Source organism: Peribacillus sp. NPDC096379 (assembly GCF_044762875.1).
In the GTDB taxonomy this organism is placed as follows: Bacteria; Bacillota; Bacilli; order Bacillales; family DSM-1321; genus Peribacillus.
In genome coordinates, this window is the sequence record NZ_JBIWFD010000003.1 from 588,066 (window position 1) to 645,736 (window position 57,671).

55 protein-coding genes and 4 riboswitches (2 of these 59 cut by a window edge) are annotated in these 57,671 nt (G+C 38.1%); of the genes, 14 read left to right on the forward strand and 41 right to left on the reverse strand.

The features are described 5' to 3' along the window. A protein-coding gene (locus ACIQZI_RS16770; protein WP_403074949.1) for an acetoacetate--CoA ligase crosses the window boundary here: on the reverse strand, positions 1 to 499 show its 5' portion. Its footprint begins 1,466 nt before the window's first position; the window shows 499 of its 1,965 coding nt (coding positions 1–499); its start codon is at positions 497 to 499; its stop codon lies off the left edge, out of view. A 193-nt stretch (positions 500 to 692) separates the two neighbouring features. Continuing rightward, positions 693 to 804, reverse strand: a riboswitch (SAM riboswitch). A gap of 273 nt (positions 805 to 1,077) precedes the next feature. Then, a riboswitch (SAM riboswitch) is annotated at positions 1,078 to 1,184 on the reverse strand. Positions 1,185 to 1,619: 435 nt separating this feature from the next. Further along, entirely contained in the window at positions 1,620 to 2,099 is a 480-nt protein-coding gene (locus tag ACIQZI_RS16775; RefSeq protein WP_403074952.1) for a YbaK/EbsC family protein, read from the reverse strand. A gap of 165 nt (positions 2,100 to 2,264) precedes the next feature. Further along, positions 2,265 to 2,309, forward strand: a riboswitch (PreQ1 riboswitch). Between the two features lie 6 nt (positions 2,310 to 2,315). Here ACIQZI_RS16775 and ACIQZI_RS16780 point away from each other — a divergent pair. The 3 genes from ACIQZI_RS16780 (at position 2,316) to ACIQZI_RS16790 (ending at position 5,478) form a co-directional block, all read left to right on the forward strand. Then, positions 2,316 to 2,801: a QueT transporter family protein gene (locus ACIQZI_RS16780; protein ID WP_062184768.1), complete on the forward strand. Its 486-nt coding sequence runs from the start codon at positions 2,316 to 2,318 to the stop codon at positions 2,799 to 2,801. Positions 2,802 to 2,984: 183 nt separating this feature from the next. Then, entirely contained in the window at positions 2,985 to 4,631 is a 1,647-nt protein-coding gene (locus ACIQZI_RS16785) for a PAS domain S-box protein (RefSeq protein WP_403074956.1), read from the forward strand. Between the two features lie 640 nt (positions 4,632 to 5,271). After that, on the forward strand, positions 5,272 to 5,478 hold the full coding sequence (locus ACIQZI_RS16790) for a hypothetical protein (protein WP_403074958.1): 207 nt from the start codon (positions 5,272 to 5,274) through the stop codon (positions 5,476 to 5,478). A gap of 307 nt (positions 5,479 to 5,785) precedes the next feature. On the opposite strand, the gene ACIQZI_RS16795 is transcribed toward ACIQZI_RS16790, so the two are convergent. The 12 genes from ACIQZI_RS16795 to ACIQZI_RS16850 all read right to left on the reverse strand — a co-directional run bounded on the left by ACIQZI_RS16795 (position 5,786) and on the right by ACIQZI_RS16850 (position 15,216). Further along, on the reverse strand, positions 5,786 to 6,280 hold the full coding sequence (locus tag ACIQZI_RS16795) for an SEC-C metal-binding domain-containing protein (RefSeq protein ID WP_062184778.1): 495 nt from the start codon (positions 6,278 to 6,280) through the stop codon (positions 5,786 to 5,788). A 396-nt stretch (positions 6,281 to 6,676) separates the two neighbouring features. After that, positions 6,677 to 7,735 carry a toxic anion resistance protein gene (locus tag ACIQZI_RS16800; RefSeq protein ID WP_403074962.1) on the reverse strand — a complete coding sequence of 353 codons (1,059 nt, stop codon included), beginning with the start codon at positions 7,733 to 7,735 and terminating at the stop codon, positions 6,677 to 6,679. Then, positions 7,732 to 8,388, reverse strand: a complete 657-nt coding sequence (locus ACIQZI_RS16805; RefSeq protein ID WP_403074965.1) for a 5-bromo-4-chloroindolyl phosphate hydrolysis family protein — start codon at positions 8,386 to 8,388, stop codon at positions 7,732 to 7,734. The genes ACIQZI_RS16800 and ACIQZI_RS16805 overlap by 4 nt, the downstream gene beginning before the upstream one ends. Before the next feature lie 721 nt (positions 8,389 to 9,109). After that, the gene (locus ACIQZI_RS16810) at positions 9,110 to 9,274 is read right to left on the reverse strand and encodes a hypothetical protein (protein WP_403074968.1); all 165 of its coding nucleotides are present in this window, start codon (positions 9,272 to 9,274) and stop codon (positions 9,110 to 9,112) included. Between the two features lie 171 nt (positions 9,275 to 9,445). Next, on the reverse strand, positions 9,446 to 9,853 hold the full coding sequence (locus ACIQZI_RS16815) for an SET domain-containing protein (protein WP_403074971.1): 408 nt from the start codon (positions 9,851 to 9,853) through the stop codon (positions 9,446 to 9,448). A gap of 399 nt (positions 9,854 to 10,252) precedes the next feature. Further along, positions 10,253 to 11,077: an urease accessory protein UreD gene (locus ACIQZI_RS16820; RefSeq protein ID WP_403074973.1), complete on the reverse strand. Its 825-nt coding sequence runs from the start codon at positions 11,075 to 11,077 to the stop codon at positions 10,253 to 10,255. 1 nt (position 11,078) lies between these two features. Then, positions 11,079 to 11,690, reverse strand: a complete 612-nt coding sequence (gene ureG, locus ACIQZI_RS16825; protein WP_403074976.1) for an urease accessory protein UreG — start codon at positions 11,688 to 11,690, stop codon at positions 11,079 to 11,081. Positions 11,691 to 11,714: 24 nt separating this feature from the next. Then, positions 11,715 to 12,401, reverse strand: coding sequence for an urease accessory protein UreF (locus ACIQZI_RS16830; protein ID WP_403074981.1), 687 nt, complete (start codon positions 12,399 to 12,401; stop codon positions 11,715 to 11,717). Further along, positions 12,394 to 12,849, reverse strand: coding sequence for an urease accessory protein UreE (gene ureE / locus ACIQZI_RS16835; RefSeq protein ID WP_403074984.1), 456 nt, complete (start codon positions 12,847 to 12,849; stop codon positions 12,394 to 12,396). Before ureE ends, ACIQZI_RS16830 begins: the two co-directional genes overlap by 8 nt. A gap of 10 nt (positions 12,850 to 12,859) precedes the next feature. Then, positions 12,860 to 14,572, reverse strand: coding sequence for an urease subunit alpha (gene ureC, locus ACIQZI_RS16840; RefSeq protein WP_403074986.1), 1,713 nt, complete (start codon positions 14,570 to 14,572; stop codon positions 12,860 to 12,862). Then, positions 14,572 to 14,892 carry an urease subunit beta gene (gene ureB / locus ACIQZI_RS16845; RefSeq protein ID WP_062184806.1) on the reverse strand — a complete coding sequence of 107 codons (321 nt, stop codon included), beginning with the start codon at positions 14,890 to 14,892 and terminating at the stop codon, positions 14,572 to 14,574. The genes ureC and ureB overlap by 1 nt, the downstream gene beginning before the upstream one ends. A gap of 21 nt (positions 14,893 to 14,913) precedes the next feature. Beyond that, on the reverse strand, positions 14,914 to 15,216 hold the full coding sequence (locus ACIQZI_RS16850) for an urease subunit gamma (RefSeq protein WP_062184809.1): 303 nt from the start codon (positions 15,214 to 15,216) through the stop codon (positions 14,914 to 14,916). A 218-nt stretch (positions 15,217 to 15,434) separates the two neighbouring features. Here ACIQZI_RS16850 and ACIQZI_RS16855 point away from each other — a divergent pair, with 218 nt between their 5' ends. Next, positions 15,435 to 16,379, forward strand: coding sequence for an urea transporter (locus ACIQZI_RS16855; RefSeq protein ID WP_403074990.1), 945 nt, complete (start codon positions 15,435 to 15,437; stop codon positions 16,377 to 16,379). Between the two features lie 213 nt (positions 16,380 to 16,592). On the opposite strand, the gene ACIQZI_RS16860 is transcribed toward ACIQZI_RS16855, so the two are convergent. The 8 genes from ACIQZI_RS16860 to ACIQZI_RS16895 form a co-directional block, all read right to left on the reverse strand. Continuing rightward, on the reverse strand, positions 16,593 to 17,600 hold the full coding sequence (locus ACIQZI_RS16860) for a histidinol phosphate phosphatase domain-containing protein (protein ID WP_403074993.1): 1,008 nt from the start codon (positions 17,598 to 17,600) through the stop codon (positions 16,593 to 16,595). Next, positions 17,594 to 18,382 carry a DeoR/GlpR family DNA-binding transcription regulator gene (locus ACIQZI_RS16865; RefSeq protein WP_403074995.1) on the reverse strand — a complete coding sequence of 263 codons (789 nt, stop codon included), beginning with the start codon at positions 18,380 to 18,382 and terminating at the stop codon, positions 17,594 to 17,596. The genes ACIQZI_RS16860 and ACIQZI_RS16865 overlap by 7 nt, the downstream gene beginning before the upstream one ends. Continuing rightward, positions 18,379 to 19,383, reverse strand: a complete 1,005-nt coding sequence (locus ACIQZI_RS16870; protein ID WP_403074998.1) for an ABC transporter ATP-binding protein — start codon at positions 19,381 to 19,383, stop codon at positions 18,379 to 18,381. Before ACIQZI_RS16870 ends, ACIQZI_RS16865 begins: the two co-directional genes overlap by 4 nt. Further along, a complete protein-coding gene (locus tag ACIQZI_RS16875; protein WP_403075000.1) occupies positions 19,380 to 20,159 on the reverse strand; it encodes an ABC transporter permease in 780 nt (259 codons plus the stop codon). The genes ACIQZI_RS16870 and ACIQZI_RS16875 overlap by 4 nt, the downstream gene beginning before the upstream one ends. After that, a complete protein-coding gene (locus tag ACIQZI_RS16880; RefSeq protein ID WP_403075003.1) occupies positions 20,156 to 20,992 on the reverse strand; it encodes an ABC transporter permease in 837 nt (278 codons plus the stop codon). Before ACIQZI_RS16880 ends, ACIQZI_RS16875 begins: the two co-directional genes overlap by 4 nt. Before the next feature lie 20 nt (positions 20,993 to 21,012). Continuing rightward, positions 21,013 to 21,837 carry an alkaline phosphatase family protein gene (locus ACIQZI_RS16885; protein WP_403075006.1) on the reverse strand — a complete coding sequence of 275 codons (825 nt, stop codon included), beginning with the start codon at positions 21,835 to 21,837 and terminating at the stop codon, positions 21,013 to 21,015. Next, positions 21,827 to 22,936, reverse strand: coding sequence for an ABC transporter substrate-binding protein (locus ACIQZI_RS16890; protein WP_062184830.1), 1,110 nt, complete (start codon positions 22,934 to 22,936; stop codon positions 21,827 to 21,829). The genes ACIQZI_RS16885 and ACIQZI_RS16890 overlap by 11 nt, the downstream gene beginning before the upstream one ends. Positions 22,937 to 23,327: 391 nt before the next feature. Further along, positions 23,328 to 23,600, reverse strand: coding sequence for a phage holin (locus ACIQZI_RS16895; RefSeq protein WP_403075009.1), 273 nt, complete (start codon positions 23,598 to 23,600; stop codon positions 23,328 to 23,330). A 459-nt stretch (positions 23,601 to 24,059) separates the two neighbouring features. On the opposite strand from ACIQZI_RS16895, the gene ACIQZI_RS16900 reads away from it, so the two are divergent. Next, positions 24,060 to 25,271, forward strand: a complete 1,212-nt coding sequence (locus ACIQZI_RS16900; protein ID WP_403075012.1) for an ROK family transcriptional regulator — start codon at positions 24,060 to 24,062, stop codon at positions 25,269 to 25,271. A gap of 185 nt (positions 25,272 to 25,456) precedes the next feature. Here ACIQZI_RS16900 and ACIQZI_RS16905 read toward each other — a convergent pair whose 3' ends face one another. The 6 genes from ACIQZI_RS16905 to ACIQZI_RS16930 form a co-directional block, all read right to left on the reverse strand. Next, the gene (locus tag ACIQZI_RS16905; protein WP_403075016.1) at positions 25,457 to 26,548 is read right to left on the reverse strand and encodes a M24 family metallopeptidase; all 1,092 of its coding nucleotides are present in this window, start codon (positions 26,546 to 26,548) and stop codon (positions 25,457 to 25,459) included. A 13-nt stretch (positions 26,549 to 26,561) separates the two neighbouring features. Continuing rightward, the gene (gene galE / locus ACIQZI_RS16910) at positions 26,562 to 27,554 is read right to left on the reverse strand and encodes a UDP-glucose 4-epimerase GalE (protein WP_403075019.1); all 993 of its coding nucleotides are present in this window, start codon (positions 27,552 to 27,554) and stop codon (positions 26,562 to 26,564) included. A gap of 3 nt (positions 27,555 to 27,557) precedes the next feature. Next, a complete protein-coding gene (locus ACIQZI_RS16915; RefSeq protein ID WP_403075021.1) occupies positions 27,558 to 28,745 on the reverse strand; it encodes a galactokinase in 1,188 nt (395 codons plus the stop codon). 77 nt (positions 28,746 to 28,822) lie between these two features. Next, positions 28,823 to 30,322 (reverse strand): UDP-glucose--hexose-1-phosphate uridylyltransferase, encoded by a 1,500-nt coding sequence (gene galT, locus ACIQZI_RS16920; RefSeq protein WP_403075023.1) that lies wholly within the window; start codon positions 30,320 to 30,322, stop codon positions 28,823 to 28,825. Positions 30,323 to 30,625: 303 nt separating this feature from the next. After that, on the reverse strand, positions 30,626 to 33,742 hold the full coding sequence (gene lacZ, locus ACIQZI_RS16925) for a beta-galactosidase, LacZ type (RefSeq protein ID WP_403075026.1): 3,117 nt from the start codon (positions 33,740 to 33,742) through the stop codon (positions 30,626 to 30,628). 366 nt (positions 33,743 to 34,108) lie between these two features. Further along, on the reverse strand, positions 34,109 to 35,110 hold the full coding sequence (locus ACIQZI_RS16930; protein WP_403075029.1) for a LacI family DNA-binding transcriptional regulator: 1,002 nt from the start codon (positions 35,108 to 35,110) through the stop codon (positions 34,109 to 34,111). Positions 35,111 to 35,409: 299 nt separating this feature from the next. Here ACIQZI_RS16930 and ACIQZI_RS16935 point away from each other — a divergent pair, with 299 nt between their 5' ends. Genes ACIQZI_RS16935 through ACIQZI_RS16955 form a run of 5 tightly spaced genes read left to right on the forward strand, consistent with a single transcriptional unit; the run spans position 35,410 to position 40,129 of the window. Next, complete coding sequence (locus tag ACIQZI_RS16935) at positions 35,410 to 36,513, forward strand: amidohydrolase/deacetylase family metallohydrolase (RefSeq protein WP_403075032.1); 1,104 nt, start codon at positions 35,410 to 35,412, stop codon at positions 36,511 to 36,513. Continuing rightward, positions 36,491 to 37,603 carry a DgaE family pyridoxal phosphate-dependent ammonia lyase gene (locus ACIQZI_RS16940; RefSeq protein ID WP_403075035.1) on the forward strand — a complete coding sequence of 371 codons (1,113 nt, stop codon included), beginning with the start codon at positions 36,491 to 36,493 and terminating at the stop codon, positions 37,601 to 37,603. Before ACIQZI_RS16935 ends, ACIQZI_RS16940 begins: the two co-directional genes overlap by 23 nt. Beyond that, the gene (gene dagF, locus ACIQZI_RS16945; protein WP_403075040.1) at positions 37,600 to 38,355 is read left to right on the forward strand and encodes a 2-dehydro-3-deoxy-phosphogluconate aldolase; all 756 of its coding nucleotides are present in this window, start codon (positions 37,600 to 37,602) and stop codon (positions 38,353 to 38,355) included. The genes ACIQZI_RS16940 and dagF overlap by 4 nt, the downstream gene beginning before the upstream one ends. Then, complete coding sequence (locus tag ACIQZI_RS16950; protein WP_403075043.1) at positions 38,348 to 39,361, forward strand: sugar kinase; 1,014 nt, start codon at positions 38,348 to 38,350, stop codon at positions 39,359 to 39,361. Before dagF ends, ACIQZI_RS16950 begins: the two co-directional genes overlap by 8 nt. A gap of 45 nt (positions 39,362 to 39,406) precedes the next feature. Next, on the forward strand, positions 39,407 to 40,129 hold the full coding sequence (locus tag ACIQZI_RS16955; protein ID WP_403075046.1) for a GntR family transcriptional regulator: 723 nt from the start codon (positions 39,407 to 39,409) through the stop codon (positions 40,127 to 40,129). Positions 40,130 to 40,381: 252 nt separating this feature from the next. Here ACIQZI_RS16955 and ACIQZI_RS16960 read toward each other — a convergent pair whose 3' ends face one another. The 13 genes from ACIQZI_RS16960 to ACIQZI_RS17020 form a co-directional block, all read right to left on the reverse strand. Further along, complete coding sequence (locus ACIQZI_RS16960; RefSeq protein ID WP_403075048.1) at positions 40,382 to 40,513, reverse strand: hypothetical protein; 132 nt, start codon at positions 40,511 to 40,513, stop codon at positions 40,382 to 40,384. 130 nt (positions 40,514 to 40,643) lie between these two features. Beyond that, the gene (locus ACIQZI_RS16965) at positions 40,644 to 41,144 is read right to left on the reverse strand and encodes a riboflavin kinase (RefSeq protein WP_403075051.1); all 501 of its coding nucleotides are present in this window, start codon (positions 41,142 to 41,144) and stop codon (positions 40,644 to 40,646) included. A 96-nt stretch (positions 41,145 to 41,240) separates the two neighbouring features. Beyond that, positions 41,241 to 41,345, reverse strand: a riboswitch (SAM riboswitch). A 402-nt stretch (positions 41,346 to 41,747) separates the two neighbouring features. After that, positions 41,748 to 42,305, reverse strand: a complete 558-nt coding sequence (locus ACIQZI_RS16970) for a DUF5381 family protein (protein WP_403075054.1) — start codon at positions 42,303 to 42,305, stop codon at positions 41,748 to 41,750. 13 nt (positions 42,306 to 42,318) lie between these two features. Next, positions 42,319 to 43,113, reverse strand: a complete 795-nt coding sequence (locus tag ACIQZI_RS16975; protein WP_403075057.1) for a hypothetical protein — start codon at positions 43,111 to 43,113, stop codon at positions 42,319 to 42,321. Positions 43,114 to 43,122: 9 nt separating this feature from the next. Then, positions 43,123 to 44,370, reverse strand: coding sequence for a glycine zipper domain-containing protein (locus tag ACIQZI_RS16980; protein ID WP_403075060.1), 1,248 nt, complete (start codon positions 44,368 to 44,370; stop codon positions 43,123 to 43,125). 340 nt (positions 44,371 to 44,710) lie between these two features. Continuing rightward, a complete protein-coding gene (locus ACIQZI_RS16985) occupies positions 44,711 to 45,013 on the reverse strand; it encodes a WXG100 family type VII secretion target (protein WP_403075062.1) in 303 nt (100 codons plus the stop codon). An 802-nt stretch (positions 45,014 to 45,815) separates the two neighbouring features. Next, a complete protein-coding gene (locus ACIQZI_RS16990) occupies positions 45,816 to 46,793 on the reverse strand; it encodes a ring-cleaving dioxygenase (RefSeq protein ID WP_062184894.1) in 978 nt (325 codons plus the stop codon). 445 nt (positions 46,794 to 47,238) lie between these two features. Continuing rightward, positions 47,239 to 47,856, reverse strand: coding sequence for an acetate uptake transporter (locus tag ACIQZI_RS16995; RefSeq protein ID WP_403075066.1), 618 nt, complete (start codon positions 47,854 to 47,856; stop codon positions 47,239 to 47,241). Positions 47,857 to 48,426: 570 nt separating this feature from the next. Continuing rightward, positions 48,427 to 49,434 (reverse strand): carbohydrate kinase family protein, encoded by a 1,008-nt coding sequence (locus tag ACIQZI_RS17000; protein ID WP_403075069.1) that lies wholly within the window; start codon positions 49,432 to 49,434, stop codon positions 48,427 to 48,429. Between the two features lie 73 nt (positions 49,435 to 49,507). Beyond that, on the reverse strand, positions 49,508 to 50,980 hold the full coding sequence (locus tag ACIQZI_RS17005) for a glycoside hydrolase family 32 protein (protein WP_403075072.1): 1,473 nt from the start codon (positions 50,978 to 50,980) through the stop codon (positions 49,508 to 49,510). 12 nt (positions 50,981 to 50,992) lie between these two features. Beyond that, the gene (locus ACIQZI_RS17010; RefSeq protein ID WP_403075074.1) at positions 50,993 to 52,225 is read right to left on the reverse strand and encodes an MFS transporter; all 1,233 of its coding nucleotides are present in this window, start codon (positions 52,223 to 52,225) and stop codon (positions 50,993 to 50,995) included. Positions 52,226 to 52,356: 131 nt separating this feature from the next. Further along, a complete protein-coding gene (locus tag ACIQZI_RS17015) occupies positions 52,357 to 53,340 on the reverse strand; it encodes a LacI family DNA-binding transcriptional regulator (RefSeq protein WP_403075077.1) in 984 nt (327 codons plus the stop codon). A 685-nt stretch (positions 53,341 to 54,025) separates the two neighbouring features. Further along, the gene (locus ACIQZI_RS17020) at positions 54,026 to 54,247 is read right to left on the reverse strand and encodes a zinc-binding dehydrogenase (RefSeq protein WP_403075233.1); all 222 of its coding nucleotides are present in this window, start codon (positions 54,245 to 54,247) and stop codon (positions 54,026 to 54,028) included. Positions 54,248 to 54,342: 95 nt separating this feature from the next. Here ACIQZI_RS17020 and ACIQZI_RS17025 point away from each other — a divergent pair, with 95 nt between their 5' ends. From ACIQZI_RS17025 to ACIQZI_RS17040, 4 genes are all read left to right on the forward strand, one after another. After that, positions 54,343 to 54,669, forward strand: coding sequence for a winged helix-turn-helix transcriptional regulator (locus ACIQZI_RS17025; RefSeq protein WP_403075079.1), 327 nt, complete (start codon positions 54,343 to 54,345; stop codon positions 54,667 to 54,669). A 257-nt stretch (positions 54,670 to 54,926) separates the two neighbouring features. Then, complete coding sequence (locus tag ACIQZI_RS17030; RefSeq protein ID WP_403075082.1) at positions 54,927 to 56,516, forward strand: glutamate synthase-related protein; 1,590 nt, start codon at positions 54,927 to 54,929, stop codon at positions 56,514 to 56,516. A gap of 316 nt (positions 56,517 to 56,832) precedes the next feature. Next, positions 56,833 to 57,111, forward strand: coding sequence for a hypothetical protein (locus tag ACIQZI_RS17035; RefSeq protein ID WP_403075084.1), 279 nt, complete (start codon positions 56,833 to 56,835; stop codon positions 57,109 to 57,111). 380 nt (positions 57,112 to 57,491) lie between these two features. Next, on the forward strand, positions 57,492 to 57,671 hold the 5' portion of the coding sequence (locus ACIQZI_RS17040) for a GntR family transcriptional regulator (protein WP_062184925.1). Its footprint extends 192 nt past the window's final position; only the first 180 of its 372 coding nucleotides appear in the window; it begins with the start codon at positions 57,492 to 57,494; its stop codon lies off the right edge, out of view.

Below are 57,671 nucleotides of genomic sequence, written 5' to 3' on the forward strand. Positions count from 1 at the left end.
ATGATGTCGTTGCTAACAGTGCGACTAACGCTTCAATTCCATTTGTTATTACTCCAGCAACCCGGTCTCCACGACTCAAACCAAGATTTCTTAATCCTTCCTGTGCTCGCGCCACCATGTTGCGCAACTCTCCCAATGAATAGGATTGGGAAACACCGTCTTCCCCGGCCACAATCACAGCTGTTTGCTTTTCATCACCACGTAAAAGGTTTTCAGCAAAGTTCAATTGAGCTTCTAGAAACCAGTGGGCACCTATCATGCCGCCATCGGTTGGAGGAGTGAACACCTTTTCGCCTTTTTCTCCAATGATTTTTGCAAAATCCCAGACTCCTGACCAAAACTCTTCAGGTTTGGCCACTGACCAACGATGAAAACGTTCATAAGGTAAGAGTGGGAATTCAACTTGTTGCGAGAATTCCGTCAAATTAGATTTTGTGATCCATTCTTCACTCGGTTCCCATAGTATGTTTGATTTCAATAAACTGTTTTCTTTTATCAAGATCTTTTCCTCCTTTAACTAAGAATCAGTCATGCACTATTTTCTGATTGTTTTATGTAAGGTTTTTTCACCATTTACTCTTTATAAATTACATAAATTCTATAAGATTACTATGTTTAATGTTTTTATATAGCCTAAATCATACCTGTATGACTCAAATGAAAAACCCCTCATCATAAGAAGAGGGGTGCTCATCTTATCTTTCAGGCATATTCATACCTGCAGGATTTAGCACCTTTTCAAGTTCTCACTTGAAGGTTGCCGGACTTCATCGGGCCTGTTCCCTCCGTCACTCTGGATAAGTAATATTTATTTAGATAACGCACCAATGCGTTAATACGTCAATTTAATAACTTTATTCAGATTATAGAATAATTATCTTTTAAAGTCAATAAAAATTCTGAAAAATTTATCAATTTAGAATCATCGCACTAATATTCATTCTCACATGTCCACTTCTAGAAATGACTCTAACTAGTGAGAGCTAAGGGATTGGCATGCTTTTTTTATACAAAATCCCCTCCGCCCATGATGAGCGAAAGGGATGCGTGAATAAGCATAATCAGCATTCGTCCACCTCCCCATCTTCAGAATCGTCTTACTTCCTCTGAATTTGACACCATGCATAACTAAGCTGGTTGCCGAGGCATCACAGGGTCAGTCCCTCCGCCACCCTTGATAAGAAGAAAATCGTTCAATTAATCTCTATTGCTGATCGTACTCTTTTCCAACCATCTATATAAGTTGAACTAAAGATTTTCCTGAGTTGCATTTGGGGACTATACTTTCTTTATACTTTTCATTCTTGATTGTCTTTTTCTTTTTCATTACTTCTGCTTATCTAATTTATTGGATTGCTGATCTAAAGTTCAAAAAGCTAATCCTACAAGGGAATTCAATTACTAGCTAACGAATAGGTTGTTAGATTACAAAATTCTAACAACCTGTTCTTTCTTAATAGTGATAACATAGTAGCGCTTAATTATTACGGATTTTGTCATCAGCTCAGTTTACACGCACAGGCCGAATCATGAATTTTCAAGTTGAGGATTTTAAGGTCGTATATGTATCGAGTAACGAGAAATAGGTTCTAACTTCGATTATTAATTCAAAAAGCTCTTCACTCTTCCCCCCATCCTTTACAAATATCAACCCATTCCAGTGCATTTGAATATTGAAATAATTCATCACATGTAAGTTCGATCGCTGAATTCGTACTTCCACAGGCCGGGAATATCGTGTCAAATCGTTTCATGGAGATGTCAAGAAAAACGTCGAGATCACGCACTAGTCCAAAGGGACAGACACCGCCGATTTCGTGACCGGTTTGCAAAAAAACTTCTTCTGGTGGAAGCATTCTTGCTTTAAACCCAAATAGATTCTTGAATTTTTTATTATCAATCTTTGCATCACCTGCCGCTACAATTAATAGTGCATTGTCCCCTTCTCCTCGAAACGATATCGTTTTAGCGATACGTGCGGGAATAACCTGAATCGTTGCCGCTGCCTCGCCCACTGTAGCACTTGATGTTTCAAATTCCTTCACATCATCTTCACGATCATACTTTTTAAAATGGGCTCTTACCTTTTCAATTGCCAACCAAACTCATCCTCTCAGCTTCAAATTTATTTAAAAGGATACACACCTTACAACAGTAAAGCAACTAGAATGACTGATATGCTATACCTATCCTTTACTTCCGAATATCCCCATTGACGCATCCTATCCAACTAATGTACTATTGATAGTCGAGTGCACAACTTAGATTACGTGGTTCGCAACCATCCCACGAAAAAAAACTAGGGAGAGATATGTATGAAAACTAAAACGCTAGTCGTTAATGCGATTTTAGCTGCTTTGTATATTGCAGTGTCATTTTTGATTCAACCATTTGGATTTACTAATATTCAATTTCGAGTATCAGAAATGTTTAATCATTTAATCGTATTCAATAAGAAGTATTTTTATGGAATTGTAATGGGAGTCTTTTTAACGAATCTACTATTTTCACCGATGGTGCCGTATGATTTAGTTTTCGGAGTCGGTCAATCTGTGCTTTCGTTATTGATTACCATCTTTGCTGGACGATATATCAAAAACAAACTGGCGTTAATGATGGTGAATACACTTGTGTTTACGTTCACAATGTTTATGATTGCTCTTGAGCTGAATCTCGCATTAGACTTACCATTCCTATTCACATGGTTCACAACAGCTGTAGGTGAATTTGCTGTCATGTTAGTTGGAATTCCAGTAATCTATGCGATTCATAAACGTGTAAACTTTAATAAGCTGTTATAATTTCAAAAGGATTGCCAAAGCAACTTGGCGGTCCTTTTACTTTTTCCCCTCTCCAGTTAGCCTTCATCAAATAAAATCCCCCTTCACTTTTCTTGCGTTTCTCCCATATCAATTGCTCCATATGTTAAAATTTAATATGAGGCTTTTCATCCTAAGCTTTGCATCAAACAAAGGAGAGCTCCCATGTCAAAATTAATTATATGCCTATACATTTTCTGCGGCTTATCCATTCTATTTTTGACAGAATGGTATCTTACTATTACAAATGTTCCCTATCAAAAATTGCTTATGATTCAACGATTCAAAGGGATTACCTTTATTGTTATTACTGCAGCTATTCTCTATTTTTTTCTAAAAAAGAGAAAAAGCTATAGGTTATTAAAAGAGGAACAAGAACGCCTGCAAACTTTGATCCATTCAATGGCCGATTTTGTTAATTTCAAAGATGGACAAGGACGTTGGACTGAGGCCAATAAGTTTGGACTTGAATTGTTTCAGCTAGAGCATGTAGATTATAAAGGAAAAAAAGATAGTGAATTAGCTCAATACACGGATTTTTATAAAGATGCATTAGAGTATTGTGAGATTTCAGATGAGGAAACGTGGGTAAACCGAAAAGTTACTCGATGTGAAGAAATCATCCCAATGCCAGATGGGAATCACAAATCATTTGATACGATAAAAGTTCCTCTTTTTCATGAAGATGGATCACGAAAAGCATTTGTTGTCATCGGAAGGGATATAACGGAACGGGTTAAAGCTGAACAGCATTTATTGCAAAGTCAGCAGCAATATAAATCGCTCTTCGATTATAATCCTGACCCTGTGCTTATGATGGATATAGATGGGGTCATTACGAATGTCAATCCGCGCTTTGAAAGTGTGACTTGCTGGAGATTTGACGATATCATCGGTGTTCCAATCATGGATGTATTAGCAAACTCAAATGAAAAGGAGAAATTGCACCAATCATTAGCTGAAGTCATTGAGAACAAAACAGGGATTACATATGGAGACATTCGCATTCTTACAAAACACAAAGAGACCGTGTTACTTGCTTTTACACTCGTTCCAATGCTAATAAATGACCAAATTATCGGTGTCATTGGCTATGCACAGGATGTAACACTTATACGTGAAACCGAAGTAGTTCTGAGAAAAACTGAAAAATTATCGGTCGTTGGGGAGTTGGCAGCAAGTGTTGCTCACGAAGTCAGAAATCCACTTACTTCTTTAATTGGCTTCGTACAACTGTTAAAATCCAATGAATTAGAATATCAGCATTACTACTCCATTATGTTAAGTGAGTTAGATCGAATTAACTTGATTGTTAGCGAATTGCTCGTCCTTGCCAAACCTCAGGACATGAAGTTTAGTGAGCATAACATCGTGATACTAATGAATGATGTCGTGACATTACTAAAACCTGAAGCGAACTTGAACGGAACTTCCATTTCAATAAAAGGAAACGAGTCCATCCCAATAATACGATGTGAAGCAAACCAATTAAAGCAAGTATTCATCAATATTATTAAGAACTCGATTGAGGCGTCAGCAACATCGGTTTCAATCGAGTTTTCTATAGCTAGTGATCAAGTGACTGTTAATGTCAAGGATAATGGTCAAGGTATAGAAAAGGCACGAATCAAGCATCTTGGGGAACCGTTTTATTCATCGAAGGAAAAAGGTACGGGTCTCGGACTCACTGTCAGTTCACGGATCATTGAAACGCACCGTGGAAATATCACCTTTGAAAGTACGCTTGGAAAAGGTACTGAAGTGCATTTGTGTTTACCAATTAATTGTCATTCACAACAGAGTATTGGATAATTAGCCAATGCTCTTGTTGCCAGAATAAACATGCGTTTCGTGATATGAGCTTCCTATATATATATATTTTCCACTTCTAACAGATCGGTTTCATCTCAATATCCTCTTCACATTCTTGTCGAAATTTCTGATTATTTCTTGGGGAACACTTACAATAATTGCACTTTTCAATTCTCCCTTTTCCATACTAGGTAAGAGATTCAAGATCCTTTAATTAATCGATTAATTAGATTCCATTTTGTCAGCACTTATCACAATATCATTAAAACAAAAGAAGAAGTTATCCCATAAGGTTCTGACCTCACGCTCTATACACCATTTATTGTGTCATGTACACGTCAGATAATGTGAAACTTCAATCAGGGGGGTTAAGCGGGATAAATGATATAGTGGATGACCTGTTCAGCACTTTTATCTGATACTCTTTTGTTTTTATGTTTTTAACATATCTGAAACGTGCAAGTGAATATATCCCATCACTGTTCCACTTGAACGGCCTCTCCAATCCTCCCTTCTGTTTCAGCCAATAAACTTAGTGAGTCCAGAGCTACTATACCTATTTTAATCAAATTATTTTCACCAAATGAAAGGACAAAATTCTAAGAGCCATCATAGTCTATATGAAAAGGGGGGAGAGGAATTGAAAAGGAAACGATTCGACAAACCAGAACCAAAACTTGAAGAGGTAAGCGTCCAAGATGAATCATCCGAACCCAACGATGATCAGTTGGCTGATTTATTAAAAGCCAACCCTTATTTAAAGCCACTGGCTCAACAGATTAAACAGAAAAGAAAAAGTCTTCTATTCACGAAAAACAAACCCACTGACAATAAAGTGAATGACTAATACCATTCATGAAAGCATCTGAAATATTTCAGATGCTTATTTTAATTCTCTCCCACGCTTAACGGGCAGTTAGACCCCCTACTGATGGAAGTTTCACTTTATTTAGAAATTAAAAAGAACAGTTTTAAAAGATGGGGTGCCAAACTACAGGATGATACATGCATTAATAAAACATATTGAAGAGGATGTCCCATAAAGATCTTGACCTCACACTCTTTGCACAGTTTATCATTCTACATACACCCTCATTTAAACTGTATAGAATAGTTCTAGGTTCTAACTCTTTTGGAACATCCTCTGTGTTATCTTATGCAATCCCGCAGCATTTTTTGTATTTCTTTCCGCTACCGCAAGTACATGGATCATTTCTTCCAATTACATTCTCATTTATAATCGGTTTCTTCGACTCTTTTGTTATGATATTATGACCTTCCAACTTCATTTGCGCATACCGTTGTTTGAATAACTCTACAACTTCAGGACTATAGTTTAATGCTTCAGTTGCAATCTCATTTGCCTTCTGTTCTGGAAGATTTCGATCTTCAATAACCGTTTCACCGTTTTTAAACGATTTTCTCACACCGAAATGACGCCCTGTAGCTTGCGAATTCTCGTCTTCTTCAATAAATTTCAGATAAACATCATCACAATGGCAAGCTGCATGCATGCAATAATAGTCATAAATCCAGTAGGTTTTCCCTTCATAACTACTTTTCAACGCAATATTATCCTGTACTCCAAACACATCTATATACTTAATCGCTTTACCATCTATTATTTCTGATGCTTTAATCGGTCTCATTATTCACACATCCTATAAAAGTATTTCATTGCTTTAGTATTGTATCTCCTATTTGACATTCAGTCACCTATTTATCTCCAAATCTATGCAAATGGTTTGTCATTCAAAAACTACGGACATAAGGAAACATCAATAATATTTACACATTGAATCCATATACAACTAGTCACGATGATTACTTACAAAACTCCATGAAGAAAAAAGACTTCATCCGTACATTTGCTCATATTAAATACAACGGCTGTACAGTTCAACCTATAGGGATTTATACAAAAAAAAAGAAAGGCATGTGTACCTCTCCCTTTTATCCAGGTTGTAATATCCCGCATTAACGAGCAGTTAGGCTTAGAGGAATCGAAGAAGCGTAGGTGGGGGGCCAGTGATTGAAGTTTCACTTTATCTTTCAATTAGCTTTTGTTTTAACTCCGTTTCAATGGACCGAAATTCCTGTTCTACATGTTGGCGATTCGAGCTACCTTCAGCTTGAATGACTAATGTTTCAGCAAGTGTAGACTTTAAACGATCTTGGGTATGCGCAAGTGTCTCCAATTCTTTGTTTGCCACAAGTAAATTCTCCGTTTTTTCAGAGACTTGCTTGTGAGCATTTGTCGCATGATTTTGTCTCAAAAATGAGAGAGCAATCGACATTTGATTCTTCCAAAGCGGAATCGCTGTCATAATCGATGATTGAATCTTTTCAACTAGCGATTGGTTTGTATGCTGGATCAGACGAATTTGCGGAGCACTTTGCAAAGTAATTTCTCTACTTATTTTCAAGTCATATACACGTTTTTCTAATAAATCTGTATATGAGAGGATATCGTCTAATTCTTGTTTTTTTAAAAGGTCCGTTTCCATTTTCGCTACTTGTTCCGCGTTTGGAATTGAGTTGGCATGTAACTCTTCAAGCCTTAATTCCCCTGCAGCGATGTAAATATTGAGCATATGAAAATACTCTTTATTATGCTCATATAAGCGGTCAAGCATGACAATATCAGCTAACAGGATGTTCTTGCTTCGGTTTAACTTCACACTGATTCGGTCAATTTGAGCGCTTGCCTTTTGAAATCGAGACACAGTTTCCTGTGAAGATTTTGGACTTTTTCTAAACCACCGGGCAAAAAAGGGGCGTCGAGCAGGTGCCAATTCATCAGGGTTCACTTCATTCAACTTCCCAATTAGATCAGCTAAAATTTCACCGATTTCACCAATATCCTGCTTCTGTACTTGGTCAAGCATTGCATTCGAGAAGGCAAGCAATTTAGATTGTGCAGGCATCCCAAAAGTGACTAGCGCCTGACGATTATTCAATCGTAATTCTTGGGCGATCTTACACGCCTTTTGTCTGCTTTCTGCTGGAATGGTATCTATTAACTTCTTTCCTTCACTCGGAAGTTCTGTAGCAAAAGGATGTACTTCCTTTCCCTGATCGAGTGTTTTTTCACCTTCACTCATTTCCATTTCCCGCTTCCATTAATCAAGCTCGATTCTTTCGTGTTTTTTATCGTTTGCTTTGCAACATCTATTTCGTAATCAAGTTCTTGAATATCATTCGAAATCACTTCATACAGATCTTCTTCAACTGATTTCGTCAGCTTCTCTAATGTTCTCCGTGTTTCAATTAACGAAAGATCTAATTCTTTATTTTTCTTCGGCTGCGCCGCTAGAAACACATATTTCTCCGCCAATTCCAAAGTCGAATCCAAATGAGAGAAGTAAAACTGTTCCGCTTGATAAAACCGTTTTGGCTCTTTTTTCGTTAAGCTGTATATCTTTCTAATCATCCTCACAAGCTCAATTCTTTCCTTTAAAGAAGGAATATGTCGAATCGATAATAGCGCTTTGCAAGCACGAAAAACTTTAGATTTCGCTTCTTTTACATTGCCTTTGATATATTGATATTCTTTTCTACTCAGTCCATGTTTCTTCAAAAAACGGGCAGACATGAAGATGGAACTCGCTCCAAATACAATAACGCCACCTAATACAGACCAAAGAGTAGATAGGAAAACGGACTGATCAAATCCAAAATAACTAATTGGCCAGATGATTACGGCAATAGGGCTCGATATAACTATTCCAATAATGGAGGTTACAAACCGATTCATCGCATTGACACTCCTAACATAATTTCTATTCTATTTATACGTTTCATTCATAAATAAGTTTCATTTCTTATAGGTTAAACGATATACGATTTACGTCATTCCTGCAAATATTTTTAATAAAAACTCATAGCTGCCCAAGTATACTAAGTTTACCGTATAAGTGCCCTGAATCATTTAAACTGCTTCAAACACAAACAATGTGAATGATACTATTATGCGTATCATTTGAAAAAATAAAATCCTACTTTTTGATTCAATAAGGAAAGGTACTTTATGTTTTTATTTTCACGTACATCGAGCACTACAAACCTTAGCCTAAGTATTTTTGTGAATCATTGTCAGGAAGATAGGCTTAGTTACTTGGACGGATTCCTACCGATAATCATGTTAGGAACTATTCCGAGGCTTACATTGTCGAAAAAGGGAAATATTCCCCGAGAAATTTTTTCCCTTAAATCAACATATTTCTCTGAAGCTCGTTTTTTACTTTCCCTTTATTCACAAGCTCTTCAATCCAATAACGTCCGTGTTAATTAATCGATTAATTAACACGGACTTTTGTCATTCCAACTAGAAATTTGCAATTATTCCCCTTCCTGCGATTTCCTTAACTACGAACATCAAACCTTAGATCACCTAAAAAAAAGAAAAAAATGAAGATACATGACACCATCCAAATTTCGGATTGCACTTTGTATCTTCATCTTCTCTATTATTTTATTCACTTTTGAAACCAGTCCGAATTTTCATCCATGTGCCAAAACGGAATGTCTATATCAATCTCACCTGTTATTCGGTCAATCTCTACATCTTGTCCATCAAGCCATTTCGTAAAATCAAATGGAATCGGCTCTTGGTCTCCACTTAAAGCAATCCATGCCTTCATTTTTTTGGAAAATAAGCAGACGTGTGAGTCTTTCCCGCCCAACTACTGTATAAATCAGAGAAGATCCCAGAATGTTTCATATAAAAGAGAAATTAATGCTCGCTTGAGAGATATATTACTTTCTCTCCTCAAAAACCACCGATGAATCCAATCAATTTAACATGTTTTCTATCAGTTCGTTTCTGCTTTGTTACTTTCATCATTCTCCATATTAAACCAAAGTGGTTCGTTATCATCAACATCGCCATTATAGTTGATTAAGATCTCTTCACCGGCTTTTATATCAGTGTAAGCATAAAAGTCAAACGTGTGGTTCTCAAAATTAATATCATACGTTGCATTCGGCGTGTATGAGTGGTTAAACAGCATTCCATATCCTAAGAGGATGGCAGTGTGGTTCACACCATACTCAAACGCGTAATCTGCAAGTAACGTCTTCTCTATATGTTCATGTTCCTTATTCGGGTAAGAAATAACCGGTGCCTCATGTACAAGCTCCCCTTTTGCTATATCACGTGTTGCAAATACCCCTCTATTGAACTCCCCATCGCTGAGTGTGGAAGTCTTTATCTCAATCATGTAAGTCACCTTCGCCTTCTTTTCTATGGAGTTCACTATCTACTTAAGTTTGCCAATTGAAAAGGAATTTAGCAACTATTTTCTTCTATTCCTTTTCAACCAACGTCTATCAGCTCTACTTCCAATTGAATACATTCTGGATATGTAGCCATTGCTAACGCATACAAAACCTGCATGGCGTTAAAATGCCACCAGTTACCATGAAGGATCAATCATGTAGCACGCTACACTTACCTCATCACAATGGTGGCGGTGCGAAGCTGGATTTTGGAGTGCTTTCTATAATAAAAAAAAATATACCTACTAAATAGAGGGCTTATTAATAAGTCGCAAAGCCCCGTCCTCATGTCATTAATACAAAAAAGAAGTATTGGCATAAAGCCTCAACTTCTTTAAACATTAATATTTTCTAAGAAAACTTGGCTTTGTTCCAAACCATTCTTCACTGATCAAATGATGACACTCCGTAAATATTCGTTCAATAGTTTGTGTTGAGTTTGCTAACACTCTTACGGTAAAACCTTTTACAGGGAGTAAAGAAAGACCTATATCATATACATCTGTTTTCGAATAAAGGGCATGATATAACCGATCCAGAAGATCCGGGCTCATTTGTTCCCCAACGACCAGCATGGAACCTAAATGTGAAAATCCTTCCATGAAACCAAGCTCCTCCATATTTTGTGTCGCTGGATTCAACTTAATATGATCAAAAGACACCAGTTCATCATCCATATAAATTTCATTGATTAATTGAACCATATCATAACTGAACCGTTCACCATTAGGCGACCATCCTGGGGTAATAATATCCGAATAAAGGAATGTAGCGCCTTTTTCCATCCGAATCACATTTTTTTGTTTATAACGCGCATGTTGATATGCAATTAACGGATCGGGAATGTACTCTAAATAACTGCCTGCTTTAAGAAAGATTTCTGTTTCCTGATAGGCATATGACTGTGGTGTTTTATAAACTTTTGTTGCGGATTGTGTGGTTAAGGTTACTCGGGCTTGTTCCTCCAATGCAATGTGCAAATGATAGCTATCTCCATCTAAATAGCCGCCACCTGGGTTTAAAATATAATAACAAACTTGTCCAGAATCGTCGTGATATACTGGGCGCATGACTTTCAATGCGCCCTGGAAATATACATTCTTTGCTACAGTTTTTCCGAGTCGTTCTTCAAGGTCTAAACGTAATTCACCTGTCCAGACTTTCATTTTAATCTAGCCCTTTTAAAAGTGCATTTTTCTTAAGCCAATCTATGACTTGGTCAAGCCCCGTATTATCCTTTAAATTGGTAAAAACAAATGGTTTATTTCCACGAAAAGTCTTCGTATCCGACTCCATTACTTCTAAACTTGCACCAACATACGGGGCCAAATCCGTTTTATTAATAATAAATAAGTCAGATTTAATCATCCCCTGCCCGCCTTTTCTTGGGATTTTTTCACCTTGGGCGACATCAATAATATAAATGGAGAAATCAACAAGCTCAGGGCTGAACGTTGCCGCAAGATTATCGCCGCCACTTTCAACAAAAATAAGCTCAACATCTGGATGTTTCTCTATTAATTCATCAATGGCAGCAAAATTCATCGAAGCATCTTCACGAATCGCTGTATGAGGGCAACCGCCTGTTTCGACTCCAATAATGCGGTCAGCAGGCAATACTCCATTTTGCATTAAAAATTTGGCGTCTTCTTTGGTGTAAATATCATTGGTTACAACCGCCATACTGATCTCACCTTCTAATTGCCGGGTCAGCTTTTCAACGAGCATCGTTTTTCCTGCTCCTACAGGTCCTCCTACCCCAATCTTTATAGGTTCCATAAAGAACACTTCCTTTCTTTCATGTTAAGACATGAAAATGCGAATATTCACACGCTCATGTTTCATTTGAGATAATTCGAGCCCAGGTGAAACGATTCCGAAATCCTCTTCATCCAAGTTTTCGATTTTTTCCGTTGCTTTTACTAATGCGTCTTGAAATTCCTGAATCGTTTTCTGCCCAGCTGTCTGGCCTAAGGGAATCGCTCGGACTGCGTTTTGGACAAGACTTGAGACAGTAGAATACAAATAATAGAGGGTCGTCGTTGATTGTGGAACTCTAAGATGATGGCCGATCATTGTAAAAACAATCGCCGGATGTCCAAAAGATCGCTTCTCTTTTATACGTTCTTTATATTGTAAAAGAACAGGCACTTCATATAAAGAGCCTACGAGATTCAGCATGCGTTCCCCCATTCTTTGGGTACCCTCTCGTGTTTCACGAGGCAAATTTTGCACATTTAGCATTCGGTCTACCTTCCACACTTTTTGGAAGTCTTCATTCTCTAAGGCTTCATATACTATATGAGAAGCAAGCCCATCCGAATAGACAAGCTGTTCATTTAAATAAACATGAAGCCATTTAGAGAATGTAGCTTGGTCATGCACTTGATCTTCTTGAATATAACTCTCCAAGCCATATGAATGACTAAAAGCTCCTGTAGGGAAATTAGAATCGCAAAGCTGAAATAAAGAAAGTGCGTGATCAGTCATGGCTGTGCCCAATATGCCGAAATGCCTGTTTCACTTTCCGTTCTTCGCGTGTGAAAGGAATTTGAAGCTCTTGTAGTAATTCTTCAACAAGATAATCGAATTGAACAAGCATGTCGTTTTCTTCAAATTGGGCAGGTAGATGGCGATTCCCTAATTGATGAGCAATCGTCCCCATTTCTTTCAACGAACGAGGACTAATAATCAATAAATCATCAGATAAGACATCGATGATAATCATATTATGATCATCCATATATAAAACATCACCCGCTACAAGGTCACGGGGATCCTTCAGACGAATGCCTATTTCATTACCATGGTCGGTTGTCACCCTTTGAATTCGTTTCATTAAATGGGCGCTTTCGAGATATACCTTTTCTTTATGGCGTTTTTCAATTTCTTCTTTTTCCATTTGTTCAATATTCGTAACAATTTTCTCAATGATCAATGCTTTCACCTCAAAATAGGAAATATCTTTGCCCCATCGGTACGATGTCAACAGGGTCACATGTAATATGTTTACCGTTTACTCTTACCTCGTATGTTTGCGGATCAACGGTAATCTCAGGGGTTTCGGAATTAAGTTTCATATCTTTTTTCGTTAAATTCCGAATACCACGAACTGGAAGAATCATTTTTTCAAGCCCTAGTTTCTCGTGCACTTTATCATCATAAGCTGCTTGGGAAATAAACGTAATCGAACTTTTAGCCAAGGCTTTTCCAACTTGCGCATACATTGGACGATAAATCATCGGTTGCGGTGTTGGTATGGACGCATTTGCATCTCCCATCAAACTTTGAACAGCAAAGCCATTTTTTAAGACCATTTCAGGTTTGACACCGAAAAATGCTGGTGACCAAAGGACAAGATCGGCAATTTTCCCCACTTCAATCGAACCGACATATTCAGAAATCCCATGCGTGATGGCAGGATTGATCGTATATTTTGCAATATACCGTTTTGCACGGTTGTTATCAGAAAGTTCGTTATCTCCTTCCATCGTTCCCCGTTGTTTCTTCATTTTGTCTGCCGTTTGCCAAGTACGTAAAACAACCTCACCAACCCGTCCCATTGCTTGGGCATCTGAGCTAACCATGCTAAATACGCCCATATCTTGAAGAATATCCTCAGCAGCAATCGTTTCACGTCGAATCCGTGAATCCGCAAAGGCAATATCCTCAGGAATCGATGGATTTAAATGGTGACACACCATTAACATGTCTAAATGTTCGTCGATTGTATTAACCGTAAAAGGTAATGTTGGATTTGTAGAAGATGGAAGAACATTCATAAAGCTCGCCGCTTTAATTAAATCAGGCGCGTGTCCTCCGCCCGCTCCTTCTGTATGGTACATATGAATGACTCGATCTTTAATAGCCGCCATTGTATTTTCCATAAATCCACCTTCATTTAAGGTGTCTGCATGAACCGCTACTTGCACATCATATTTATCAGCTACTCTTAGGGAAAAATCAAGTGCTGAAAGGGTAGCTCCCCAGTCTTCATGGACTTTTAAGCCAATCACACCGGCCCGTACTTGCTCAGCCAAAGGCTCTTCGGTTGCAGCTTGTCCTTTTCCAGTGAAGCCTACGTTAATTGGCATTCCTTCAGATGCTTGCAGCATTCGATGGATATTCCATTCACCAGGTGTAACTGTTGTTGCCTTTGATCCAGCAGCAGGACCCGTCCCCCCGCCGATTAATGTCGTCGTACCTGATGTTAAGGCTGTTTCAATTTGAGTCGGATTAATAAAGTGGACATGGGTGTCAATTGCACCAGCAGTGACAATCAACCCCTCCCCTGCAATGATTTCTGTCGAAGCCCCAATCACAATATCAACATTATCCATTACTAATGGGTTGCCCGCTTTTCCAATTCCAGCAATTTTTCCGTCACGGATTGCAATATCAGCTTTAACAATACCTGTGTAATCCAAAATTACAGCATTCGTAATGACTACATCTGGTACCCCATCACCACGAGTCACAAGCGGATGTTGCCCCATTCCATCCCTGATCACTTTTCCACCGCCAAACACGACTTCTTCGCCATACGTTGTATAATCTTTCTCGATTTGAATCAGTAGATCTGTATCCGCTAAACGAATAGAATCTCCTGTAGTTGGACCGTACATTTGCGAATATTGCTTTCTTGGCATTCTAAAACTCATTACTTGCATCCTCCTTGAACAGATCCATCTACTTTATTGTTAAATCCATAAACACGTTGTTCTCCAGCAAAACAAACTAATTCTACTTCTTTTTCATCCCCTGGCTCAAAACGGACCGCTGCACCCGCTGGTACATTCAGACGTTTACCAAACGCTTCTTCTCGATTGAATTGAAGGGCTTCATTTACTTCAAAAAAGTGGAAATGGGATCCTATTTGGACTGGACGATCCCCCATATTGATCACGGAAAGCCTTGAAGTAGTTCTGCCAACATTACAAATAATATCTTCTTCTTTTAAAAAATATTGCCCTGGTACCATTAAAATTCCTCCTGTCATTCCTTACCTGATTGGACTATGTACTGTTACCAATTTCGTTCCATCTGGAAAAGTCGCTTCTACTTGAATATCGTCAATCATCTCTGGAATACCTTCCATCACGTCTTCTCGTGACAAAATAGTTGCTCCGTACTCCATTAATTGAGCAACCGTTTTCCCATCCCTTGCACCTTCTAACACTTCATATGTGATAAGTGCTACCGATTCTGGATGATTTAGTTTCAATCCTCTCTCTCTTCGTTTCTTAGCTAAATCCCCTGCCACAACAATCATGAGTTTATCTATTTCACGTGGTAATAGATGCATCATAACCCTCCTTATTTTCATGTATTTACCATTAGGATTTTTCTTAAAAAGGAAAATACTAAGTATAGATATTTTTCAAATAAAAAACTTACATATATATCCTTTCCTTTTTATTTGTATTTAAACATCATTTCTATTTGCACTCGGGTTTTTATTTTATACAAGAGAATTCATATTTAAATGAAAAAGAAAGAAAGTCTTATTGAGAGGAGATTTTTATGAAAAAAATGAATAGCATTTTATCAACCGAAAGATCACTTTTTTCATTCGTCGTGGCCTGTTTAAAAGGTGTCTCTCAAGTCATATTGATTGAAAATGCATTGACTGGAGCCTTAATTTTACTTGCAATAACGATTTCAGATTATTTCTTAGGAATTATGGCCATTTTTTCAACTATTATTGGAACACTCATTGGAATAATAGGAGGGGCAGATAAACAGAGGGTAAATCAAGGGTTATTTGGATATAATTCTGTGTTAACTGGAATAGCACTCACTGAATATTTAGACGGACCGTATCAGTGGATTATTGCCTTAGTAGCATCTGCTATGGCAGCACTCTTCACGGCCGCCTTGATGCATATTATGCGAAAAACAGAACTCCCCATCCTTACCTTCCCATATTTCATCGTGACATGGTTTACATTGCTCGCTTCATACCGATTGAAAACTTTCCATTTAAGTGCAGATTTAGAGCCTCAATCATTGGCCAATTGGACACTAAACATAGCAGGGAAAGGCAATTGGTTGGAAGGAAGTTTTAAAGGTATTGGACAAATTTTCTTTCTTGATCATACTCTAGCTGGAGTCATCCTATTTATCGCCATAATTTTGGCCGGTTGGAGATTTGGTCTTTTTTCCATTATAGGAAATGTAGCTGCCCTGCTCGTCTCCTACGGATTAGAAGGGGAACATGCACTGATTTTTATGGGGTTGTACGGATACAATGCGATCTTAGCCATTTTAGCAGTATCAGTCGTATTTAATTCGGAAAGCACGAAATTCTCGGTTATAACAGGGATCATTGCAGCTTGTTTGACCGTGCCCATCATGGCCGGCTTAAGTACTTTGCTTTTACCCTATGGTCTTCCATCGCTGACAATGCCTTTCGTTCTCAGTACCTGGCTTATTCTAGGGGCAAAGAAAGTCTTGCCTAAAATCTGACAAAATACTATTAATAAAAATCAAAAGAAAAGCTTCTCGTAAAACATTACGAGTGCTTTTCTTAAAACAACATTATCGAGAGCATCGGCATAATTAATGAATCAAAAAAATTAGTTATCAACAGAATCGGATGCACCGATAAGACACTTCGATATATACATTACGTTACACCCAGCGCTAAGCACAAAATTCGTCGAAAAAAACAGACCCATTTTACTGGATCTGCAATAAGATTCTTTCTCTTTGGTTAAAGGTTGCTACATGTGAGGCGCCTACTTGTTGCAACAACTTCTTGTTTTCTGCCACATATTTGCCAAGATCATCTGGGAAATGTGAGTCAGAAGAAAGAGTAATAGGTACACCTTTCCCTACAATCGTTGTTAAAAAATCAACAGATGGGCACATTTCTTGAACTGGATAGCGATAGTATAAACCTGCATTCACTTCTGTGGCAGTATTTGTCTCTTTTAATGCATGAGCAATCCGTTCATACCATTTATGATTAAAGGATTCATTGTTCACTTTAAAATTAAATACTTTTAAATTATCTAAATGGGCAATAAAATCAAACATGTTCGATCGAATCATCTTTTCAACCGTTTCATAAAAACGAGTATATAGCGCTTCTAAATTCAAATTTTCAAAACGAGATGCGGTTTGTGGATTATCGAATCCCCATCCATCCACAAAATGAACAGAACCGATCACATAATCCCATGGTTTTCCTTCTAAAAGTGTAGCAAGTTCCCGCTCTTGCCCGACAAAATAATCCGCTTCAATCCCTAGCCTTAATGAGACGCCTTCTTTTTCCCAGCGTTTTTTTGCGGCTAAAATTGCTGAAGTGAAATCATCCATTTTTTCCGTCATGACATTTCTTAACCAATACGCTTGCAATTCCCCAATTGAATCGTTTGGATCCAAATTTAGCGCTTTTTCAAAATAATTTTTTGTTTCTTTAAAACGATATAAATGATCGACAATCCCGACTTCTTTCAAACCGATTTGCTTGGCCTTTTTCAAATATAGATCTAACCACTCTTCACTATAACAACCAGCATTTAATCGCTTTTGAAGCTGGATCATTTGGTTTTCAATTTTTTCTCTGGATCCATGCTCCAGAACCTCATTACCTAAAAAATGCTCAATCGCTTTCGCCGTCCGTTCGAGCCATTTAAACGAATACGGTCCCTCTTCTAGATGTACATGATAATCGACTAACATTCCACTCGACCCCTCTTTGCTATAGTCCAATGTGTAAACCATTCTTCCCACTCTTCCAGACAAGGTTGATCACTTATCACTTCATCGAATTGACTAGCTTGTGCGAATGAAAAGAAAGACGGAATGCCCATTTTCGATGAATCCGCAAGCAAGATATTCTTCTTACTGCAAGCCATCATTTTCGCAGAAACGAGTGACTCATCTAAATCATAATCATAGATCATATCCGCCACGATCCCCCCACAGGAAATGAATGCTTGATCCACTCGGATATGATTCAGCCACTCAAGTGTCATAGCACCCGAGACAGAAGATTGTGCTGGGTTCGTCACCCCACCTAACAGAATGACCTTTCCTGTCATCCGTTTCTCTTCAATTGCTTGATTAAAACGATCGGCTGCTTTAATCGAATTCGTTACAACCGTTAAGTTTTTCACATTTTGAATAAAATCCGCCATATGAACGGTTGTCGTTCCAACATCAATTGCGATCGTATCACCATCTTTAATGCGTGATGTCGCCTCTATTGCAATTCGTTCTTTTTCTGCACGATTCATATCAAGTTTTTGTAAAAAGACTTGTTCTTCTTCTAGTTTTGTATATAAAACAGCTCCACCGTGCACTCTCGTTACTCGTTCCTGTTCTTCTAACTCTGTCAGATCTCGGCGAATCGTTTCTGGCGTAACCGAAAACTTCGTCGCCAGTTTTCCAACAGATACACGCTTCTCCTCATTCACCCATTGAATAATTAAACGCTGACGTTCTTCCTTTAATTCATTCATGATAAAGCAATGACATCCTTTGGTTCTACGAATAATTGATATTCCATGCCTTTTTCAAATACAGACGCTTGATGATGCAATTGTTCCATTGTAAATTGCTGATTGTCTGCATGAAAAGTTGTACGAATCACATTTCCGTTCATAATAGAATCGCCAGCAATAGCGCTTAGTTTAAAAGCAGAGGATTGAGCTTGTACATGAATGGCTTCTGGACGAATGGCATATTTATCTGCAGACACTTCTGTATTTTCCCCTATTAATTTTCCTAATTGTTCTTTTGAAAAAACATTGTATCGACCAATAAAGTTGGCAACAAATTCAGTTCTAGGTTGTGTATAAATTTCAGACGGTGTTCCTTCTTGTGCAATTTTCCCTTGATTCATAACGAAAATACGATCAGAAACGGTCATTGCTTCTTCTTGGTCGTGTGTCACGAGAATCATGGTCATATTCAGCTCACGTTGAATCGTTCGAAGTTCAACTTGCAAATGTTTTCGAATTTGAGCATCGAGAGCACTTAATGGTTCATCGAGTAACAAGACTTTCGGGCGAACAACGAGGGATCGAGCAAGTGCAACCCGCTGTTGCTGCCCACCAGAAAGCTCATGCGGATATGCCGCTTTCTTCTCTTGTAAACCAACGAGATTGATCATTTTCTCTACTTGTTCTGCCACTTCATTTGCTGGTTGTTTGCGCATTTTTAAACCGAATGCTACATTTTCATACACGGTCATATTCGGAAATAAGGCGTAGGATTGAAACACCATACCTACTTGTCGATTTTTCGGCGGGACTTTCTTCATGTCTTTCCCATCAATCGTCACATTGCCACCCGTTGCATCTGTCAGTCCGGATAAAATACGGAGGATCGTACTTTTTCCGCAGCCACTTGGTCCAAGTAATGTGACAAACTCGCCGTCTTCAATGTTCATATCAATCCCAGACAGAACATCTGCATCTTGATATTGTTTATGAACGTCTTTTAATACAACATTACTCATGTGCGTTTCATTCCCTTCGCCTTTTTCGTTAATGTCGCCATCACTAGCGTCAGAATACCCATCAACACGATATATACGAACACAATCGCACTCGCAATATGACCACTTGTACTTAATTTCGTCATTAAATAAATTTGAACCGTTTCAAATTGAGAGCCAACCACAAGGTTAATCAAAACAAATTCACCAAATAAAACGGAGAAGGATAACAGGCTTGAGACAAATAATCCTGGATAAACGGATGGAAGCAACACTTTACGGAAAGCATCCATTTTTGAGGCGCCTAATAACTCCGCTGCATCCATCAATTGCCGACCTTGCACATTACGCAAGCTATTTCGTGTTCCTTGGTACATAAACGGAAGCACACTAATGACATATACTCCCATCACAGCGAGGATCATTGGTAGGCTCGTCCCTGAATAAAACCGAATGATACCCACTGATAAAATAATACCTGGAAAGGCATATACCATCACAACACTTGCCTGAAACCACTTTTCCAATGCTGGGAAATATAATACAATCACGAAAATGGCTGGCACAATAAACATAATCGAGATGAAAACAGCACCACCTGAAAGAAGAACAGACCTGCCGAATGCTTCGATAAAGCGAGCATCTTGAAATAGTGTCCGAATCCATTCGAACGTTAATCCTTCTGGTAAAATGGTTTTATTCCATTCCGTTGAAAATGCATACAACGCAGTCGCAAGAATCGGTAACGCTAAATAGATACCGATTAGGATAAGTATGACGATTGTAAATTTCTTCATCGTTTCGACAAATCCTTTCTCGTTTTCTTAATAAGCCATTCACTCAGTAACATCCCAATAATCATAATTACACCAAGTAAGACGGCGATGGCACTCGCTAATTCTGGTTGTGCAAAGATGTCCCCTGAAATAAGTGATCCAATACGAATGGCCGCTAAGTTATAATTACTTCCAGTTAAGGCATATGCCGAAGCATACGCACCCATGGCGTTTGCGAATAAAATCGTGAATGTACCTGCAATACCGGGAAGTAAAATGGGTAGACCGATTTTTCTCCAAAACATTAACGGTGAGGCACCTAATAACGCAGCGGCATCTTTCCATTGTTGCTGAATTCCATAATAAATTGGATAGAGAAGCATGATCGAAAGAGGGAGTTGAAAGTAAATATAGATGAGCAATAGCCCTGACCAGCTATAAAGGGAGAAAGATAAATCCCAACCAAACGAATCAAGCGCCAATGTAAATAGACCACTATTTCCCAACAAGACGATAAACGCAAATGCAAGCGGTACACCAGAGAAATTAGATGTTAAATTCGATAAAATTAATAACCTTTCCCGTACTGGTTCGGAAAAATTCGTCATCGCGTATACACCTAACAACGAAACGACTAACGCGATGAACGCTGACACGACAGACAAAGCGAAACTGTTTTTAAACCCTTGTAAAATATAAGAACTAGATAACGCTTCTTGATAATGTTCGAACGTAAACCCATCACTATTTGAAAAACTACTAATTAACATATGAATAAGCGGTACGAGAAAAAAGAACGTCATCAACAAAGCGAATGGTACTAATATGAGCAATACGCCTTTTTTTCCAGACATGTTCATGATGTCTCCCTTCCTTAGTCGACTAGGCCAGGTATGAGTAGAGGGACCATCGCTTCTGATGGATGGATTCCAAGCAAATGACAAGCAAGTGGAGCCATTTGCAGCTGTGAAACAATCTGATCTTGAACAATCGGCTTTATTTTTTTAGAAGCAATAAATAACGGAACATGGCGATCATCTGTTGTATTCCCACCATGATTCCCATCAAACGTCATCCCATGGTCAGCTGTTACGATGATGTCATAACCAAGATCCATCCATTTTGGCAAGGCAAGAGCCAATAGGGCATCTGTAGCTAAAACACGATTTCGATATTGCACAGAATTAGCTGTAAATTTATGGCCATCATCATCTACATTCATCGGGTGAATATAGAGAAAATCTGGGTTCTTTTCAGAAACAAGCCACTGTGCTTCAGCGAATAAGTGACTATCAGGATAATGATCTTCAAAATAAAACAGGCCATTTTCAATCGGTGCATCTTTGTCTAGTTGAATTCGATCGACACCATGACGAAATGGCGCATGATTATACAGTTCACTTACCCAATAATAAGCCGCCGCAGCGGTTGTCTTCCCACTGCGTCTAGCTAGATGAAACAAACTTTCTTGCGTCGATAATCGAACGACTCCATTGCCGACTATTCCATGGACTAAAGGAGCGGTTCCAGTTAAAATGGTTTCGTAAAGCGGCCTGGATAATGAAGGCACTTCCGACTTCACTTCATAACGAGCGACCTTTCCTTGTTCAACAAGATGCTGCATAAATCCCATATGTGAACACGCCGTATCAAAACGAAGCGCGTCCACAACGATCATAATTAAACGATTATTTGACATGGATTAACACCTGCTCTTGCCACATTTGAGGGATTTTTTTCGTTGTTTCTTCCCAAGCTTTTTGATCGCCAACAGGTTGTGCACTTTTATACATATTATCAGGTAATAAAAGAGATTTAACTTCTTCTGGTAACTTTACATTTTCGCGAATTGGGCGTGCATACCCTTTTGCTAAATTTTCTTGTCCTGCATCTGAAAGAATGTATTCACGAGCTAACATAGCAGCATGCGGGTTCTTCGAATATTTGTTAATAACCGTTGCATAGCCAGATGTTACAGATGCCTCTTCTGGAATCGTTATGTCGAAACGCTTTGCATCAATTTGCTCACGATAGCCTAGTGCATTAAAATCCCAAAGTAAAGCAACATCAATTTCACCTTTTTCTAAGTTAGCCACACTTGGATCGCCAGCTGATAAACGACCTTGTTTCGCTAATTCTGCAAAGAAATCAATACCCGGTTGAATATTCTTTTCGTCTCCACCGAAAGCATACGCAGCTGCCAAGATAGCAAATTGTGCTTGGTTTGCTGTTAACGCATCACCAATACTAACTTTGTAATTGCCATTTTTTAAATCGTCCCATGATGTTGGGGCATTTTTCACATTATTCTTGTCTGAAATAAAAGCCATCGTACCTGTATAACCAACAACCCAGTCACCATTATCATCTTTGGCCCATTTTGGAATGTCATCCCAATAAGACGTTTTATATGATAATGTTAAGCCTTGGTCCTCTGCAATCGGTCCAAAGGCAATTCCAACATCACCAATGTCAGCTGATGCATCCTTTTTTTCTGCTGCAAATTTAGCTAACTCCTCTGCACTGGACATATCTGTATCCGAATGTTTTAACTTATATGTTGTTCCTAATTCACTCCAAGTTTCACCCCAGTTTGCCCACGTATCCGGCATCCCAACTGAATTGACTTCGCCCTCTTTTTTTGCTTTTTCTTCTATTTGAGTCAATGTCAAATCATTATAATTAATTTCTTTTCCTGCGCTTGATCCTTTAGATGTATCGTTTGCTGAACACGCCGCTAACATTGATATAGCCATTGCACCAATTATTCCTTTTTTCCAATTACGATTCCAAGACATTGTTTTTTCCCTCCAGAAGATATTTGTTTTTGTTTTGTATTACACTATGAATATACAAAACAAATATTAAGCAAAAATCATTCCCACACTAAGAATGTGTAAATTTCACTTTACAGAACATTTACATCCAACATCGGTATCTAAAAAAAATGCATGTCAAACTTATCATGTTATCGATATAACTCGACAACCACATAAGTTTGACACGCACTTGATAGGCTTCACTTCAGTTAAGGGTGGATCCACTCATCTCATTGTGAAAATATAACAGACCTTTCCACATTAAATTAGAAGGAGTGGCCCTGTTATATGACGATGTTGATTTTCACAGATGATCCAAAATCGTTTTATCAAAAAATATTATTTAACATACTCTAATGAATAAAGCTTATTACTGAGGCTGATCGTATTGTTTTGCCCTCTCACTGTCCTTTAATCCTTTCGTAGTAGGATCAATCACACTACCAATACCAAAGAACGTAAGCGCGATAAAGTTAACAATTCCCAACAGTCCATTCATCGCATCATCAGTAATCGTAAAACCAATGGGATGAATATAGGTGTTGATAAAAGCTGCAATCATTTGAGTAATAATTAAGACACCAGGTATAAATACGGTAAAAATAAAGGTTGGATTTTTAAAACGTACTTTCCAGTTAATCATTTTAACACCTCCTATCATGCGAAAAGGGTGGTGCTTGCCTAATGAGAAATCTTGATGGAAAATAAAAAGGTTTTGCGGACTAATCAAATTAGCTTTGCACAGCATCCGCACCTTGTTAGGTTGGTTTAGCTGTTCTCCAAAAATTTTTACTCATTGTTGTTACTAGTTCTAAAAAAGACACACCAACTTACTTCACACAACTTGTTGAATTTCTCGGAATACAGATTGAAATGTCTCCTTCTTGATAGTTTATGTTGCTTGTCTTATTTGGCTAAGACTTATGGAGGATGGCGAAGTTTTTTTGTCATTATATTATCAACATTTCCAGCCACAATACTTATCCGTTTCAAACTAAGGGAACTATATCGTGTCTCTTAATAAATCCTTTTTTGCCGTTTACAATATTATAGTTTATAATTATATTTAATTAACTATATATGTAATTTAGGGGGCAATGAAATGGAACCCAACATTGTAACAGGAAGCTTCCAATTAATGAAATCTTTAAATAGATCTATCATTTTGAATACGATTCGTAAAAAAGGGACCATTTCGAGAGCCGATATTGCAAAAACAACGAAGCTTACTCCTCCGACAGTAAGCAATCTTGTGAAAGAGCTACTTGAAACAAAAATAATCATTGAAACCTCCTTAGGTGCATCTAGTGGGGGAAGAAAACCGACATTGCTCACGTTGAATAGTGACATGTTTCACGTTATAGGCCTCGATATAGGTTCCCATCATCTCAAAATTATACTGACCGACATAAATGGCAAAATACGAAAAAAACAAATTCATCCTATTCCGGACTCCATCACAAATGAAGGCCTACTTGACTTAATGATTACGTCCATCTATACCATCCAAAAGAATGAACAAATAGATCATGACAAGATCATTGGGATTGGAATTGGAATGCATGGGATTGTTGATGTTGACCAAGGGGTTTCCGTTTTTGCCCCCAATTTAAAATTAAAAAATATCCATGTTAAAGAAGTTCTAGAAAAAGAATTTCAGATGATGGTGCAAATTGAAAATGATGCTAGAGCCATGAGCCTTGGGGAACTTTGGTTTGGATATGGTCATGGGGATGACAGTATTGTCTGTATAAATGTCGGTAGAGGAATTGGTGCTGGAATCATTATCAACGGTCAAGTGTTCAGAGGCGAACACTATATTAGCGGAGAAATCGGCCATATGGCTATTGATCTTAATGGTCCAAAATGCACATGCGGCAATTATGGGTGTTTGCAAACATTCGCTTCCGGTCCCGCAATTGTTGAAAGACTTAAGAACGAATTGAAACTTGGAGAATCTAGTATCCTTAAAAACAAGGAAGATGAAATCGACGGCGATGTCATTTATCAGGCTGCATTAGCGGGAGACCCATTAAGCAAGGATATTTTAAATAAAGCCGGACGTTATCTTGGTGTAGGAGTCACGAATTTAATCCATATCGTAAATCCAAAGCGGATTGTTATTAGCGGAGGGGTTTCAAATGCCAAGGAATTCATTCTTGAAAGCGTAATGGAGACGATTGAACAGCGTGCATTGACCGATTCAGCGAAACAGACAGAGGTCATCATCTCAAAGTTTGGAGCAGACGCCACTGTTATGGGTGCAATTGCATTAATCCTTGCCGAATTGTTTGCAACCCCTGGAAACACTTAACACCTCATATTCTCTTTTTGAGTAGTACCATCATTAGGCTACGCTATACGAAGGGGGTATCTCAAACCAAAGGATCAGACCCCGCAATAACTAAATCTAGTACAAGTTTAGTGTATAAAACACTACAAACTGATTTAGAGTGCGAGGTTAGACCCTTATGAGACACCTTTTTCATTTGATATGATTTAGCGTACTAGGATATCTGGACGTACATACGTTTTTCCATTGTGATTTACCTTTAAATATACCCACTCCCCCGTGTCAGTGAGGTACTCATTTTCTTCCTTACCGACAAGGAAGGTATCCTCAGATTTAATGCCACGGATGGCAGGATTCCAAGCAAATGCCTGGTTTTCCAGAACCGTTCCCTCTGCATTCGGAGTTGCAAGGAATTCCCGGCTCGCATAGCCTGTTGGTCCGCCTTGATGCAGGAAGCGCCAATCTTCGCCATACCCTACTTCCTCATACTTCGCAAACGCTGTCTTTAATACATCCTTGACAGCGACTCCAGGTCTTGTAGCTGCATTCATCGCCACATCAATCTGAACTAGCTTTTGCTTGTTTTCATTGATTTCTGCTGGCAGTTCACCAAAATGAACGAAACGAGTAACGTTTGCGACGAGTCCCCATTTTTCCGCACAAAGAACAATCATTGCATAATTCGCTAATTTTTTATCTGTTGGAATCGGGTGGCGGTATTTAAATACTCGTTCGTCAGTTGATACGAGAATGAGTTGGGGATTAATTCCCCGCTTGATAACTTTTGCTGCAAGATGGGCCTGGATCTCAAACTCTGTCCACCCAGGTTGAATTTCACGGCATGTTGACTCAACCGCCATCGCTGCCTGCTTGGAAAGCCAGCGGTATCGATCGATCTCATCACTAGTAAGCGTGTATCGGAGACTAGTGAGCTCATGTCCGAAGTCTAGGAAATCTCCGATCGATACATCGCTTGCGATTTTTTTCCCTTCAGTTAGTCCTTGTACAATGGAATCCTGATCTTCATACCATTCTAGAGTAATAAATTCATAGCCAAGTCCTAAAAGCTCCTCGTCATGAATTCGTGCTGATTCCATTTTGGTAGTAATGCAGTATTTTTTATCAGCAAAAATTAATAAATCGGCCACACCGTTTTCTGTTGTATTGACAATATGATTGTCCTTTCCACCAGTGATCCAAGCAAAATTGCTTCGTTTTCGGAAAAAAACGCCGTCAATCTTGTTCTCTTTAATAAAGTGTTCCACTTTCTCAAGCGGTTTTGCAATCCCCATTTCCATTTTCCTCCCCCCTCTACTTATTATCTTCGTAACCGTTTGGATTGGCCCGATGCCAGTTCCAAGCAGTTTCTATAATGGTTTCCAAGTCGTTGAACCTCGGCTTCCAACCTAAGACAGACTGTGCTTTTTTTGAAGATGCAATCAATACAGCTGGATCACCTGCACGCCTTGGGCTTACCGACTCTGGGATTGGATGTCCTGTCACGTTCCGAGCCGTCTCAATGACTTCTTTTACAGAAAAACCCTTTCCGTTTCCAAGGTTGAATACTTCACTCGCCTCGCTATTACGTAAATGCTGAAGGGCAAGCCAGTGTGCATTCGCAAGATCCATCACATGGATGTAATCTCGGATACAGGTTCCATCTTCAGTAGGGTAGTCCGCCCCAAAAATACCGATTGACTCCCGCTCGCCTAAGGCAACTTGAAGAATGATCGGGATTAAATGGCTCTCAGGTTGATGGTCTTCCCCAATCTTTCCGTCCGGATGGGCACCTGCCGCATTAAAATAGCGCAGAGAAATAGACTTTAACCCATACGCACCATCACACCATCTGAACATTTTCTCCATTGCCAGTTTAGTTTCACCGTATGGACTCGTCGGATCGGTCGGATCCGTTTCCTTAATCGGAATCTGTTTTGGCTCTCCATATGTAGCAGCAGTAGATGAAAACACGATTTTCTTGACACCATGCTCAAGCATAGTGGATACAAGTGTATGGGAAGCAATTAAGTTATTTTCATAATAATCTAATGGATGTGAGACACTCTCCCCAACTAACGAACTTGCTGCAAAGTGAATAACTGCTTCAATTTCATGACGTTCAAAAACATGGTTTAGAAAGCTACGATCATGGAGATCGCCTTGATAAAATTGTCCTCCTACAACGGATTGTTCATGGCCAGTTCTCAGGCTGTCAACGACAATCACTTCTTCACCTTGATTCAAAAGTTCTAATACCGTGTGGCTGCCAATATAACCCGCTCCACCAGTTACTAAAATCGCCATCCTCTATTCCTCCTCAACGATTTCTTTTGTACCGTCACCAATTTCACATATATAGAAAGTCGGCTTGATTCCTGTTTTAGCTGTATAATTACTTGCTACCATCTCTGTAAATGATGTGACAGCTGAATCCTTCACAAGGCTAACATTGCAACCTCCAAAACCAGCCCCCGTCATTCTTGTGCCGATACAGCCTTCGACTTTTGCAGCTTCTTCATACAAAGTATCTAACTCGATTCCTGTGACTTCATATAAATCACGCAAAGATTCATGGGATTGCTTCATTAGTTTTCCAAACAAATCAAGGTCGTTTTTCTCAAGTGCCTCCATTGCAGAAATAACCCGCTCATTTTCCGTGACTACATGCTCGACTCGACGACGAATGACTTCATCTTTGACAATATGCTGAATCCTTTTCCAATCATCAACGCTCATATCTCCTAATGACTGGACATGAAGTAATTCTTGTTGGATGATTTTCAGCCCTTCTTCACATTCGCTCCTGCGCTCATTATATTTTGAATCAGCTAGACCTCTTTGCTTGTTCGTATTAATGATGACAAGCTTGTAACCGTCAATTCTTACAGGAACATACTCATATTCAAGCGTATCGCACTTCAATTTAATCGCATGCTTTCTTTTGCCCATCCCCACAGCAAACTGATCCATAATTCCGCAGTTGACACCAACAAAGCGATTTTCCGCACGCTGCCCAAGCTTTACAAGCTCTACCATTGGAATCTCCATTCCGGCAAGCCTACTCAAGGAAAGCGCTGTCACTAATTCGATAGAAGCAGAAGATGATAGCCCCGCTCCATTTGGAATATTCCCGTAAAACAGTATATTGGCCCCTGTATAACAACTAGCATCCTCTGAATCAGCGATTTCAAGTAGCTCCTTCAGAACCCCCTTTGGATAGTTCGCCCAGTCATCTTCTTTTCTATAGGCTATATCTGAGACATGACAGCTCACATCTAACTCGAAGTTGGCAGACCGAAAATGGTATATTCCATCATTGCGAGGACTTACCATAGCCCAAGTTCCAAATGTCAGCGCAGCCGGGAAAACATACCCTCCATTATAATCAGTATGTTCCCCAATTAAATTCACACGACCTGGAGCAAAGTACACGCGTAATTCATCTTCTTTTCCGTATTCTTGATAAAATAAATCTTTTAATTGATTTACATCCATTCTTGCTGCTCCTCCCTGTTTGCAAAAAGCAAAATATAGTAGACTTCATGTGTTATATGAATTACTCAATCTATTTTCTAAAGTGAATATAGGAATTTTATAAAAGCCTGTTTTCCTTCTGCTGTCGTTTTAAACACGCCGGCATCTTCCAAAACGCGTTGAAACTTATTTCCCACTTCTTTTTGAAGAATTTCCATTACATTTTCTTTCGTTACACTGTCTAACCTTTGACACATATCTTCGTACCAGTCCCAGTGTTTTACCAACGCCGGATCCCACTTTTCCTTCTGTATCGGCTTCACAAGGTATTCAGCTATTTGTTCCAATTCCGTTGCCAGCCTCCCCGGTAGCACAGCAAGTCCCATCACTTCAATCAAACCAATATTTTCCCTTTTAATATGGTGGAGGTCTCGATGTGGATGAAAAATTCCATCGGGATACTCCTCTGTTGTGCGATTATTCCTTAAGACCATGTCCATTTCATATAAGTCGCCCCGTCTACGAGCTATAGGCGTTACCGTGTTGTGTAAAGTGTTTCCTGTGTATGCAACAATATCAGCCTCAAGATCCGCATACTTTTTCCAACTCTCATAAATATGCTCACAAGCATTCGCCACATCTTCCTTAGCCCCTTGGACACGGATAACTGACATTGGCCAATTCACGATTCCAACCCTTGTAGATGGATATGCATCGAGAGAGATCGTTTCTGTCATTTCCGCTCTTTCGACCGCAAATGTGTATCGGCCCCCTTGAAAATGGTCATGCGATAAAATAGAACCGCCGACAATTGGGAGATCAGCATTAGAACCAATGAAGTAATGCGGAAACTGATCAACAAAGTCTAAAAGACGATCAAATGTGGCTCTAGATATTTTCATAGGTGTATGTTCTTGCCTAAAAGCAATACTATGTTCGTTGTAATAAACGTATGGAGAATATTGAAATCTCCATTCCTCATTATTTAAGACGATCGGGATTGTTCTATGCGTTGCTCTTGCAGGATGCCTAAGAGTACCTTTATACCCTTCATTTTCAATACATAAAAGACAAGTTGGATATGAAGAAGAAGGAGCTTCCTTCAATTTCGCAATTTCTTTCGGATCCTTTTCTGGCTTTGATAGATTGATCGTTATATCAATATCACCGTAAGGCGTAGTTGCTTTCCACTCTTTATTTCTAGCAATCCGGTCCGATCGAATATAGTTAGAATCAGTCGACATTTTATAGAAATAGTTAGTCGCATGTTCTGGATTGTCCTCATAACGATTTTTAAATAGTCGAATAACCTCTGACGGACGCGGCATCAGACAATTCATGATTTCTGTGTCAAGGATATCCCGTTCAGTTACCGTGTTTGCTGCAAGACCGCCATGATCATACGCCCAATCAAGAATACTGCCCAGAATTTCTGCTAAAGATGGTAGAGGATTTGTATGTTCACACTCCTCCCACTCATCCAGCCCTAAAAGAGAAAGAACACGATTTCTAATATAAATCGAATCGTCTAACCCAAACAGTTCATTCGTATAGCCGTACTCCAGTAAATTTTGGATATCTTGATAAATATCTTTCATTATTATTGACACCTCGATTTAAGTACTTTTGGTTGAATCTATAACGGGTAGTCGATTTTACAAAGAATACTTCTTACATGTTTCGAAACTTAATTAAATTAATTAACTATGTTAACACCATATTATACCTTTTGAATATTTTTTACAATATTTAATATATAAAAACTATTCCAAACGAAGGGTCAGACCTCACATCTACTATTTACCGATTATACGACGTGTACATGACACGATAAACGGTGTATAGAGTGTGAGGTCTGACCCTTTCTCCTCTTCTTCTTGTCTATTGTTAATGCCCTTCTTTTATTTACGTTTTTTACTTATCGCTATAGGTGAATGGGCATTTTGATTATATGGTTGAATCGTAAATGCAAATTGGAAGTCCTCATTCCCAAGTCGATATTGTTCTTGAACATCTTCGCCACAGCTTGCCGAACCTAAGCCATATTGCTGCTTATCAATGTGCAAAGTGATATAAGGTTGCTTGACAAGATCATAAGTGTGCTTCGCCGTTTCTAATTGTTCAACCGTATAATAGCTTGCCGAGAAGTCAAAAGAATCACCTGAAACGAGCATACTTTGACCATTCTCTTGTGAAAAACTCGCCCATTTATTTTGGTGGCGGTTCCCATTTTCTTGTGGAAAAATATACGGTGTATACAAACCATCGATTGTTGATGACCAAACACCCATCCTTGCGGCTAACCTACTATCCACATAAGCTTCATTCGGCCCTAAGCCATACCATTGAACAGCATCGAATGTGTTTTCTACGATCATCTCTACTCCAATTCGTGGAAGAGTTGTAGGGCCATTTCCAGAGGTTATCCCTTTGATATCAATTAAAACACTGCCATCAGCTCGAATTGTGTATTCATACGTTACATCAAATCCCCACGCAATGACTGGAGGAGCTAATTTCGCCTTGCAAGAAATAATCACAGTTTGAAGGTCTTCTTGTATTATAATTTCCGTCTGTTTCATTCGGTGTTGTATCGCATGAACACCATATTCTTTCCACTGTTTAGCAACTGGCTTCGCATGAAATTCTTCAGAACCTAATAAATCATTATCAATAGGCGCTCGCCAAAAGTTTAATCTTGGCCCTTTATGCAACATTAACTGGCCATCATAATAATAGTCTTCTATGCGACCATTTTGCTTATTGAAAGTTACTTTGAAATTAGGACCTACTATGTTTGTTTTTGATGGTTCTTCAACTACATGTAATTGGCCTGCAGGTTGTTGTTCAATAGCTACAAAACGAGAGATTGGAAGCTCGCGCTGTGACCATGCGACAGGATGACCTGAAGCCGCCCATTGTGTAGTATCTTTCATCGTCCAAACGATATTTAACCAGTAATCTGTATTTTCTCGCACGATACTAGGTATTTGAATCGGCAACTCTACCACTCTTGTAGAATTTGCAGGGATCTCTGGTACTTCGACAATCCCACTTTCTATAATAGTTCCATCTGCTTCTATAGACCACTGACATTGCAATTTTGATAAACCAGAAAAATCATAACGATTTTGCACTTGGATGGTCTTTTCTTCAAAGTTGAAATTTGTTACCACAACTGGTTCAATTACTTTTTTATACTCTGCCAACGCTGGTGAAGGTTTGCGATCGGGTCGAACTAATCCGTCGATAACAAAATTGCCATCATGCGGTGTCTCACCAAAGTCTCCACCGTAGGCAAAGTATTCTTCACCCTCTGGCGTATATTGTCTTAATCCGTGATCGACCCATTCCCAAACAAAACCACCCTGCAGCCGATCATATGCATAAAACGTTTCCCAATATTCTTTAAGGCCGCCTGGACCATTGCCCATTGCATGTGCATACTCACATAAAATATGAGGTTTCTCCAAGTTCGTCAATTCACCAATGACTTTCATTTGCTCAATGGACGTATACATCGAGGTGTGAACATCAGATGCAATCGGATCCTTCGTTGGTACGAAATCATCCTCATACAATATTTCTCTCGTCTCCCCTTCATAATGGACCAATCTAGAAGGATCTCTTCTCTTTGCCCATTCATACATGGCAATATGATTTCGTCCAAAGCCAGACTCATTCCCTAATGACCACATAATAATCGACGGATGGTTTTTATCCCGTTCAACCATTCTTTCCATTCTATCAACATAAGCATCTTGCCAGTTTAGATCATCACTTAATAAATGCGGTTTGCCTATTCGGGTTAGGCCGTGACATTCAAGATCCGTTTCATCAATCACATAAAATCCAAAAGTATCGCATAGCTCATAAAAACGTGGATCATTTGGATAATGGGCTGTCCGAATGGCATTAATATTATGCTGTTTCATTAATATTAAATCTTCAATCATCGAACTTACTGGTACTGCGCGACCAAAGTCAGGATGAGCATCATGCCGATTAACCCCTTTAAACATGATCGCTACACCATTCACTAATAATTGGCCGCCTTTAATTTCAATATTTCTAAATCCACATTTTTGTGGAATCACTTCAACTATTTCACCTGTTGGGTTCAATAATGTGATCACTACATCATATAAGAATGGCGTTTCTGCATTCCATTGCTTCACACCCGCAATATGAATCGTTCCTGTCACAACTTGACTGTCTACGCTTTGTTGGTGTTCAGCTATGACAGTACCGTTCTCTTGTATTTCCACTGCCACTTGGTGTCCTTCATACTCTCCTGACAAGGCGAGTTCAAAATCAAATCGGCCATCTTGGAAGTCATTTTCTAAAGAGCTATTCACAAACACATCTTGTATATGAGTAGTTGGTTTTGACATAATATAGACGTCCCTAAATATGCCACTTAACCACCACATATCTTGATCCTCAATATAGGAGGATTCCGTCCATTGGTAGACTCGAACTGAAATTCTATTTTCTCCCGCTTTAACAAAATCCGTAATATCAAACTCAGAAGGAAGGCGGCTACCTTGGCTATACCCAACTAAATGCCCATTAATCCATACATGGAAAGAACTATCGACACCTTCAAACATCAAATGTAACTTTTCCGACAATGTTTCTTTCGCTAAATAAAACGTCCTTTCGTATGCCCCCGTCGGATTTTCAGACGGAATATAGGGAGGCTCTACTGGAAATGGATACTGTACATTTGTATAATGAGGCTTACCATAACCATTCAATTGCCAATGAGATGGAACCGTGATCGATCCCCAATGATCCGTGCTATACTCCTCTTTGTAAAAATCACTCGGTGATTCCAGCGGTGAGTTTGCATAATGAAACTTCCAATTGCCATTTAGTAATAAAAATCCTTGTGAATCACCTCTCTCATAGGAGAGTGCAGTCGGTTTGTTTTTATAGCTAAAAAAGGAGGCTCTTGGTTTTAGTCGATTCCTTTGTAATACTTCTAGGTTTTCCCAATCATTTCGTAAAGTCATAGCGATTATACCCCTTCTATATTTCATTATCCTTTAACTGATCCACCATAAAGTAAAACTTCAATCAGTGGGGGTTTTCTTCATCCTTCACTGATTGTTAGTTGAACCGATCGGGCTTTTACGGACAGTTATCCCCCACCTACGCTTCTTCGATTCCTCTAAGCTTTGAGGTAAGGACTTACTGCCCGTTAATGCGGGATAAATTCCTGCGATAAAAGCACCAGCAATGTTGTGTATTTTATGGTTACGTGACCACATTATTTAAAAAGAAATCCATTTGAACATTTTCGGCCCTAATCTGCTCAATTAGATAACTTTCCTAGTAATATTCAAAATATAAGCCCGAATGAAACCGTTGTCAATAGTTTAAACTTTTTTTACAGACTCTCTTTCTATTAAAGTGACTTCAGCTTCTACAATTGTCTCAACTTGCTTTTCTTTGTGAAGTTGATCTAATAATTGTTGAACGAGCTTTCTGCCAATTTCCCTTTTTGGGATATTCATAGTTGTTAATGTTGGTGTGACGATATTAGCTAATTCAATATTATCAACACCTATAACGGATATGTCCTCCGGAACTTTCTTTCCACTCTCAATGATGGCTCGCATGGCGCCCGCCGCTAGCAAATCATTAGAGGCAGCTACGGCGGTAAATGATTGTCCTTTATCCAATAACGACTTGATCCCAGCATATCCTGTCGTCAATTTGTCTTCATACATTTCGATAAATTTTTTATAATAGTCCTTGATTGTCAAATGATGTTCCCTCATTGCACTTTCATATCCTTCGTACCTAGCATTTCCAAATTCATTATCAAAATAATGGCCTAAAAAAATAATTTCTTTATGTCCACTTCGGATTAAATGCTCGACAGATTGTTTCATCACTTTTTTCAAATCTACAAATACATGAGGTATGTCTGTTTCTAGAAAGCGGTCTAGATATAGGGACAATGGCATGTTGAGCGCATTTTTATCAAAATTCATAATTGAACTTAATTCATACGATGCAAGTAAAATCATGCCATCATAAGGTCCTTCTAATACTTGCTTCAAATAATCCTTTCTTTCCTTCGTAATATTATATAACGATAAAGAATACCCTCTTTCTAATGCCATTTCCTCTATCCCAACAAACATTTCCGTAAAAAAGGAATTCGTAATAGATGGTGTTATACAAGCAATTTGTTTATAAGACTTCATCCGTAAATTTTGTGCTGCTCGATTGGGTATATAATTCAATTCAGCAATTGCTGCTTCCACTCTTTCTCGAGCCTTCTCCGCAACATATCCATTATTATTAATGACGCGCGACACGGTTGAAGGCGACACGCCCGCTTTTTGTGCAACTTCTCTCCTTGTAATCATTCGATCTCCTTTCTAACACGCTTTCTGTATATATTCGTTAGCCTTTATGAGTTCAATTTGATTAAACCACAAAAAAGTGGCGCCTTCCTCTTTTTTGACTATTTTTATAAAAATTTAGTGAGATGAGCTTAAATAGTTATTTTTAAATACGGATCAACATTTTCCATTTTTACATTCAAACATTATAACGTTATATTGACCGATGTAGAAACATATGATACTCTCAATTTTAATTAGAGTGAAATTTTAGTCATTTACAAACATACAGGTACCAAGTCTCTTCGAACAAGGAGGTAAAAATGACAATTACGATCGTGTTAAGAAATGTAAAAACAGTAAAAGGTACCGCTGTTGATATTCTATTAAAAAATAAAAAGATTGTAGACATTGTCCCTTCTGGTACTGGAATTGGTGAAAACATCATTGATTATCAGCACAAAGTATTTATCTCTAGTGGTTGGATTGATATGCATGTGCATGCCTTTCCAGAATTTTACCCATATGGCGATGTTATCGATGAAGTGGGCTATAAAACAGGTGTAACGACAATTATTGATGCTGGTAGTACTGGTGCTGATCGTTTGCCTGACTTAGTAGATAGTTGTATAAACGCAAAAACAAATGTATTCGCTTTCTTAAATATCTCACAAATTGGTTTGCAGCGCATCGATGAGTTAGCAAATCTTAATTGGCTAAACGAAGAAAAATTAAAAAAGACCATTGTTGAATATAAGGATTTTATCATTGGACTTAAAGCGAGGATCAGCAATAGTGTGGTCGGCTCAAATGGGATAGAGCCTTTAAAGATCGCTCGGAGGTTCTCCTCAGATACAGGATTACCGCTAATGGTACATATCGGCTCAGGACCTCCGGGTATGAATGAAATTCTTGACTTGCTTGAGAAAAAAGACATTATAACTCATTACTTAAATGGCAAAGCCAATAATTTATTTGATCAAGCAGGACAGCCGCTCCCTAAGTTGCTTCAAGCAATTGAACGCGGCGTTCACTTAGATGTTGGCCATGGGACAGCTAGCTTCTCTTTTAAAACAGCAGAAATAGCAAAACAAGGCAATATCCCCTTTGATACGATTAGTACGGATATTTACCGAAATAATCGGCTAAATGGACCCGTTTATAATATGGCAAATGTATTAACGAAATTTTTATATTTAGGATATTCACTAACAGAAGTAATTGATGCTGTTACTATCCATGCAGCTGAGTGGCTAAATAAACCTGAATTAGGAAGAATTTCGGTAGGCGATATTGCAAATCTCACAATATTCAGCGTTGAAGATGAAGCAATATCATTAATCGATTCTGAAGGTGCAGTAAGAGAAGCGAAACAAAAAATCGATGTAAAAGGAGTCGTTATAAATGGAGAATTCATTGAATGCTAAATACGGTTTAAAAAGAGTGATCAATGCAAGCGGAAGAATGAGTATATTAGGTGTTTCCGCACCTACAGATACTGTAATGAACGCCATGAAGACAGGAGGGCAAAATTACGTTGAAATTGCGGACCTTGTCGACAGAGCAGGTCAACATATCGCTCGGTTACTTCAATCTGAAGCAGCAGTTGTTGTAAACTCTGCATCAAGTGGTATCGCTCTTTCCATAGCCGCGATTGTAACAGAAGGAAACCGCCGAAAAAGCGAAAAACTCCATCAAGAATCGATCCCTAGAAATGAAATCATTATGTTTAAAGGTCATAACGTACAATACGGCGCACCGGTAGAAACAATGGTTTACCTTGGCGGAGGAAAATTAATTGAAGTCGGTTATGCAAATGAAGGCAAAATAGAGCATATTGCCGATGCTATTAATGAAAATACTGCAGCTATTTTATATGTAAAATCCCACCATACGGTGCAAAAAAATATGATTTCAGTTGAAGAAGCTTGGGAAGTTGCCAAAGCGAATCATATTCCATTAATTGTCGATGCGGCTGCAGAAGAAGATGTGAAAAAATATGTCCAAGTTTCTGATTTGGCTATATACAGTGGCTCAAAAGCAATTGAAGGACCAAGTTCCGGAATCGTTGCTGGTAAACAGAAATATATCGAATGGCTTAAGATGCAATTACATGGCATTGGCAGAAGCATGAAAGTCGGCAAAGAAACAACATTTGGATTATTGCAGGCAATGGATGAGTATTTCGTCAAAACAGATCATAGTGAACAAGAAAAAACTAGTTTACAAGTTCTTACATCACTAGAATCGATCAATGGCGTAAAAGTATCCATTGTACAAGATGAGGCAGGGCGTGCCATCTACAGAGCTCGAATCCTGATTGATCCAGACCTTGCACATACAACAGCGAAAGAAGTAAACGATCAGCTGAGAAATGGAGAATTAATCGCGATTTATACCCGTGATTACGGAGTTCGCCAAGGATTTTTTGATATTGATCCACGCCCATTACAAGGTGATGATATATACGTGATTGAAGCCCGATTGCGAGCTATTTTAGGAGGAAACGAACAATGACTAATATTAACAAACGTTTTTATCGAAATCGAGTAGCTTTGAACGTACTAGCAAATAGTATCGAAAATGCAATAGAAGTTTTCCAGGCGGCAGAAGGTCATGTTTTAATTGGTGTTCTATCCAAAGACTACCCTTCTGTAGATACAGCAGTGGTAGACATGAAAGCATATGGAAAAGCGATAGATGAAGCAGTTTCGATTGGTTTAGGCGCTGGCGATAATCGGCAGGCAGCAGTAGTTTCTGAGATCGCTAAACATTATCCAGGCAGTCATATTAATCAAGTGTTTCCGGCTGTAGCTGCTACACGGGCTAATTTAGGAGAAAAAGAGAGTTGGATCAATTCGCTTGTATCACCAACGGGTCAAGTCGGCTACGTGAATATTTCTACCGGTCCTAACAGTGCTATGGCCGATGATTTGGCAATTGTTCCTGTCAAAGCCGCCATTGCTTTAGTTCGCGATATGGGTGGGAATGCTTTGAAATACTTCCCGATGAAAGGGTTAGGGCATGAAGACGAGTTCCGTGCAGTAGCGAAAGCTTGTGGTGAAGAGGGCTTTGCTTTGGAACCAACTGGAGGCATTGATTTACATAATTTCGAGAAAATACTGGAAATTGCCTTAGAGGCAAACGTACCGAAAATTATTCCACATGTGTACTCTTCAATTATTAATAAAGAAACTGGTAAGACAAATGAGGTAGATGTGCGAACATTATTAACCATCACAAAAAAATTGGTTCAAAAACATGCCTAAGAAAATAGTTGCATTTGGAGAAGTAATGATGCGATTGCAAGTGGCAGGATACGAATTACTGCAACAAGCTAACACGTTACACTATTCATTCTCAGGCACGGGAGTTAACGTTGCTGCAGCAATGACAAAGCTTGGTCATGATGGCTATCTTGTGACGAAATTACCGACTAATCCATTAGGTGATGCAGCCATCGCTCACTTGCAACGCTTAGGAATTGCACGAAATTTTATCTCTAGAGGTGGCAACTACCTTGGCATGTATTTTTTAGAAAATGGCTTCGGGAATCGTGCCAGCCGTGTCACCTATACGAATCGATTGGAAAGCAGTTTTAATACCGCTTCATTATTGGACTATGATCTGGAAGCAATCGCTGAAGAAGCAGAGATCGTCCACTTTTGTGGCATTACACTCTCAATGGGGAAAAATGTCCGCGAGAGTATGAAAGTACTTGCTAAAAGAGTGAAAGAAAAAGGTGGAATCGTTTGTTTTGATTGTAATTTCCGGCCTTCCTTATGGGACGGTGGATACAACAAAGCCAAACCTCATTATGAAGACATGCTTGCTTTATCTGATATTGTCATGATGAATGAACAAGATGCTATGAATATTTTAGGAATGGAGACAACGAAAACCTCAACAGAGGAACAGCTTATCGACTTAATTCCTAAAGTCGCAACAAATTTTGATATTCAAACAATAGCAGGAACACATCGAACGATTAATAGGGATAATACCCACTCTTTATTAGGTTATATGTACAAAGATCAAATGTTCCATTTCTCTGAACATCTATCCTTTTCCATATATGATAGAATTGGTGCTGGTGATGCCTATACTAGCGGTATTTTGCATGGCAAATTGTCTAATTTCCCACCGAAGAAAACCGTACAGTTTGCAGCCGCGGCTGGAATGTTAGCCTGCACAATTGTTGGGGATACGCCCATGTCAACAGAGGCAGAGATATTGTCATCCATTATGGGAACAATTGAAGATATCAAGAGATAAAGTAAAATTTCATACCGGGAAAATGATAGGAGACATGGAACGAGAGTGAATAGAAAAAAAGGACCTTTGTATTTACAAATCAAGGATATATTGAGAGATCGTATTTTACATGGTGTATACGCAGTTAATACTTATATTCCCTCTGAGCCTCTACTAGAAGAAGAATTTAATGTGAGTAAAATTACTGTACGTAATGCAATTAAAGAGCTTGTTCAAGAAGGCTTGATTGAAAAGAAAAGCGGTAAAGGAACGAAGGTCATCACAAATGTTTCGAATGCGAAACTTGCAAAAGGCAAGCACTTTACAGAGTTATTAGTAGAGGAAGGTCACCAAATTATCAAAAAAGTGTTAAGTATAAAAAGGATTCAATTATCTACTGAATCTTCACTCTATCCTCTATTTGGTGAAAATTGCCTTCAAATCGAGCGAATGTACCTTTTGGATGGTGAACCGTATATTCACTTCTCCCACTATATTTTACTGGACATAAGCGATGAAGAATTAAACGATGTTCAGATTAGCTCTTTATATCGTTTTATGGAAGAAAACAATATTAAACTTGAAACATTTAGGGATGAGTTCGCTGTTGCTATCGTGCCTAGTCACATATGTGAATCATTGAAATTGGAAAAAGACACTGTAGCTTTAAAACGAATTCGACTTTCTCATGATGAAGAAGGGAATATTAAAGAATACAGTGAAGGGTACTATAATACAGCAAAACACAACTATATTGTGAGCTATAATGAGCGGAATTCATCGGTTTGACCTAATTAAGCGCTCATTATAGCTTTCTCCCCTGCTAAGGCTTGATAAGAACGAAATATTCTTGCTGTTCATGAGAAGAAATAGATCAATAATTAATCAATGCAGTTGAGCTTATTAATGAATTTGGCTTGCAAAATTAAAGATGAATACAGATTGGGGTTGGGTTCGGGGCCTTCCCGTCATTAGACTAGCTTTAATCTATAGGATGCTTCCCCCCGAACACCTGTATCTTTTCAGCTTTAAATCCAAATTTTAAAGTCCTCCTTTCGACTCCATTTTATAAACGACTAGAAATTCGTGTAGTTTTTTTACAAGTCCACCATTTCCAAATCGAATTACTTTATCTTGCTTCTGCTCCGATTCTACCTCTTTGGCAAATTCCAAAAAGGACAATAGATAAATTCTGCGTGAGAGAATATTAACAATGCCATACTCGTAAAACCAATTATCAATCGTATTATAAATTCCTTTGTTTACCCCATACTGTAAATGGCACCAATTAAAGAATTGTAAATCAGGCAGATTCAGATATTTGCTTTTTCCTAAGGGTTTTCCTTTCTCCGTCCTTAAAAAGATCCTCAAATTGTTTAAATTTCTCGATTGCACGATAGATGTCCTCCGTAATTTGTTTTTTTAATAAATCAATGGAAGCAAACTTTTGTTCTTCCCTCACTTTAAACAGAAGTTGACACTCTATGAACTCTCCATATAGGTCATCGGAGAAGTCGAGAAGATGAACTTCAAATGTTTTTTTCAAGGTTGATCCAAATGTTGGTTTAACACCAACATTCATAATGCCCCGATATTGCTTTCCTTTTACAACCACATGTACGCCATATACTCCATTTGCTAACAAGACAGCATCTGCATCTACATTGGCTGTAGGAAAACCTAATTGCCGTCCCATTTTCCTACCATGTACCACTCTCCCACAAAGAGATTCAGTAATACCTTCCTTCCTTTTACCAAGCAAAATAGTGTCAAATTCAAATGGTGCATCCTGATTGTTAATCATCTACACATCCCCTATCTCAATTGTAAATACAAAAAAACTCTCCTTATTAAAGTGATAAGAAGAGTGAAATGTACACAAACAAGCTACCATTGCCTCCTCTTATCTTTCGAACCATTCGTTCGCTGGAATTGGCACAGTACTCATAAAGAGCCTTTTGCCGAGATTTCATTGGACCAGTTCCTCCATCTCTCTTGATAAGATTCTACATGTATGAAATTTTAAAACACATCGGATTACTAAGAATAATTATTACATTCAATATATAAAATGTTCAAGTTCTTGTCAAGTATTTAATGTCAGATTTTTCCGATACTTAATTATGCATGTTTAACGTGGATAAAAGATTGTCTTTAAGAAATTACTAAGATCCTTAGTCACTTTAAGCAAAGTAATTGGCATTTAAAAAGAGATTTTTCATATTCATTAAAGAAAATTTTTTATGTAATGTAACTATCTAGGTAAAACTCTAATCGTTTAAAAAGGATAAAAAGCTTTTCTATGAAGAAAAAAATTCTTTATCCCTTTTGTTTTTTTTACGCTAGCACACTTTTAAACGATTGGAAAATTTCACAACTGGTAATAAATCGCAATGTAATCAAAAAGCTATTCGATTTTCTGTTCCTGCCGTTCATACCTTACTTCCTTAAGCAAAATATTTAAATCGATTTTACGATCCCAAACTTTTCTCGCGTTTTCTGTCATATAAGGAAAAAGATATTGATCAACCATTACCTGATAATCCAGGTCACTAAGAAGATTATATGTAGGAATCTTTATTCTTTTTTCATCAAAGGTTTCAATAACAATATAATTTATTAAATTGATAGGATTTCTCACCAAATCAGTACTTCGAATATTGTTAATAAAAACCGTTCCCTTTTTAGAAAATACCTTCCCATTTTCCCCTAGAATTATCGTTAATAGAATTTTTCCCGGATTAAAAGCAGGCAGTGACCAGAGTGTTAAATACAGAAAAACAGGAGCGAGCATGATGCCGCCCAAAATATAAATCAACGAATAAGTTGAATTGAATTTAAAGCCATCAATGATCAATATCAAACAGCTTATTAGACCTCCTAAATAAAATACTGCCATCCATACATACATGAACTTTGAGCCCTTTACCTGAATCAGTTCATTTTTCTTCTTTACATTGAGCAAAAGACGCACCTCCTCAGGCTGAGATTGTTTTGTTATTCAGCAATAGATTGTTTATGGTTGACTCATTTGCTCTTTGAAAACATAGATCTAAATTTTGGTTCCTAGTCACTACCCAAAATTCCGTCTTTCCTGGAATAATAAAGGAAAGATCAATGAACTCTGGGTTATTATTGGAGTCATATTGAAGACTAAGTATACTATCCATTTTACCGTTTCTTCTTGATAGATCATCTAGTAGCTCTACCATATTCGGATTATCTGATTTCTTTACCCATTTCTGAATGTTTATTCCGGAAGGAGTATTAATTTGACTTACATCTTCTAACAACTCGTCAAATTCTTCACTTTTCAACGTAAAAAGCACTTCGCACTCTGCTTTTAGTGAATTGAAAGCAAAAAATTCACTTATTATTGAAAACATGCTCTCTTTGGTTAGTTTCGAAAGATAATGAACTTGATGATCATGCAACAGCTTATGTAAATACACTTCTCCATCTTTAAAATGAAAAGAGATACTGTCTTCTGCTTGTAAACTAACATCAAATTTAGAAGCCTTTACTGTACTCTCTGCATAATTTAATGTGTGGATATATGAAGTATATTCTCTCTTTAGTTTATATTGATTATTAACTTCCTCTACCATCTCTTTTGCCAACAATGAGCGAGAGGCAATTTCTAACATCAATTTCAACTCAGAATCATTCAGAGCTGGAAAGTAAGCTTCTTTAATCGAAATACCTTGTTCATATAACCCTTCACTATAAAATGAAAAGATTAGCTCTTCTATGCTTAATTGAACCGTATTCATAGGTCCTCCTTAAAAAAACGAGAATTTATCTTCAAGAAAATCTTTCGCGCCATCAACAAGAGAGCTCGCAGTTTCTTTTGCTTTAGATAGTCCCTTGCCTATTTCTTTCACTTTTCCTACCGGATCCGCAATTGTACTTTTAATTTGATCATTCACAAAATCTACACCTTTATTAAATCCTTCTACAGCTTTTCCTGCCTTCTCTAAGCCGCCCTTTATCATTTCAAGCCCCTCATGTATAGGCTCTTTAAATACCATAGCTGCTTTTTCTGCTAAACCTGCAGTAAGCTTGGCAGCCTTCTCTCCCACAAAACCTCCGACAACTGAACCTGCCGTAGCTCCAATTACTGTACCAACTGGACCGACTAAACTACCTAATGCCCCTCCTACTACAGCCCCTGCAATAGAACCTCCAGTAATGGCGACGGTATTATTCACTGCGTGGCCTACCGCTTTTGCATTTTCACGCTTTAATATCTCCGGTTGATCTCCATACTTTGAATAGTTTTCTGAAATCTTCAAGCCCATTCCACCAGCTTCTACTATTCCAGTTACTGCTAACGTACTTATAGCATTAGTTCTCCCAAATTTGGCACCTGTTTGAACAAATGACTTAAACTTAGAAGAATCTAATGCTCTATTCTGAATCCCATCAAACAAAGCTGTTGAGCTACTCGTAAATTTAACAACATCGTCAGGAAGATATTGGGCAATTTTTTTATGAACTAAATTAGCAAACGGGGTATTATTATATTTCTTCGCTAAGTAAGTGGGACTTAATAATGCCTTTGCCACATTCCGATATTTAGAACCGTCAATCGCATCTGACATTTGGTGAAGGATACCCATATGCCTATATGTGAATAGATCATCCGTATTCTTTGCGAATTGTGTGAAGCCCAGACCATAATAGGTAAGCTTTTTCGCAGACAATGCTCCCATAGCCGTTAAAGTGCCATACTTCTCATGCAGTTTATAAAGTTTAGCCACTAAGTTATCGGCATCAGAAAATTTATTGGCCGTCATACGCAGATCTTGTTCCATTTCACTAAGACGATCAACCAATTGATTTCCAGTACCCCACGGATCCCCGACATGAGAGAAGCAATGACTGTATTCAGCAGGCGCACTGCTGATTAAATTAAATAGATCCAGATGCAGTTGCTTATATTCTGCTTCAATCGCTGACAAGTCAAGAACAAATTGATTGGCTAACTCTTCTAAACGGTCTGGATCTACGGATATTTTATTCGCCATACGTATAAGACCTCTTTTCGATATCCATTTATTAGTTAAGCATTGAATTTTCCTTAAGATAAGATACTGACATAATGAATTGATGAACTATTGCATCATCATTAATTGCTTCATTAATCTTTATCAAGAAAGATTAATGAATATCTGATAACCCAACACGGACAGTTGCAGAGGAAATAGAAAAAAATCAACGCAACCAGGAACGCATCCATCATCTAAAGCATGCCGGTCCTCGTCTTTCTTTTTCTTTTTTTTCGCTTTATAATTATAATTGTTCATGATACACCTCTATCGTTCTTCTTGATAAGTGTCACCCTATTATTTAATATTTCAAAGTACCCTACTCACTCCGCGTACAAGCAAGTCTTTCTAACTCTCTTTGCCTTTCAATCTCTTCTCTCACTCGATCAACTTCATTTGCTGCACTTTCCAATTCTCTGCTGATCTCATAAAGATTGTCAGAATGTCTTTGAAATAAAACAGCGGATTCTTCTATTACTGAATCAAATTTTTCTCGACTCTTCCCTGTCCATGTTGCTGCATTAGTATGGATACTTTGCATTAATTTAGATTCATTTGTTTTTAATGTTTCTGATGATTCTTGGAACACCCTTGCAAGTGCTCTAACCCCTTCAGAATTCATATTTTCACCTCATCATTAAGTCAAGAGAATTGTTTAAGACTGTTTAGATCATCTCTATTAAATTTTTTACACTAATATCCTATTTAAACATAAGGAAATACTACTATAATCTCCTATCCTTTACCATAAGTCTCCAGTAATGAATTAGGAAGGAATTGTAACGATTATTTCAACTTGTATTCATTTAAAATTTAAGGTTACTTTAAAAAAAAGCTTAGAATACTCGAAAACATGCATGATTTAGGGTTTACATATTTTTTTGCAAACAAAACAAATATTAATCTGCATGCTAAAAAGAGTCTTTAGACCCGTTCCTTTATCCCCTATTAAGCATCAGTGAAACGGGAATCTCACATAGGCACTTAAGACTAAACCATATTAAGATCCAATTTTTGTTTTAGACTTTGCCTGTGATTCATTGTCTGATAACCAAGGTATAACACTAAAACCGCCATGGTACATATGAAAGGTTGATTATTCGGATTTGTAAGAACTGTATGAACGTATACATGAGGTAAGTGTATAGCAGAATATTGATCGCAACAAAATAAGCCATAATATACGAATTCCTGAATGAAATCTCGTACATTATGGCTTCATTTATCCCGCATTAACGGGCAGTAAAAGCCCGATTGGTGAGATACAGTGAAACTTACCTTTGTGGTTTTCAAAGGTATAGTTGAACCAATCGGGTTCGTACTGTCGATTGATCGAAGCGTTTGCTGCGATCTTAGCGACAGTAGAACGGGACTAACAATCAGTGGAGGAAGTTTCACTTTATTTTCTCTTACGTTTCTTTCTATTATTCTTTACTGAATTCTTTTGTGCTTCTTACTGTATCAATCGGGCGAACTAATTTTTCGATTTGTTCACGTTTTGGTTCTAAGAATGGAGGTAAAGATAATTTTTCTCCGAGCGTTTCATACGGTTCATCTCCCATAAATCCTGGACCATCTGTTGCAAACTCAAATAAAATTTGTGGTGCAACTCTTACATACAATGATCCGAAGAAGAAACGATCAACAAACCCTGATGTTTGGAATCCGAAGTTTCTTATATGTTTATCCCATTCTTCTAATACAGAACGGTCATCAACTCGAAATGCCGCATGGTGAACTGTACCAAAACCTTGTTGTGCTTGAGGAAGTATGGCATTATATTCGACAACTACTTGTGCCCCATTTCCTCCTTCACCTACTTCAAATAAATGAAATGAACCTTCATGATCAATTTCTTTAAATAAGAGAACTTTTTCCAGCATTTCTTTAAAGTAATCAAACTGAGCAATTCGAACAAAGATTGGCCCTAAACCAGTAATCGCATACTCTAGAGGGACAGGTCCGTTTTGCCACGGTGTACCAGAAGCAACTCCTTCATTGTTTTCATCTGAAATCAATTGATATTGTTGGTCATCAAAATCAACAAATGAAAGTGTCTTTTTACCGAATTGTTCTTTAATTCCAGTGTGTTTTACTTCTAAACGATCAAAACGTTTTACCCAATAATCAATCGCTGCATCATTTGGTACACGGAAAGAGGTTTTTGAAATCTCATTTGTCCCATGTACTCCTTTAGGAATACCCGGGAAGTCAAAGAAAGTCATATCTGTACCTGCACTACCATTATCATCTGCAAAAAATAGGTGATACGTCTGGATATCATCTTGGTTAACGGTTTTCTTTACTAAACGCATGCCTAAAACATACGTGAAAAATTCATAGTTTTTTTCTGCACTACTTGTAATGGCTGTTACGTGGTGAATTCCTTTTAATTCGTTCATATTACATGCCTCCAATTGATTCTCAATTTTATTCATTTAAAACAAGATGCATCTGCCATTTAAGCTGATTTGCTGAATTTATACGTTTATAAAATACTGTTCCTATATGTTGATCAGACTAGTCGTTTTTTTTACAATGTTTTATCTCTAATTAACATATCTTTAATTCGAGATAAATATATCATGAATTAAATGGGCTGTCAATGATAAGAACTATGATAAAAAACGTCCATGAGCGTCTGATCCCAACCCAACGGTGAAAAAGGTTCAGGTTCTCAATTTGTATCACCTTATGAAGGCGGCGGTGCGGAGCTGATTTTGCGAAGCCCCGCCCCTTTACCACAGAAAAATGAGGGATAAAATAAAAAAGGTGAGACACTACTTAATAGTAGATACTCACCTTTCTTCATTAGTCGTAGACTTTTATCGTCCACTCTAGATAATATTACTTTTTAAAAATCCCAAACGGTTTTCCTATCGGTAGCACAACTTGTCCGAAATGTGTGTTTAACACGTTCGCTGCTGAACCGTAGAAAGATAACAAAGCGATGCACATTTCTGCTACTGCAGCAATCATATGAGTTACATCGTACATAATATTAAATGAACTTAAAGATAATCCAATAAATAGGAAATCAATAAAGACGAAAATAAAGAACAAAACTTTATGTGTTTCCATGGCCCCAATCGTCATAAAGAGACTGAAAATCAAATAGCCAATGAATGCAAAACCAAGTTGTTTTGGATCGCCATTTGCAGCAAGTTTTTCACCGAAAAAGCCTAACTGAATCATCCATGTTGTTCCAACGCCAAACCAAAATAGTCCGAATGCTCCAAATGCAGTTGTCCCAAATATATTGTTATGCTTCGCATCTAGTATCGAGGCGTAAATTTGAGCGAGACCGCCTAGGAAAAATACCCACGGTAAGAGATAAGAAAGCCCCTCTGTTAAGCCTAGTTTTTGTGATGATGCTACAAATGTTACCATCGCAAGACCGAATAAGCCTAACGCGGATGGATCTGCTGTTGTTATTTTTACTTGTGTGTGATTCTGAGTACCCATTATTTCCTCCTTAAAAAACATACTTATGTAATGTATCGGAAAAGACAAAGAGTGTCAATACTGGCTTTTCCGATGAAACATATAAACCGTATGATTGCAGAATTCCACTTAAAGAGATGTTTTCGTTTATTTTCTCTCGTTTTCTCACGAATGCACTTTAAACTAAATCGATAATCGGTGGAACATTGAATATTTGTTAAAATATAGGTTGAAAAAGATATGGGATAATAGAGGAAAACTAATATTTCCACAATATGATCGCATACGGATCCTCTATTACCTTTTCATCATTTAACATAATGAGGGACCTTTTAAGATCACATTGCTCAACCATAAAAAAAGAACCCTATCCGTCTAATGGATTAGGCTCCTTCAAATTGCATCATGCCAATTGTCACAACACTTTCCAGGAGGTGGCATGATCTTCGAACTATTTCAAAACTAGCTAAGAGACACACACTCCACATGTCGAGAGTGTATATGGAAACATACAGGGCGCTGATGAGTTCTACAGACTCTCCAAAATAGAACGAATGGAAATAGAAAATTCCATATCAAGCTTCTTTTCATTTAAATCGTTTCATTCGCAACATTTGATGTTCCACGTTGAGTAGAAATAAAATGTAAGACATCAGTTTTTTCTGGTGCAGCTTGAATCGCTCCTTTAACAGTGGCAGTGAGGGCTCCACTTGCATTTGCGAAAGTAAGTAACCGCTTATAGTTTTCGCTTATTTTTTGACATAGATTTTCGTTTGAAATGTCTAGTGATAGTAATTCAGACAAAAAACCTCCAATAAAGGCATCACCCGCACCCGTTGTATCAGTAACAATTACTTTAAATCCTTTATCTTCGTACTTTTCTCCGTTCTTTAAAAATATCATTGCGCCTGCACTTCCTTTTGTATACACAACTACTTTCACATCCCCAACAAAAAGAGATTGAATAGCAGCCTTCTCTTCTTTGATTTCTGTTATAAAGAACAATTCATCATCTGACACTTTCACAATGTCAGCTAGTGGCAAAAAATTCCGTATTGTTTGACGACAACTTTCTTCATTAGGCCATAAGGGAAGTCGAACATTTGGATCAAAGCTTACGATTCCCCCTATCTTTCGGAAATCCCCAATTACTTTTTTATGAGTATGTTTCATTGGACTTTCGATTAAATCAACTGAGCAGAAGTGAAGAAGATCCCCTTCTCTAAACCATTCTGGCTCCACCTCTTTTGGTGAAAGCAATAAATCAGCTGCATTCTTCCGATAAAAAGTAAAGCTTCTTTCCCCATATCGATCGACAGACACAAACGCTAATCCTGTTTCACCTTCATCGCTCCGTAGACAGTAAGACGTGTCTACACCATTTTCTTGCAGCACATCCATTAGATAATGTCCAAAATGGTCATTAGCAATTTTCGTTAGCATGACTGAATTTCCACCATATTTTGCAATGGCAATAGCAACATTCATAGGAGCTCCACCAGCAACGCGTTCAAAACTAGTAACCTTTTTTAATGATTCTTCTTTTTGTGCAGGAATAAAATCAATTAGTATTTCCCCTATGCAAAAAACTCTTTTCAATTTGTTTCCCCCAAAACAAGAGGGTGTCCCGTAACGAAAGGGTCAGACCCTTTTGGGACATCCCCTTTGTATTTTACTTCCAAATATCTTTTAGATTCCAATAAGTAAATTGATTGATTTTTGCATCACCATTTTCAGCAAATAATTCAATGCCCAATCTTGCTTCTTTCGGATAAATTCGGCTTGTTATTGTCGCTTGCCCATCATTCGCAAAAACCTCAATAGAGGATCGATCGATAAACACTCGTAAAGAAAGTATTCCGCTTGTTTCAAGCATTACATTCCTAACCCCATCTTTCTCCTTCCCACTCTTGGAGCAGTCTAGTGTTAACTTTTGATCTTCTATTTGATAAGTTAGTACTGTCTCTTCTTGGTTCATTCCGCGTATTTTTAAACCAACAGATTTAGCGCTAGTATTTGTTAAGTCAAACACAGCCTTAACCTCAACAAGATCATCTTTTGTTTCAACTAGATACCTTTCCGAAATAGATTGATTTGTACACTTATTATGTTCTGATTCACGTAATAAAGTTAACTCCTCAACAGGATTCATTAAGAGTTTGTTATGATCCCCTAAGGTTAGTTCCCGTGGTAGAGTTAAGGCTCCACACCATCCATCGATCTTTGTTGGCATGTTGGACTCCCACATATCCATCCAACCGATCGCAATTCGACGGTTTTTATCATCCAGTAATGTTTGAACCGCATAAAAGTCATGCCCATAATCTAATTCAGTAAACGAACCATGGACAAACTTATTTGTTTCGTAATCGTAATCGCCAATTAAATAACCTGTTTGGAATAGGTTCTTATATAAATCTCCTTGTGTTGCCATTCCCTGTGGAGAGAACATCAAAACGTATTTTCCATCCAATTCAAAGAAGTCCGGGCACTCCCACATAAAACCGAGTTCGCCTTCGCTTTGCGCCAAGACGCCAATATATTCCCACCCCCGCAAATCAGGAGAGCGATAGAGAATCACTCTTCCAACTTCATCCTCCGTCGCATTTCCGAGAATCATGTACCATGTATCATTATGCTTCCAAACCTTAGGATCGCGGAAATGATGGGAACTGTCGGCTGGCGGTTCTGCAATGACTGGATTCGCTTCAATCTTCTCAAAAGTAATACCATCTTGACTTACAGCAATATTTTGATTTTGTGTAAACAGGTTCTTTTCTTTATCTGTATAATGATGTCCAGTATAGATTAATGTCAATTCGCCGTTATTATCAACTGCACTACCCGAGAAACAACCATCTTTATCACAATCATCTCCAGGAGCTAAAGCAATAGGCAAATGCCCCCAATGGACGAGGTCTTTACTTTTCACATGGCCCCAGTGCATCGGTCCCCAATTTTCATCATATGGATGATGTTGAAAAAAAACATGATATTCGCCTTTATACTGCACTAAGCCATTAGGATCATTTATCCAGTTAGCCGATGCCATGATGTGGTAGCCTAACCGATATCTTTCGTTCATCGTTTCCTTTGCATGCTTGAGTGCTTCTTCTGCTTGTTGAACTCTACTAGTTGTTAACATTCTAACATCCCCCTAAATAGCTTTATGTAAATTTTCTATATTTGCTTTTCTTTTTTCAGAACCAATTAATGTAAACATTGAAATAATTGTAAAGACTAGAGCCATGATGCCCATGAAAACATAAGCATTACGGAATCCAATGCTATCATATAGACTTCCTGCAAATGGAGATAAGATCGATGCGCCCACTTGTGAAGCGAACTGGAAACCAACCAAGTAAAGCACGGAAGATAGACGCGTATCAAAATTAGCTGCTAAATATTTAAAAATAGCAATTAGCATAATCGGCAGTTCTAACGCATGGATTAATTTCATCCCTGAAATCCCAATTGGTCCTACTACAAGTCCAGACCCAATTATCCGGAATGCCATTAAATAACCTGCTAAAATTAAACTATTTTTAGCCCCAAATTTATTAACGATAAAAGGAGCAATAAACATCATTCCCGCCTCTAGAAATACCTGGAACGAGTTGAGATACCCAAACACTTGGTTTCCCATCGCTTCTGTAGGGAATAACGATGAGTAGTAAATGGGGAATTGTTGATCATAGACACTATATACACAAGTAACTCCCACTACATACATCATTAAAAACCAAAAATCTTTTAATAAGAAGAGTTGACCAACATCTTTCAACTTAACAGAATCGGCTTTCTCCACCTCTTGTTCTGTCATTTCAACTTTTATCGACATAATGATGGTAACTAAGATGATTGCAGAAACCGATGCAATCCAAAAGTTGATATTTGGATTAATATTGAACAGCTGTCCAGCGAAAAATGTTGCTGCTGCCCATCCTAATGAGCCCCACATTCTCGATTTTCCGTACTCAAAGTCATATTTACGTCCAATCTTTTCAATGTAGGATTCAATTGCTCCAATCCCAGCAAGAAAAGCAGTTCCTAAATAGATTCCTCCAGTGACCGCACCGAGATAGACATTATATTGTAATAACGGTCCGTATACATAGATATAAAATGGTCCAACAAATACGAGCAAGATACTGATGAAGAATAAGATATTTTTCTTTAAACCGATTTTGTCAGAAATATATCCATATAACGGCTGCATACACAATGCAAAGATAGCGTTTACAGAAAAGATGATCCCTGTCTCTGCACCGTTCAAATTAATTTCCTGTCCCAACCATATAGAAAACAAGGAGTAACTAGATGACCAAGTGAAAAAGAAGAAGAAAAAGTACGCGCTTAATTTCCAATACAGGCTTTTTGAAGTTTTCATTTCTTTTGCTCCCTTTTTAAGAAAAAGTAGTTTTAACTGAAAGCACTTTCAACATCATTTTATGTCAACCGGTTTCATATGTCAACGGGTTGACATAAAAAAAGAAAAAAACAATGCCAATGGCAATGTTTTTACGTTGTTTGTCCTTCTAAAAGTTTAACAGGAAGACATGTTTCCAGTGGTAGATTTTTAAACTCACCCTCCACTTCCTTTAATAAAATATGAATAGCTGTTTTAGCAATTAGACCTATTGGCTGCTGTATCGTGGTCAATTCAGGTAGTAATATTTGGGCTGTCTCCGTTCCATCATAGCCAATAACCTTTATCTGACCTGGTACATCTTTTCCACGCCTTTTAGCTTCAGATATAAAGGATGCAGCAAATAAATCATTACTTGCAAAAACACCGTCTACTTCTGGATATTCATCAAAAATCCTACTGATGACTTCTTGTTGACTTTTACGATCGAACGCTCCTGGAACTTCGTATGTAGTAGGAACTCTGCCATGCTTCTTCATCACATCTTCATATGCTTTCCTTCTTAACATTGCTGGTGTTTCCAATTCTTTCTGTCCATTAATATGAACAATGTGCGTACACCCTTTCGAAAGTAACAATTCTGTTGCCATTTTTCCCCCTTCATAATTATCAGAGCTGACAATAGGAATCGTTTCTGAGAGATAACGGTCAATTGCGACAACTGCTAGATTTTGCTTATGATAGTCTAAAATTCCTCGATTATGTGTTCCAACTATGATTCCATCTACCTGATTTCGCATTAGCATCTCTAGATATTTTTCTTCTTTATCTATCCGATTTAAACTATTACAGAGCAACACTTTATACCCTAGCGATGCACAAATATTCTCTATATGAAAAGTTAATTCGCCAAAAAATGGATTAGATGTTGTTGGTAAGATTAATCCTATTAAATTTGATCGTTTATTAAATAAAGAACGCGCAACATCATTTGGAAAATAATTCAATTCACTCATTGCTTTCTGAACATTTTCTCTTGTTTCCTCACTAATATATCCACGGTTATTTAATACACGAGAAACAGTCGTTGGTGAAACGCCTGCTAATTTTGCTACATCACTAATTTTAGGCTTCATTCCATTTCCTCCAGCTGTTTTTTCGAAAACTGTGTTGATATTTTAAGTAAGGAAGAGGCCTAGAGTGGAATATGACTGTCTGATTTTAACAAATCTAATAAACCTCTTCTTCATTTATCGCTTAAAAAAATGAATTCACAGTTTGTATATACCTATTATATCAAATAGGGGTGCTTTAGGATTATTTGCTTTGACCTATTCCAAAACAATAGTTGAACATCAGGGAAAGAAGAATTATCTAAAAAAATTAGGCTTCCTCAAATTATTCTACAACGATTTTTTCAACCACTTCAACATGTGTCGCATTAAATCTATTGTTAGTAAATGGTCATAATGATAAATACAGTCAATTGTAGTGCGATCTAAATATTACATTTTATTAACTAGGATACTCTAATTTATTTTAATAATTTAAGTGCATGGTCAATTCGTTATCACCCATTATCCCTGAACACTGGATTTTTCACCTAACTGTAACTACCTTCTGCTAACCATCCTTCATTAGGTCCATACTTCTCAAAAACTAACTATTAAACACAAAATAAGATAAAGTGAAACTTCAATCAGTGGGGGTTTTCTTCATCCCCCACCTACTCTTCTTCGATTCCTCTAAGCCTTGAGGTGGGGGTCTTACTGCCCGTTGATGCAGGATAAATCATATGTTGTAAGTGAATACGTTTAATACTTAGTTTTCTCTCGTCAGGACGATTTTACCTCGTGTTCGACCTGATTGATTGAAAAGATGGGCTTTTCTTACTCCATCAACCGTAAGAGGATCGATTTCTGCTACAATCGGCTTCACTTTTTGCGCTTCAACAAGTTCCTTAGTATTGTTCATATTTTTTCCATCTGGACGAGTAAACACAAACTCAACATGCACATTACGCTCTTCCTCCAGTTTATCGATATATTTATGAAACCAACACTACAAAATGAAAAGTACGTATTTTAAAGTACTGTAGGCGCGCTCAAGTACCTATAAGTAGTAAAGGAGGAAATGAGATGGCTTATAATATTCCCGTGGAAGCTACACTTGACATCATCGGTGGAAAGTGGAAAATCGTCATTATGTGCCACTTGATTAAAGGAGAAAAACGAACAAGTGAATTGAAAAAACTTATACCTAATTTCACGCAAAAAATGCTGGCCCAGCAGCTACGAGAACTCGAAGCAGATGGTGTGGTGAACTGTACCGTTTTTGACCAGGTTCCGCCAAAGATTATTTATTCTTTAACAGAGTATGGCTGGTCTCTTCGACCCATTTTAGATGCCATGTGCAGTTTGGGCGAAGGACACATCGCATTGACCGGTGAAGAAGTTTCAAATTAATAGCAATAGAAAAGATTCGAATGCGGTAAGCAAACGAATCCTTTTTTATTTATTCAACCTGATTAAAGTAAACAGCCACGTTGTAGAAGGACCATGTTTTCAACTTTATCTTTTAACCGCCATGCAATATAAGCTTAAATTTTATAAACTAATTATGAAATGGACTCCTAATACATATGGTTTAACTAAGCTTAGAAATGAGCAAGTACTCTTTTCAGACTTATGTATGAATCCGCTAGTATTTAGGAGGGAATTCAATGTTGTTGACCATTTTAATAATCCTTTTAGTCGTATTTATTGGTGGGCCACTCTGTTTATTTCTATGGCTTAAAACTATTTCCAAGAAACCCCAGCATTCCATTATTCGCGCACATCCGTATTTAGGATGGCTTCGGTACCTTTTAGAAAAGATGGGGCCAGAGTTTAGACAATATTGGTTTGACAATGATAATAGCGGCAAACCGTTTACACGTTCGGAATTCTTAAGCGTTGTCTTTTCAGCAAAATATCGGAACGATCTTTTAAGTTTCGGATCCAAGCGAGATTTTGAAAAACCGGGTTACTATATAGCAAATGGATTATTCCCCCTATTGAACGAGGAATTAAGAGTTGATAATCAAGAAAAGGTTCATGCAATGAAATATCAAATTGACCATGAGGGACTATTTACACGACGTGAACATCTTGAGAAGGATGAAGTCAATCGTTGGCTCTATCATGAGGAAGATGAGATAATAGTTGGCCCCGATCGAGATCTGCCATGGAAATTATGCGGTCCTTTTGGTGCCTCTGCTACGTCTTATGGAGCTGTAGGCGAAAGTTATATCCTTTCGACAGGTAATGGTAGTAAGATGGCAGGTGGCTCGTGGATCAATACAGGTGAGGGTGGAATTGCACCGGAGCATTTAAAGAGTAATGCAGATGTTGTTGCACAGATTGGACCAGGTTTATTTGGATATCGGGATGAGAATGGGAACTTTTCACTCGAAGAATTTAGGTTGAAAGCCGAGGAATCAAATGTAAAGGCATTTGAACTAAAATTTGGTCAAGGGGCGAAAATTCGTGGCGGCCACTTAGAAGGTGAAAAAGTAACACCAAAGGTCGCAAGCATTCGTAATGTACCAGCTGGTAAAACCATTAATTCACCTAATCGCTTTCCTTTTTTGCATAATCCAATGGAAGCGTTGAAGTTTATCAAAACACTTCAAAATGAAGGTGGAAAGCCTGTGGGAATTAAAATTGTCGTAGGATATCATTCTAATTTAGATGAATTTTTCGAGACTATGAAAAGACTTCAAATCTATCCAGATTTCATCACAGTGGATGGTGGCGAAGGCGGTACTGGTGCCACATATAAATCAATGGCAGATTCCATGGGTATCCCTCTCTATCCGGCATTAATTACCGTAGTGGATAAAGCCCACCAGTATGGCATTCGCAATAAGCTAACGATTTTCGCCTCAGGAAAGTTAATATCCGCTGATAAAATTGCGATGGCTCTTGCTATTGGGGCGGATGCTGTTAACTCTGCGAGGGGCTTTATGATTGCAAACGGCTGTATTATGGCTTTGCAATGCCACACAGGAAAATGCCCTACAGGCATAACCACTACAGATCCAAAATATCAAGATGCACTCGTTCCGGAAGAAAAGCAATGGCGTGTTATGAATTATATTATTAATGTTCGGCAGGGGCTTTTTGCATTGGCTGCTGCTTGTGAAATCGATACACCAAGAAAGTTTTCTCGAGAACATATCGTATTTAATGATGCTGAAGGAAAGATGAAAAGGTTATCCGATCTATTTCCAATTCCAGGATCTTCTGTAGAAATAAAAAAAGATCTATGAGATGAGAAAGGAACTACACAGCTAAGTTAATATAGGAACAGAATATTAGCTTACCTTATAGTACGTGTTCAAAGAGGAGGATAAAAAGAGTCGAGAAGCGATCGTCTCGAGGGCCGTAGAGACAGAGCTTTGATGCAATTTGACAGCCATTTTTACCGGACTTTTTGATCAACCTCTTATAGTACTACCAGGAGTTTAGTTGGGAAGATTTATCTATTATTATTCTTTAAGAGCTTAAGGAAACTAGCTGAAATGTCTCATAGTTCAGCATGAAATACATGCATTCCAAACTCTAACCTCTACAGCTATTACTGAAATGAGTACAAGTGCTGCAAAAATGACAGAAGACTCGAATGCTGTCACAGCAATCGGGAATGATTTGGAGTCTGTTCTCGTCGCAGTGCGCAATGTCAACAATGAAATCCAAGACGTATCGGCAGTAACAGAAGAAATGTCTTCAGCGTCTGAAGAAGTGCTTGCTTCAATGGAGGAAGTCATATCGCTCGCAACAGATAATGCCAGTCGTACTTATTCTGTGGCAGAAGCATCAGACATACAAAAGGATGGGATAGAATGGACTCACTCGTCAATATGATTCAATGGCTTAATCGTTCATCTGCAAATCTTCGCACAGCACTTGAAAAGTTCAAATAAGTTAATTGGCACAATAAGGATATCCCAAGACGAAAGGATCAGGACCGACTATCCTTGCTTAATGGGAAGCTTCAATCATAGGGTAGGGGTCCCTTCTTCTCCAATTACTCTATACCTTAAACCGCGGGTCTTACTGCCCGTTAATGCAGGATAAATTATATATTTTACATCTTTTTTCTTATGATAGGACAAAAAGGCTAACTCCAAACTAAGTTAGCCTTTTTGTCTATTTTTTTTAAATCTACATTTGGTTATTGACATTACTTCCTTATCGTTATATGGTTAATTACATAAGTAACTAACCAATATGGTGGTGAGGCAGTGAATAACTTAATTGACGATGGCCGGCCTATTTTTGTCCAGATAGCAGAACGGATTGAAGATGACATTATTGAAGGTGGTCTTCCTGAAGAAGCACAAGTTCCCTCAACGAATCAGTTCGCCGCATTTTACAAAATCAATCCTGCAACTGCTGCCAAAGGCGTGAATTTGCTGGTGGAT

Coding starts and splice junctions, on each gene's coding strand:
- galT (WP_403075023.1), bottom strand. CDS start 30,322: ATGAAAGATATTTATCAAGATATCCAAAATTTACTGGAGTACGGCTAT.
- ACIQZI_RS16785 (WP_403074956.1), top strand. CDS start 2,985: ATGTCAAAATTAATTATATGCCTATACATTTTCTGCGGCTTATCCATT.
- ACIQZI_RS16855 (WP_403074990.1), top strand. CDS start 15,435: ATGAAAAAAATGAATAGCATTTTATCAACCGAAAGATCACTTTTTTCA.
- ACIQZI_RS16985 (WP_403075062.1), bottom strand. CDS start 45,013: ATGAATTCTGAAGGGGTTAGAGCACTTGCAAGGGTGTTCCAAGAATCA.
- lacZ (WP_403075026.1), bottom strand. CDS start 33,742: ATGACTTTACGAAATGATTGGGAAAACCTAGAAGTATTACAAAGGAAT.
- ACIQZI_RS16810 (WP_403074968.1), bottom strand. CDS start 9,274: ATGAAGGCATGGATTGCTTTAAGTGGAGACCAAGAGCCGATTCCATTT.
- ACIQZI_RS16980 (WP_403075060.1), bottom strand. CDS start 44,370: ATGGCGAATAAAATATCCGTAGATCCAGACCGTTTAGAAGAGTTAGCC.
- ACIQZI_RS16990 (WP_062184894.1), bottom strand. CDS start 46,793: ATGAACGAATTAAAAGGAATTCACCACGTAACAGCCATTACAAGTAGT.
- ACIQZI_RS17010 (WP_403075074.1), bottom strand. CDS start 52,225: ATGAAAACTTCAAAAAGCCTGTATTGGAAATTAAGCGCGTACTTTTTC.
- ACIQZI_RS16895 (WP_403075009.1), bottom strand. CDS start 23,600: ATGATTAACTGGAAAGTACGTTTTAAAAATCCAACCTTTATTTTTACC.
- ACIQZI_RS17015 (WP_403075077.1), bottom strand. CDS start 53,340: ATGAAGCCTAAAATTAGTGATGTAGCAAAATTAGCAGGCGTTTCACCA.
- ureC (WP_403074986.1), bottom strand. CDS start 14,572: ATGAGTTTTAGAATGCCAAGAAAGCAATATTCGCAAATGTACGGTCCA.
- ACIQZI_RS16830 (WP_403074981.1), bottom strand. CDS start 12,401: ATGACTGATCACGCACTTTCTTTATTTCAGCTTTGCGATTCTAATTTC.
- ACIQZI_RS16900 (WP_403075012.1), top strand. CDS start 24,060: ATGGAACCCAACATTGTAACAGGAAGCTTCCAATTAATGAAATCTTTA.
- ACIQZI_RS16995 (WP_403075066.1), bottom strand. CDS start 47,856: ATGGGTACTCAGAATCACACACAAGTAAAAATAACAACAGCAGATCCA.
- ACIQZI_RS16975 (WP_403075057.1), bottom strand. CDS start 43,113: ATGAATACGGTTCAATTAAGCATAGAAGAGCTAATCTTTTCATTTTAT.
- ACIQZI_RS16875 (WP_403075000.1), bottom strand. CDS start 20,159: ATGAAGAAATTTACAATCGTCATACTTATCCTAATCGGTATCTATTTA.
- ureG (WP_403074976.1), bottom strand. CDS start 11,690: ATGGAACCTATAAAGATTGGGGTAGGAGGACCTGTAGGAGCAGGAAAA.
- ACIQZI_RS16815 (WP_403074971.1), bottom strand. CDS start 9,853: ATGATTGAGATAAAGACTTCCACACTCAGCGATGGGGAGTTCAATAGA.
- ACIQZI_RS17030 (WP_403075082.1), top strand. CDS start 54,927: ATGTTGTTGACCATTTTAATAATCCTTTTAGTCGTATTTATTGGTGGG.
- galE (WP_403075019.1), bottom strand. CDS start 27,554: ATGGCGATTTTAGTAACTGGTGGAGCGGGTTATATTGGCAGCCACACG.
- ACIQZI_RS16950 (WP_403075043.1), top strand. CDS start 38,348: ATGCCTAAGAAAATAGTTGCATTTGGAGAAGTAATGATGCGATTGCAA.
- ACIQZI_RS17025 (WP_403075079.1), top strand. CDS start 54,343: ATGGCTTATAATATTCCCGTGGAAGCTACACTTGACATCATCGGTGGA.
- ACIQZI_RS16860 (WP_403074993.1), bottom strand. CDS start 17,600: ATGTTAGTCGATTATCATGTACATCTAGAAGAGGGACCGTATTCGTTT.
- ACIQZI_RS17035 (WP_403075084.1), top strand. CDS start 56,833: ATGAGTACAAGTGCTGCAAAAATGACAGAAGACTCGAATGCTGTCACA.
- ACIQZI_RS16930 (WP_403075029.1), bottom strand. CDS start 35,110: ATGATTACAAGGAGAGAAGTTGCACAAAAAGCGGGCGTGTCGCCTTCA.
- ACIQZI_RS16870 (WP_403074998.1), bottom strand. CDS start 19,383: ATGAGTAATGTTGTATTAAAAGACGTTCATAAACAATATCAAGATGCA.
- ACIQZI_RS16940 (WP_403075035.1), top strand. CDS start 36,491: ATGGAGAATTCATTGAATGCTAAATACGGTTTAAAAAGAGTGATCAAT.
- ACIQZI_RS16915 (WP_403075021.1), bottom strand. CDS start 28,745: ATGGATGTAAATCAATTAAAAGATTTATTTTATCAAGAATACGGAAAA.
- ACIQZI_RS17005 (WP_403075072.1), bottom strand. CDS start 50,980: ATGTTAACAACTAGTAGAGTTCAACAAGCAGAAGAAGCACTCAAGCAT.
- ACIQZI_RS16890 (WP_062184830.1), bottom strand. CDS start 22,936: ATGTCTTGGAATCGTAATTGGAAAAAAGGAATAATTGGTGCAATGGCT.
- ACIQZI_RS16795 (WP_062184778.1), bottom strand. CDS start 6,280: ATGAGACCGATTAAAGCATCAGAAATAATAGATGGTAAAGCGATTAAG.
- ACIQZI_RS16965 (WP_403075051.1), bottom strand. CDS start 41,144: ATGATTAACAATCAGGATGCACCATTTGAATTTGACACTATTTTGCTT.
- ACIQZI_RS16820 (WP_403074973.1), bottom strand. CDS start 11,077: ATGAAAGTCTGGACAGGTGAATTACGTTTAGACCTTGAAGAACGACTC.
- ACIQZI_RS16800 (WP_403074962.1), bottom strand. CDS start 7,735: ATGAGTGAAGGTGAAAAAACACTCGATCAGGGAAAGGAAGTACATCCT.
- ACIQZI_RS16935 (WP_403075032.1), top strand. CDS start 35,410: ATGACAATTACGATCGTGTTAAGAAATGTAAAAACAGTAAAAGGTACC.
- ACIQZI_RS16905 (WP_403075016.1), bottom strand. CDS start 26,548: ATGGAAATGGGGATTGCAAAACCGCTTGAGAAAGTGGAACACTTTATT.
- ACIQZI_RS16865 (WP_403074995.1), bottom strand. CDS start 18,382: ATGAATGAATTAAAGGAAGAACGTCAGCGTTTAATTATTCAATGGGTG.
- ACIQZI_RS16885 (WP_403075006.1), bottom strand. CDS start 21,837: ATGTCAAATAATCGTTTAATTATGATCGTTGTGGACGCGCTTCGTTTT.
- dagF (WP_403075040.1), top strand. CDS start 37,600: ATGACTAATATTAACAAACGTTTTTATCGAAATCGAGTAGCTTTGAAC.
- ACIQZI_RS16850 (WP_062184809.1), bottom strand. CDS start 15,216: ATGCATCTATTACCACGTGAAATAGATAAACTCATGATTGTTGTGGCA.
- ACIQZI_RS16880 (WP_403075003.1), bottom strand. CDS start 20,992: ATGTCTGGAAAAAAAGGCGTATTGCTCATATTAGTACCATTCGCTTTG.
- ACIQZI_RS16805 (WP_403074965.1), bottom strand. CDS start 8,388: ATGAATCGGTTTGTAACCTCCATTATTGGAATAGTTATATCGAGCCCT.
- ACIQZI_RS16780 (WP_062184768.1), top strand. CDS start 2,316: ATGAAAACTAAAACGCTAGTCGTTAATGCGATTTTAGCTGCTTTGTAT.
- ureB (WP_062184806.1), bottom strand. CDS start 14,892: ATGGTACCAGGGCAATATTTTTTAAAAGAAGAAGATATTATTTGTAAT.